Source organism: Sphingobium sp. MP9-4, from assembly GCF_005281675.1.
Taxonomy (GTDB): domain Bacteria; phylum Pseudomonadota; class Alphaproteobacteria; order Sphingomonadales; family Sphingomonadaceae; genus Sphingobium; species Sphingobium yanoikuyae.
The window spans coordinates 56401-113147 of the sequence record NZ_LUFI01000027.1 but is presented as its reverse complement, the minus strand read 5'-3'; the positions used below and the strand labels follow the sequence as shown (position 1 = coordinate 113147).

The window sequence follows — 56747 nt, the reverse complement described above, 5'->3', positions numbered from 1 at the left end:
CCATCATGACTGGGAGGAAATCACCGCCAACGGTTTCGGCACCCGTCACAGCGCCGCGGGCGAATGGCTCTATGGCTATGAAATGGCGGTCGATCCCAAGCTGCGCGGACTGCGCATCGGCCAGCGCCTCTATGACGAGCGCAAGGAACTGGCCGAGGAACTCGACCTGCACGGCATCGTCATTGCGGGCCGCATGCCCGGCTATGCCCGCGCCAAGCGCCGGGCCGGCAGCCCGGCCGACTATCTGGAAAAGGTGGTCAGCGGCAAGCTGCGCGACCAGGTCATCAGCTTCCAGTTGAAGAACCAGTTCGAGCCGCTGGGCGTGCTGGAAAATTACCTGCCCGAAGACAAGCAGTCGGACGGACATGCCGCGCATCTGGTCTGGCGCAACCCCTATGTCGATCCGGACGAGGCGCCGGAAATGCGGGTGCCGCGCGGCGTCGAAAGCGTCCGCCTCGCCACCTGCCAGCTCCAGGCGCGCGCGGTGAAGGATTTCGACGAGTTCGTCCGTAACATCGAATATTTCGTCGACGTGGCGGCCGATTACCGGTCGGACTTCATCGTCTTCCCCGAGCTGTTCACCCTGCCCCTGCTCTCGTTCGAGACCAAGAAGCTGTCGCCGATCGAAGCGATCGACCGGCTGACCGGCTATACCCCGCGCCTGACCAAGGAACTGACGCGGATGGCGCTGGAATATAATATCAACATCATCGGCGGGTCGCACCCAACCCGCGCCGACGATGGCGACATCCAGAATATCGCCTATGTCGCGCTGCGCGACGGATCGGTCCACACCCAGGAAAAGATCCACCCGACCCCCAACGAAGCCTTCTGGTGGAACATCAAGGGCGGCGACGCGCTCGACGTGATCCAGACCGACTGCGGCCCGATCGGCGTGCTGATCTGCTATGACAGCGAATTTCCCGAACTGGCCCGCCGCCTGGTCGATCAGGGGGCGCGCATCATCTTCGTCCCCTTCTGCACCGACTCGCGCCTGGGCTATATGCGCGTGCGCTATTGCGCGCAGGCCCGCGCGATCGAGAATCAATGCTATGTCGTGATGTCGGGCAATGTCGGCAATCTGCCGAACGTCGACAATATGGACATCCAATATGCCCAGAGCGCGATCCTGACGCCGTGCGACCTGCCCTTCGCGCGGGACGGCATCGCAGCCGAGGCGAGCGAGAATGTCGAAACGCTGACCATGGCGGACGTGAACCTGGCCGACCTCAGCTGGGCGCGGGCCGAAGGCACGGTCCGCAACCTGCGCGACCGCCGCTTCGACCTTTATCATATCGACTGGGACAGCAATCCCGACCACAGCCACGCGCCAAGCGGCGGCCCGGTGCCGGCCGGTGGCCATAATTCGCCGGGCGGTGGCTGATCGAAGCGCGAGCAGCCAAGACCCCTGCCATCATGATGGCAGGGGCGGCCCGGCTCACTCCACCGTGACGCTCTTTGCCAGGTTGCGCGGCTGATCGACGTCGGTGCCCTTGAGTACGGCGACATGATAGGCGAGCAGTTGCACCGGCACGGCATAGACCATCGGCGCGATCAGCGGGTGGACTTTGGGCATGGTGATGGTGGCGAGGCAGCCTTCGCCTGCCGCCTGCACCCCGTCATAGTCGGAAATCAGGACCACCTTGCCGCCGCGCGCCTGCACTTCCTGCATGTTGCTGACGGTCTTTTCGAACAAGGGGCCGCTGGGCGCGATGCAGATCACCGGCACCAGTTCGTCGATCAGCGCGATCGGGCCGTGCTTCATCTCGCCGGCGGCATAGCCCTCGGCATGGATATAGCTGATTTCCTTGAGCTTCAGAGCGCCTTCCAGCGCCAGCGGATAGTCGGTGCCGCGGCCGAGATACAGGACATCGCGCGCTGGCACGATATGATGGGCCATCGCCTCGATCGCCTCGTCATAGGCGAGCGCGCCGTTGATCGCGGCGGGCGCTTCGGCGAGATGGCGGACGATTTCCTTTTCATCCTTGGCGCTGAGCTTGCCCTTGGCCCGCGCCAGATTGGCGGCCAAGGCTGCCAGCACGGCGAGTTGGCAGGTGAAGGCCTTGGTCGAGGCGACGCCGATTTCCGGGCCGGCATGGGTCGGCAGCAGCAGGTCGGCCTCGCGCGCCATCGAACTGGTCGGCACATTGACGACGACGGCGATCTTCTGCCCCTGGGCGCGGGCATAGCGCAGCGCGGCCAGCGTATCGGCGGTTTCGCCGGACTGGCTGATGAACAGGGCGAGGCCGCCCTCCTCCATCACCGGCTCGCGGTAGCGGAACTCGGAGGCGAAATCCAAATCGACCGGGACGCGGGCGAACTGTTCGAACCAGTAGCGCGCGACCATGCCGGCATAGAAGCTGGTGCCGCAGGCGACGATGGTGACGCGGCGGATGGTCGACAAGTCGAAATCCGGGATCGGCAGCGATACGCGATCATCCATCCGCTGCAGATAGGCCTTGAGCGTCTGGGCCACGACGACCGGCTGCTCATAAATTTCCTTCTGCATGAAGTGGCGATGATTGCCCTTGTCGATCATCGCGCCGGACACGCCGGAAATGGTGACCGGACGCTCGACCGGGTTGTTGTCCTTGTCGAAAATCTCGGCGCCATCCTTGGTGATGACGACCCAGTCGCCCTCGTCCAGATAGGCGATGCGCTGGGTCAGCGGGGCGAGCGCCAGCGCGTCGGAGCCGAGGAAGGTCTCGCCATCGCCATAGCCTACGACTAGCGGCGAACCGAGACGCGCACCGATCAGCATGTCGGGATGACTCTTGAACAGGATGGCGAGCGCGAAGGCGCCGTGCAGGCGCGGCAGCACCTGGGCCACGGCCTCCTTCGGCGCCACGCCCTGCTCCACCAGTTCGCTGACCAGATGGGCGACCACTTCGGTGTCGGTCTGGCTGTCGAAGGTGCGGCCGCGGGCAATCAGCTCATCGCGCAGAGGCTTGAAATTCTCGATGATGCCATTGTGGACCAGCGCCACTTCGCCGGTCGCATGGGGGTGCGCATTGCTGGTGGTCGGCGCGCCATGGGTGGCCCAGCGGGTATGGGCGATGCCGGTGGTGCCGGCCAGCGGCGACTGGCCAAGTTCCTTGACCAGATTGTTGAGCTTGCCCTCGGCCCGGCGGCGATCGATCCGGCCGTCATGCACGGTGGCGACACCGGCGCTGTCATAGCCGCGATATTCCAGCCGCTTGAGGCCATCGACCAGTCGTTCCGCGACCTGATCCTTACCAATAATTCCGATGATACCGCACATGGTGGAAAGCCCCGCCGAACCAGATTAGTCAGATAGCGTCCATATAGGACAGCTTTGTCGCCATGCCATTAATGCCGGTCGGGCGACAGCGCCATGGCCGAGCCATGAAAAGAATGTCATCGTGGCCGGATGGTGATCAGCCAGATGTCGGGCGGCGCCAGCATGCGGAAAGGCAGGCCGCTGGTCCCCACGCCTCCGGACACGATCATCGCCTTCCGCCCATCCTGATAGCGGCCGCAGGCATAGCGGGTACCATAGCGGGAGGGGACATAGACGATCCCGGCAAAGGGCAGTGCCACCTGACCGCAATGGGTATGGCCGACCAGGGTCAGCGACGGTGCATCGGGCAGCAGCGGAAAGACATCGGGCCCGTGCGACAGGATCACCGGCGCGCCACCGATGTCCTGCATCGCCTTCAGCGTATCGGGTATGTCGGGCTTGCGGGTATAGATATCCTTGAGCCCGCCGATCGCCAGCGGCCCGCGCCGCACCGCGCCATCCTGTACCAGGGTGATGCCCAGATCGGCAAAGGCGCGCTGCCAGTCGTCGGCGCTCAGTGCCACCCGGTTCTTCCTGCTGCGGCTGTCATGATTGCCCAGCACCGCGACCACGCCCATCGGCGCGCGCAGCCCGGCGAAGGGCGCGATCGCGTGGCGCGCATCATAGGTCGCGCCCCATTTATTGTCGCCGATATAGTCGCCGCCCAGCAGGATCAGGTCCGGCTTGAGGCCGTTGATCCGGGCCACGATCCGCGCCATCCGCGCCGGGCTGTTGTCCGGCCCAGACAGATGGGTGTCGGTCAGCAGCGCGACCCGGATCGGCTGCTGCGACGCGCCCGCCGGGAAAGGCAGCACGACATCGGCGCGCCGCACGACCGGCATGGCGCGCGCATTCATCAACAGCCAGAGCGGCCCTGCCACTGCGATCAGCAGCAGGAACAGCAGGGCGGACAGAAACGGCCGGCGCCGGATGAAATTCAAGCCTTCGCCTTCCGCTCGCGCATGCGGGTGCGGAACGCCGCCGCCCAGCCCGGCTTGCTTTCCTGTTGCGGGCGGACGAGGCACAGCGCGTCGGCCGGAACCGGCTTGGTCACGACGCTGCCCGCCGCAACGATCGCGCCATCGCCGATCGTCGCCGGCGCGACCAGCGCGCTGTTGGAGCCGATGAAGGCGCCCGCACCGATCTGCGTCTTGTACTTGAAGAAGCCGTCATAATTGCAGGTGATGGTGCCCGCGCCGATATTGGCGGCCGCGCCGACGCTGGCGTCGCCGATATAGGAGAGGTGATTGACCTTCGCCCCTTCGTCGAGGCGCGCCTTCTTGATCTCGACGAAATTGCCGACCTTTGCCTTGGGGCCGATGTCAGCGCCCGGACGCAGCCGGGCATAGGGGCCGATATCGGCACCGCTGGCCACGGTCGCGCCCTCCAGATGGGAGAAGGCGTGGATGACGACATTGTCAGCGACGGTGACACCCGGACCGAAGACGACATTGGGTTCGACCGTCACGTCGCGACCCAGCACCGTGTCGTGCGAGAAGAAGACGGTCTGCGGCGCGACCAGGGTCACGCCCTCGCGCATCGCCTCGGCCCGGCGGCGGTCCTGCCACACGGCTTCGACGCCGGCCAGTTCGGCGCGGCTGTTCACGCCGGCCACTTCCCACGCTTCGGTCTCGATCACGGCGCTGTTCGCACCGGGCAGCATGATGATGTCGGGCAGATAATATTCGCCGGCCGCATTGTTGTTGCCGATCTGGTCGAGCAGCACGAACAGGTCGCTCGCCCGCACCGCCATCAGGCCGCTGTTGCACAAGGTGACGGCGCGCTCGGCCTCGCTCGCATCCTTAAACTCGACCATCTTCTCGATGATGCCCTGGCCATCGGCGATGATCCGGCCATAGGCGGCGGCATCATCCGGGCGGAAGCCCAGCACCACCGCGCGCGGCTCGTCGCCCCGGCTCAACCGATCGAGCATCGCCTTCATCGTCGCGCCGCTGACCAGCGGCACGTCGCCATAGAGGATCAGCACGTCACCGGCGAACCCCGCCAGCGCATCATGCGCCTGCGCCACGGCATGACCGGTGCCAAGCTGCTGGTCCTGCACGGCGATGGCGACGCCGCTGCCCTCGACCGCCTTTTCCACCTGCTCGCGGCCGGCGCCGACCACGACCACTTGCCGCTCGGGCAGCAGGTCCGCGACGCTGGCAAGCAGGTGCAGCAGCATCGGCCGCCCGGCGATCGGGTGCAGCACCTTGTGCGTGCCGGACTTCATCCTTGTGCCCTGCCCGGCGGCAAGGATGACGACTGCTAGGGGGCGAGGTGCGGTCACGGCGAGCGCGTCCTTTTCGTTCAAGTGGTCTGGAATATCACGGCTCTCTGCCATGTTTGCCTTGCCATTGCCACCGCCGACGCGGCATGGCGATGCCATGGCACGCTTATCCTTCGACATTGTCGGCTTCGACCTCGACGGCACCCTGCTCGACACCAGCGGCGATCTGGCCGCGGCGGTCAATTATGCGATCGGCACGATCGGCCGAGCCCCCTTCCCGGTCGATTCCATCCGGCCCTTCGTGGGCAAGGGTGCCAAGGTGATGCTGCAGCGCGCGCTCGACGCGTCGGGCGGCTATGACGAAGCGATCCTCGACCAGACGCTGCCGATCCTGCTCGATTATTATGAGCAGAATCTGGCGCTCTACTCCCTGCCCTATCCCGGCATGATGGCGATGCTGGATGCGCTGGCGGAGCGCGGCGTGCGGCTCGCCATCTGCACCAACAAGGCGGAACGCTTCACGATTCCCTTGCTGCACCAATTGGGCCTGTTCGACCGCTTCGCCTCGGTCGTGGCCGGTGACACGGTCGGCATTGCCAAGCCCGATCCGGCGCCGATCCATGCGATGATCGAGCGGGCCGGCGGCGGCCGCACCATCTTCCTGGGCGACACGATCAACGACATTGCCGGCGCCCGCAATGCCGGCATTCCCAGCATCGCGGTCAGCTTCGGCTTCCTCGACGGCCCGGTCGAAAATCTGGAGGCCGACGGCGTGATCCACCATTTCGACGAATTGGTGCCGATGCTGGAAGCCTGGCCGGCATGACGCGGCCATGACCCTGCGGCTGGAGCGCGACGGCGCGATCGCCCGGCTGCTGATCGACCGAGCCGATCGCCGCAACGCCATGACCCAGGCGATGTGGGAAGCGCTGCCCCATCTGGTAGCCGATGCCATGGCCGACGCGGACATCCGCGTGCTGATCCTGGCCTCGGCGACGCCCGGCCTGTTCTGCGCGGGCGCCGACATCCATGAATTTGCCGCCTGTTCGGGCGATGCCGGCTGGCGTGCCGCCAATCAGGCCGCGATCCGCTCCACCCAATATGCGCTGGCCCATGCCGAAAAGCCGGTGATCGCGGCGATCGACGGCGATTGCGTTGGCGGCGGATGCGGCCTGGCGATCGCCTGCGACCTGCGCATCGCGGCCCCCACCGCGCGCATGGGCATCACGCCCGCCAAGCTGGGCATCGTCTATTCGCTGTTCGACACCCGCCTGCTGGTCGATCTGGTCGGGGCGGCACGGGCCAAGCGCATCCTCTTCACCGGCGCGCTGCACGATGCCGACGCGGCCCTTGCCATCGGTCTGATCGATGAGGTCGCGGCCGATCCGCTGGCCGCCGCTGAAAGGCTGGCCGGCGAGATCGCCGCCAATGCCCAGCATAGCGTGCGCGCGTCGAAGGCGATGGTCCGCCGCATCCTCGACGGACAGGCGGATGACGATATGGTGACGCTGGAGATGTTCCGCGACGCCTTCACCTATCCCGACTTTGCCGAAGGCGTCGCGGCGTTCCGCGAGAAGCGGAAACCGCGTTTCTGATCCAGGTTAGGCAGTTTCCCGCTCGGCCCGCCGCAACCGTTACGCTCTCTTAACCATCGACATTTACCGGAAAATGCAGGATGGCGCTCCTGCATGACGCGACGTCATGCCGTCATGCTGCACAAAGGATCGGTCGCGCCTCGTGGGTGAGAATTTCGCCTTCTTCCTGCCCATCATGATGGCCAGCTTCGGCGTCGCCTTCCTCATCGTCTGGGGCTGGGGCGCGCGCGAAGCGGGCTGGTGGAGCGGCGCCTTCTTCAGCGTCGCCATGGGCTTTGCCGTGCCGGTCGCGTTCGACTTCCTGCCGACCGACCTGTGGGGCATCGTCGCCGACACCGCCTTTGCCACCGGCTTCCTGCTGTTCAGCCAGGCACTGCTGACGCGCTGGCGCCCCAATTGGGTGCTGGGGCTGCGCATCGCCATCTGGGCGATATCGATCCTGATCTGCAGCTTTGCGGTGATGCGGGACATCGTCCCGCTGGAACTGGTGTCGTCCGACTTCGGCTGCTTCCTGCTGATTTCCATTCCGCTGATCGCCGGGCGCGGCCAGCTTCGCGGCTGGCCCGATCGCGCCCTCTATGCCGCCGTCACTCTGGTCGCGCTCGACAATCTGCTGCGCGGCAGCAGCGTGTCCTTCACCCTGCCCGGCGGCGTCGCGTTCCGCGACAGCCAATATGCCTTCCTGATGCAGGCGCTGGCCTGCATGTTCGGCCTGTTCCTGGCCCTCTCCGCACTCGCGACGGCCATGCAGGACGTGCTCACCCGCTATCGCCATGATGCCCATGTCGATCCGCTGTCGGGCCTGCTCAACCGCCGCGGGTTCGAGGAAGCGGTGGCGCGCCATGATGCCAGCGGCAGCCTGATCGCCTGCGACATCGATCATTTCAAGCGGGTCAACGACGCCCATGGCCATGGGCTGGGCGACCGGGTGATCGTCGCGCTGGCCGATGCCCTGCGGGCGCTGGCCCCGGCCGATGCCGTCATCGCCCGCTTCGGCGGCGAGGAGTTCATCCTCTTCCTGCCCGGCGCAGACCCCGCCATGGCGACCGGCATAGCCGACGCGATCCGGCTGCGCTTTGCCGAACAGGCGGCAAGCCGGCTTGGCCTGCCCGGCCCGCTCACCGCCAGCTTCGGCCTCACCAGCCTGCACCGCGCCGACCGCTCGATCCATGACGCGATCGCCCGCGCCGACAGCGCGCTCTATGAAGCGAAGGAAAAGGGCCGCAACCGCGTCGCCATTCGGCCCGCGCTGGCGCCCGCCGGCGATGCTCAGTCGAGCCGCGCCATCGCCTGAAGAAAGGCGTCGCGCGCCGCCTGGCGCTTGAGCCGCCGGCGTCGCAGCAGGATCGCGACCGCGCCGAAGGGCAGGCACACCGCCAGTCCCAGAGCCGTCTGCGGTAATATCTGCAGCGTCATTTCGGGATGGCGAACGATCGCGATGATGTCGGCCAGCGCGGTCAGCACCGAAAAGATGATCCATAGCGCAAAGAACAACCGCTCAGGATTGGCCGACGGCACCGACTGGCTGGAGGGGAACTGGTTCATGCGCGTCCGATAGAACAGCGCGCGTCCTTCCCCAAAAGAAAAAGGCCCCCGCTTGGCGGAGGCCCCTTCCCTTATCCTGCGATAGCGCAGTCGATCACATGTGGATCGGCTTGCCGGTCACGGCCATCGCCGCTTCCTTGATCGCTTCGCTGTGCGTCGGGTGCGCATGACAGGTATAGGCGATGTCTTCGCTCGACGCGCCGAATTCCATGGCCTGCGCCGCCTGCGCGATCATCGTGCCGGCGACGGTCGCGATGATCCACACGCCCAGCACCTTATCGGTTTCGGCGTCGGCGATGATCTTCACGAAGCCGTCGGGCTCGTGATTGGTCTTGGCACGGCTGTTCGCCATCATCGGGAACTTGCCGACCTTGACGGCGCCACGTTCCTTGGCGGCTTCCTCGGTCAGGCCCACGCCCGCGATTTCCGGCTTGGTGTAGACCACCGAGGGGATCACGTCATGGTTCACGATGCCGGTCAGGCCCGCGATATTCTCGGCGACGGCAATGCCCTCGTCCTCGGCCTTGTGCGCCAGCATCGGGCCGGGGATGACGTCGCCGATCGCCCAGACGCCCGGAACCTTGGTGCCGAACTCATGATCGGTCTCGATCTGACCGCGCGCGTTCAGCTCCAGGCCGATCTTGTCGAGGCCCAGGCCCTCGGTGTTGGGACGACGACCGATCGACACCAGGACAACGTCGGCCTCGATCTTTTCGGCTTCGCCACCGGCGGCCGGTTCGACGGTCAGGGTCACGCCCGACTTGCCGACTTCGGCGCCGGTCACCTTGGTGCCGAGCTTATATTCGAAGCCCTGCTTCTTGAAGATCTTGTTGGCTTCCTTGCGGACTTCGCCGTCCATGCCGGGCAGGATCTGGTCGAGATATTCGACCACGGTCACCTTGGCGCCCAGGCGCTTCCACACCGAACCCAGTTCCAGACCGATGACGCCACCGCCGACGACGACCAGATGGCCCGGAACCTTGTCCAGTTCCAGCGCGCCGGTCGAATCGACGATCTTGCCGCCTGCATTGTCCACGGCCACGCCGGGCAGCGGGGCGACCGACGAACCGGTGGCAATGACGATGTTCTTCGCCGTCACCTTCTCGCCATTCACTTCGACGGTGTTGGCGCCGGTGAAGCTGGCCAGGCCCTTGAGCCAGGTCACCTTGTTCTTCTTGAACAGATATTCGATGCCGCCGGTCAGGCCCTTGATGGCATCGACGCGCTGGCCCTGCATGGTGGGCAGGTCCAGGCTCATCTTGTCGATCTTGACGCCCAGCTTGGCGAGCGCGCCATTGGCGGCCTCGTCATAAAGTTCCGAGGCGTGCAGCAGCGCCTTCGACGGGATGCAGCCGACATTGAGGCAGGTGCCGCCAAGCGTCTCGCGGCTTTCAGCGCAGGCGGTCTTCAGGCCCAGCTGCGCAGCGCGGATCGCGGCGACATAGCCACCCGGGCCAGCACCGATAACCAGGACGTCATAATCGAAATCGGACATGGGGTTTTCCCTTCTCCAGTCATGCCAGCCTAACTGGCATCGCTCTGCCCCAAATCAAGGGCAAGAGGCGCCCCGGCCGAAGCCGGGGCAACAATAAATGGTGATTATTACAGGTCGATCAGCAGACGGGTCGGATCCTCGATCGCGTTCTTGACCGCGACAAGGAAGGTCACCGCTTCACGACCGTCGATCAGACGATGGTCATAGCTGAGCGCCAGATACATCATCGGGCGGATCACGATCTGACCGTTACGGACGACCGGGCGGTCCTCGATGCGGTGCAGGCCCAGAACCGCCGACTGGGGCGGGTTGATGATCGGGCTGGACAGCAGCGAACCGAACACGCCGCCGTTGGAGATGGTGAAGGTGCCGCCCTTCATATCTTCCATCGTCAGCTTGCCTTCCTTGGCCTTCTTGCCGAAGCCGCCGATGGTCTTTTCAATGGCAGCGACGCTCAGGCTTTCCGCATTGCGGATGACCGGAACGACCAGGCCGGTCGGGGCCGAGACGGCGACCGAGATGTCGGCGAAGTCGTTATAGACGATCTCGTCGCCTTCGATCTGCGCGTTGACGCCCGGAATGTCCTTCAGCGCCATGCAGACGGCCTTGGTGAAGAAGCCCATGAAGCCCAGACGGACGCCATGCTTCTTCTCGAACAGATCCTTGTACTTGGCGCGCGCCTCGATGACGTTGGTCATGTCGACGTCGTTGTACGTGGTCAGCAGGGCAGCGTTGTTCTGCGCTTCCTTCAGACGCTTGGCGACGGTCTGGCGCAGGCGGGTCATCTTGACGCGTTCCTGCTTGCGGCTGGGGCCAGCGGCCGGCGCATCGGCGGCAGGCGCCGAAGCAGGGGTCGCAGCAGCAGCCTTGGCAGTGCCGGCAGCGACGGCGGCCATGACGTCGTCCTTGGTCAGACGGCCGTCCTTGCCGGTGCCCTTGATCTTGCTCGGGTCAAGACCATGCTCCAGCACCAGGCGGCGGACCGCCGGCGACAGGGTCAGGCTGCCGCCCTCTTCGTCGTCCGATGCAGCCGGGGCCGAAGCGGCCGGCGCGGGCGCAGCGGCTTCCGCCTTGGCGGCGGGAGCAGCGGCAGCAGGAGCGGCAGCAGCGGCTCCGCCTTCGTTCACATAGGCCAGCAGCGCGCCGACCTCGACCGTGTCGCCTTCCTTGGCGACCAGATCACCCATGACACCGGCGACCGGCGAGGGCACGTCGACCGCGACCTTGTCGGTTTCCAGGCTGACGATCGGCTCGTCGGCCTTGACCGCTTCACCCGGCTTCTTGAGCCACTGACCGACGGTTGCTTCGGTAACGGATTCGCCCAGCGTGGGGACTTTGACTTCGGTTGCCATGTGCTTTCTCAGCCTTTCTTCTGGCGACGGATTTCTTCACGAACGCTGTGACCCAGCGCATCGGCGACGAGGGCGCCCTGTTCGGACACATGGCGCGAGGCCAGGCCCGTGGCAGGCGATGCCGATGCCTTGCGGCCGGCATAGCGAGCGCGCTTGGGCGCCTTGCCGGCCTTGGCCAGCGCTTCCTCGATGTAGGGTTCGACGAAGGACCAGGCGCCGTTGTTGCGCGGTTCTTCCTGACACCAGACGACGTCTTCCAGATTGGTCATGCGCTCGATGCGCGTGGCCAGTGCGTCGGTGGCGAACGGATAAATCTGTTCGATACGGACGATCTGGGTGTTGGCGTCGCCGGCGGCGTCGCGGGCTTCCATCAGGTCGTAGAAGACCTTGCCCGAGCAGAGCACCAGGCGCTTGGTATCCTTGTCGGCCGACCCATTGGGGTCCGACAGGATGCGCTTAAAGTGCGTTTCGCCCAGGAAGTCCTCGGCCTTGCTGACGGCGGCCTTGTGACGCAACAGCGACTTGGGCGCCATGATGATGAGCGGCTTGCGGAAGGGCCGCAGCATCTGGCGACGCAGCGCGTGGAAGTAATTGGCCGGGGTCGTGATATTCGCGACCTGGATATTGCCTTCGGCGCAGAGCTGCAGATAGCGTTCCAGACGCGCCGAGCTATGCTCGGGGCCCTGGCCTTCATAGCCGTGCGGCAGCAGGCAGACGAGGCCGTTGGACCGCAGCCACTTGGTTTCCGACGACGCGATATACTGGTCGAAGATGATCTGCGCACCATTGGCGAAATCGCCGAACTGCGCTTCCCAGATCACCAGGCTCTTCGGGTCCGCCAGGGCGAAACCATACTCAAAGCCCAGCACGCCATATTCGGACAAAGGCGAGTCCAGCACTTCGAAACGGCCATGTGGCACGGTCGAGAGCGGGATATACTTGGCCTCGGTGTCCTGGTCGGTCCAGACCGCGTGACGCTGGCTGAAGGTGCCGCGACCCGAGTCCTGACCCGACAGGCGAACGCCATAGCCTTCCGACAGCAGCGAACCGAAGGCCAGCGCCTCGCCGGTTGCCCAGTCGAAATTGGCACCCGACTTGAACATCTCGGCCTTGGCATCCAGCACGCGCTTCAGCGTCTTGTGGACATTATGGCCTTCGGGAACGGTGGTCAGCGTGCGGCCCAGGCTGTCGAACAGCTTCTGGTTGATCGCCGATTCCACGCTCTGGCGCGCGGTTTCGGCATCAGCCGGCTTGTGCAGGCCCGACCAGCGACCGGCGAACCAGTCGGCCTTGTTGGCCTTGTAGCTCTTGGCAGCTTCGAACTCGTCTTCCAGATGGGCGACGAACTCGTCGGTCGAACCGGAGACGAACGCGTCGTCCACCACGCCTTCCGCCTTCAGGCGCGCGGCATAAATGTCGCTGACCGGCGGATGCTGACGGATTTCCTTGTACATCAGCGGCTGGGTGAAGCCCGGCTCGTCGCCTTCGTTATGACCGAAGCGGCGATAGCACCACATGTCGACGACGACGTCGCGATGGAATTTCTGGCGATATTCCATGGCCAGCTTGGTCGCGAAGGTCACGGCTTCGGGATCGTCGCCATTGACGTGCAGGATCGGCGCCTGGACACCCTTCGCCACGTCCGACGGATAGGGCGAGCCGCGCGAGAATTGCGGGCTGGTGGTGAAGCCGATCTGGTTGTTGATGATGAAGTGGACGCAGCCGCCGGTGTTGTAGCCGCTGACGCCCGAGAAGCCGAGGCATTCCCAGACGATGCCCTGGCCGGCAAAGGCCGCGTCGCCGTGGATCAGCACGGGCAGAACCTGCTCATGCTTGGTGAGGTCATCGCGGAAGGTCTGCTGCGCGCGGACCTTGCCCAGCACCACCGGATCGACGGTTTCAAGGTGCGACGGGTTGGGGACCAGCGACATGTGGACCTTGACGCCGTCGAACTCACGGTCGGTCGAGGTGCCGAGGTGATATTTCACGTCGCCCGAACCACCCACGTCTTCGGGGTTGGCAGTGCCGCCCGAGAATTCGTGGAAAATGACGCGGAAGCCCTTGGCCATGACGTTGGCAAGGACGTTCAGGCGGCCGCGATGGGCCATGCCGAACACGATCTCGCGCACGCCCGATGCGCCACCATATTTGATGACCGCTTCGAGCGCGGGGATCATGGACTCGCCACCGTCGAGGCCGAAGCGCTTGGTGCCGACATATTTGCGGCCCAGGAACTTCTCATACTGCTCGCCCTGGATGACCTTGGCCAGGATCGCCTTCTTGCCCTCGGGCGTGAAGTGGATTTCCTTGTCCTTGCCTTCCAGGCGTTCCTGCAGGAAGCGGCGCTCTTCGACGTCCGCGATATGCATATATTCAAGGCCGACATTACCGCAGTAATTCTGGCGCAGGATCGTCACGATCTCCGCGACGGTCGCGTACTGCAGGCCCAGCGTGCCGCCCAGGAAGACCTTCTTCGACGCGTCGGTCAGGCCATGATATTCCGGGGTCAGGTCCGCCGGCAGGTCACGCTTGGCCAGGCCCAGCGGATCGAGATTGGCGGCCAGATGACCGCGCACGCGATATGTGCGGATCAGCATCTGCGCGCGGATTGCGTCCTCGGCAGCCGATGCGATATCGGCCTCGGAAACAGCAGCACCCTGCGCCTTTGCAGCAGCCTTCACGGCCACCTGCATCTGCGTCGGGTCCATCGCCCCGGTCAGGTCGTCGGTGTCCGCCAACGGCCAGTTGGGGCGTGCCCAGCTCGGCCCCTGTTCGATCTCGAAATCCTGGTTCTCGTAACCCATCGTCTTGTGTCCCATGCATGCCGCGTGCAGTCGCGGAGCGGGAAAGTGCGGCCGGGGTGCAGCCCGGCCGCGTTTCCATATCATATTTTAAAGGCGGATCAGCCCTTCAGCACTTCCAGCAGGGTCTCGCCCAGCAGGCTCGGGCTGGCAGCGACCTTGATGCCGGCCGCTTCCATCGCCGCGATCTTGCTTTCCGCGTCGCCCTTGCCGCCCGACACGATCGCGCCGGCGTGGCCCATGCGACGGCCCGGAGGCGCCGTGCGACCAGCGATGAAGCCGGCCATCGGCTTCTTGCGGCCCTTCTTGGCTTCGTCGATCAGGAACTGGGCAGCCTGCTCTTCCGCGTCGCCGCCGATTTCACCGATCATGATGATCGATTCGGTGGCGTCGTCGGCCAGGAACAGTTCCAGCACGTCGATGAAGTTGGTGCCGTTGACCGGGTCACCGCCGATGCCGACGGCCGTGGTCTGGCCCAGGCCCGCATTGGTGGTCTGGAACACGGCTTCATAGGTCAGCGTGCCCGAACGCGACACGACGCCGACCGAACCCTTCGAGAAGATGTTGCCGGGCATGATGCCGATCTTGCACTCGCCGGGCGTCAGCAGGCCGGGGCAATTCGGGCCGATCAGGCGCGATTTCGAACCCGACAGGGCGCGCTTCACCTTGACCATGTCCAGAACCGGGATGCCTTCGGTGATCGCGACGATCAGCGGGATTTCGGCATCGATCGCTTCCAGGATCGAGTCGGCCGCGAACGGCGGCGGAACATAGATGACCGATGCGTCGGCGCCGGTCTTCGACTTGGCTTCGGCAACGGTGTCGAACATCGGCAGACCGATGTGGGTCGTGCCGCCCTTGCCGGGGGTCACGCCGCCAACCATCTGCGTGCCATAGGCAAGAGCGGTTTCGGTGTGGAAGGTGCCGGTGGCACCGGTCATACCCTGGGTGATGACCTTGGTGTTCTTGTTCACCAGAATGGACATATGTGTCCCTTTATTCTCTGTGGACGTGGCACTTGGGTCTAAAGCGACCCGTCCCAGGCTGCGCACTTACCTGGAACGGGACGGTGCAAGCTGGTTGGCTCAGGCGAGCGAGGGATCGATACCCTTGCAGGCTTCCAGCAGTTCCTTGACGGCGTCGACCGACACCTGGAGGTTGGCCTTGGCTTCGTCGTTCAGCTCGATCTCGATGACCTGCTCGACGCCATCCTTGCCGATGATGACCGGCACGCCGACATAGAGATTGTCGACGCCATACTGGCCGGTCAGGTTCGCGGCACAGGGCAGCAGGCGCTTCTTGTCGCCCAGATAGGCTTCAGCCATGGCGATCGCGCTGGTGGCGGGCGCATAGAAGGCCGAACCGGTCTTGAGCAGCGCGACGATCTCGCCGCCGCCCGAACGGGTGCGCTTGACGATGGCGTCGATGCGCTCCTGGGTCGAACGGCCCTGCTTGATCAGGTCGGGAACCGGGATGCCGGCGACGGTCGAATATTCGATCACCGGAACCATGGTGTCGCCATGGCCGCCGAGCACGAAGCTGGTGACGTCCTTGGCCGAGACGTTGAATTCTTCCGCCAGGAAGTGGTTGAAGCGCGAGCTGTCCAGAACGCCGGCCATGCCGACGACCTTGTTTGCGGGCAGGCCCGAAAATTCGCGCAGCGCCCAGACCATGGCATCCAAGGGGTTGGTGATGCAGATGACGAAGGCGTCGGGGGCGTTGGCGGCGATGCCCTCGCCCACGGCCTTCATGACCTTGAGGTTGATGCCCAGCAGGTCGTCGCGGCTCATGCCCGGCTTGCGGGCGACACCGGCGGTGACGATGATGACGTCCGCGCCCGCGATATCGGCATAGTCGTTGGAACCGGTGATCTTCGCATCGAAGCCTTCGACCGAGGCGCACTGCGACAGGTCGAGAGCCTTGCCCTGGGGAACGCCTTCGACGACGTCGAACAGGACGATGTCACCGAGTCCCTTGAGAGCCGCGAGATGCGCGAGCGTGCCGCCGATATTGCCAGCGCCAATGAGCGCGATCTTCTTACGGGCCATATGCAATCATCCTCCAAGATGTGAACTCTGGAATTGTCAGTGCGCCTACGCCCATATTGTGGGGGTTTCAACCAAACAAAGCCCCCTGCAGCAAATTATCTTTGCAATTCATTCGCAGTTGCATTAGAGGCTTTTTCACACCCTGTCGCTCCTGGTCTCCTACCCTGGACCTAGAGCCTTCCCTGCAGCGGTAGCCTGCCGGATGCTTCCCAAGTGGAAGCATCCGGTCTGTTTTTCCGTAAGAAAGTTGCGCCCTGATGAACGTCGACGCAAGCGGCGATAGGGCGAAATGCGCGCACGACGGGGTGCGCCGCGCTTATTTGGGGCCGTGACCCAGCGCGAGATAATCGTCGGACTGCATTTCCATCAACCGCGACACGGTCCGCTCGAATTCGAACGCCCCATCCCCTTCGGGATAGAGTCGCATCGGCTCGGCATCGGCCGAAGCGAGCAATTTGACCTTATATTCGTAGAGCGAGTCGATCAGCGTGACGAAGCGCGCCGCCTCGTTGCGCTTCTCCGGCCCCAGCACCGGAATGCCGACGATGATGACCGTATGATATTTGCGCGCGATCGCCAGATAGTCGGGCGCGCCGCGCGCCTCGACGCACAGCCGCTTGAACGAGAAGACGGCAACGCCCTTCAGGCTCTTGGGCACATGCATGGTGCGCCCGCCCTGAACGACGATCTCCTCCGAGGGCACCTTGGCCCGGTCCTCGACCGAAAAGTCGGTCAGGCGGAAAAAGGCCTCCGACAGCGCCCTGGTCGCCTCCGGCCCATTGGGCACATGCCACAGCTTCGAGTCGCCCAGGCGGTCGCGGCGATAATCGACCGGACCGTTCAGCGTCATCACGTCCAGCTTGGCCTTGATGAGGTCGATGAAGGGCAGGAAGAGCTGGCGATTGAGGCCATTCTTGTAGAGTTCGTCGGGCTCACGGTTGGAGGTGGTGACGATCGTCACCCGCTTTTCCAGCAGCCCCGTGAACAGGCGCGACATGATCGCCGCATCAGCCATATTGTTGACGACCATCTCGTCGAAGCAGAGCAGCCGCGCCTCTTCGGCCAGCGACTCGACCACCGGCGGGATCGGATCGCCCGACTCGGACTTGCGCGCCTCGGCCAGGCGGGCATGCACGTCGAGCATGAATTCATGGAAATGGGCGCGCTTCTTGCGCTGCACATGGACCGTGTCGAAGAACAGGTCCATCAGCATCGACTTGCCGCGCCCGACCCCGCCCCACATGTAGAGGCCCCGCGGCGGCTCGGGCTGCTTGCGCAGCAGCTTCCACAGCGTCGAGCCACGCGCCGGCGTCGCTTCCAGATCATGCTGAAGCTGGTCGAGTCGCACGGCGGCGGCACGCTGGTCCGGGTCGGGCCGCAATTCGCCAGCCTCGACCAGCGCATCATAACGGGCGATGACGCTGGTCACTGCGCCTTGGGCGCCTTGCGCAGCGTGGCGGTGGACGCCGCGACCGGCTCGCCCTCCTGGGTGATCAGCATGCGCAGGAACATCAGGCGCCCGGTCTCGCGCAGCAATTCCACCTCGGCCAGCAGGTCGGGACCGACCTTGCCCGCGCCCAGATATTGCATCGACAGGTCGATGGTCACGCCGTTCACCTGATCGCGATAACCCATCGCCCACAGGCCGCCGAAATAGGCATGGTCGGCAAAGGCAGCGAGGAAGCCGCCATGCAGCGTATCGAGCCGGTTGCGGTGGCTGGTGCGGGTTTCCAGCGCGACATGCGCCTTCTTCTCGCCCAGCCCGCGCATGTAACCGCGGCCGATGGCCTGCAGGAAGGTGTCGGGATGCGGATCGTGCCAGGCGGTCCAGCCCGACCATTTCCCTTCGTTCAGCGGTCGCCCGCCTGCAACACCGTCGCTGGTCAACTTACAGCTGCCGTTCGACCATCATCTTCTTGGTCTCCGCGATCGCCTTGGCCGGGCTCAGGCCCTTGGGGCAGACGTTCGCGCAGTTCATGATGGTGTGGCAGCGATAGAGGCGGAAGGGATCTTCCAGCTCGTCGAGGCGCTCGCCGGTGAACTCGTCGCGGCTGTCGGCCAGCCAGCGATAGGCCTGCAGCAGGATCGCCGGGCCCAGGAACTTGTCGCTGTTCCACCAGTAGCTGGGGCAGCTGGTCGAGCAGCAGGCGCACAGGATGCACTCATAAAGACCATCCAGCTTCTCGCGATCGGCGGGCGACTGCAGCCGCTCCTTGCCGCTCGGCGCGGGGCTGACGGTTTGCAGCCAGGGCTTGATGCTGTTGTACTGGGCGTAGAAGTGGGTGAAGTCCGGCACCAGATCCTTGATGACGTCCATGTGCGGCAGCGGGGTGATCTGCACCTGCTTGCCGGCGCATTCGTCGATCGCGGTGGTGCAGGCCAGGCCGTTCTTGCCGTTCATGTTCATCGAACAGGAACCGCAAATGCCTTCGCGGCACGAACGGCGGAAGGTCAGGGTCGAGTCATACTCGTTCTTGATCTTCAGCAGCGCGTCGAGAACCATCGGGCCGCAATTGTCGAGATCGATCTCGAACGTATCGTAGCGCGGATTCTCGCCCGAGTCCGGATCGTAGCGATAGACCTTGAAGCTGCGGACATTGGTCGCGCCCTCGGGCGCCTTGTGGGTCACGCCCTTGCCGCTGATCTTGCTGTTCTTGGGCAAAGCAAATTCGGCCATCGCTCGTCGAGCCTCTTCGTCGATGTCTGTCTGATGGGGGTCCGCATAACGAAAAATCTGCAAAGGTCCAGCACTGAGACCATGTTTCTGCCCCGGCGGGCCTTGTTGCAAATCGATTGCAAATAATCATTGCCGAAGAGGGGCTTCGGCTTGCGTCCCGCGCCAGCCACGCTAGAGCGACCTCGTTTCGCTCCCCCCTCGCATTGCGACGCGGGGCGAAGTAAAGCAAACGCAGGTCATGCCCCTGCGGCGGCGAATATCTGTGGGGACCGCCTTCATTGCCGATCGACATCGCCTTTCTTGCCATCGCCGAAGCGCAGCAGGTGTTTCACTGGCTGCCGGCCGCCCTTGAACTGGGCAAGCGCGCGGATGTGCGCGTCCATGTGCTTTCGCCCTCGCGCCTGATTCTCGATCTGGTCGCCAGCTATGATCCCGAAGGACGGCTCGACCTCATCAAGCTGCGTCGCCCCTCGACCAAGCCCGACTCCCTGTTCCGCCTGCCCTCGCGGCTGGCGACGTTGCTGCTCAACTATCGCGCCATCGCCCGCTTCCCGACGCTGGTGACGACGGAAATCACCAGCGCCTGGCTGAAACGGATGCCCGGCTTTGCCACCCGCCTGATCCTGATCAAGCATGGCGCGGGCGACCGGGCTGGCGGCTACAAGCAGCGCCACGCCGATTTCGACCTGACCATCGTCGCGGGCGAGAAGGACCGGCGCCGGATGATCGGCTACGGCCTCTGCACCGAAGCCAATTGCCTGGTCGGCGGCTATGCCAAGTTCGAACTGCGCGCGCCGCGCCGCCCCTTGTTCGACGACGACAAGCCGGTGCTGCTCTACAATCCGCATTTCGACCCGGAGCTGTCCTCCTGGGTCAGGCACGGGCCGCAGGTCATGGCCGCGCTCGAAGCGCTGCAGGGCTGGAACGTCATCATCGCGCCGCATGTGAAGCTCGCCCGCCGCATCCCGCCAATCCACAGCGACAGCCCGCATATCCGCGTCGACATGGGTAGCCGCCACTCGATCGACATGAGCTACACGACCAGCGCCGACGCCTATCTGGGCGACGTGTCGAGCCAGGTTTACGAGTTTCTGCTCACCCCCCGCCCCTGCATCTTCCTGAACCTCGACCATCATGACTGGCGCGAGGATCAGGCCTTCGCCCATTGGCGCCTGGGCCAGGTGATCGACCGCGCGGATGCGCTTCAGGGCGCGCTCGATCGGGCAGCAGACTTGCAACCGGGCCTGGTTGCTGCTCAGGAAGCGGCAATGCAGGATAGTATCGATCTTTCCCCGGTCCCCGCCTCGCAGCGGCAGGCCGCCCTCATCCTCGATTTTGCGCAGAAGGCACAGGCATGATGCAGACGATCAGCACCACCCTCGGCCCGGTTCGCCTGCTCGGCGAGAATGCGACCCCGATCTGGGGCATGTCCAACGCCGAACGCAATCGCCGCATGGCGGAAAGCGCGGCCAAGAATGGCAGCACGCTGGCGCCGGGCCATGAACTGGTCTTCAACCTCGCCTATGCCTTCGACCCGCTGTTGCTGCGGCTGGTGCTGGAAACGCCCGGCACGATGTTCGCCTGGGCCGGCCAGCCGATCGTCGGTCAGGTGCCCGCGGGCAGCGACCCGATGAAGGCCAGCGGCCTCATCGACCTGTCGGACGGGCGCAAGCTATACAATCGCCAGCTGCGCAAGCTGGAACAGCCGATGGTGCGCGAACTGGTGCCCCAGACCCGCAAGGCGATCGAACGGCAAAGCTATTTCGGCGCCTATAAGGGCGTGACCGACCTGCTGACCAAATATCTCTGGCCCGAACTGGCACTGATCCTGACGCGCATCGCCGCGCAGCTGAAGATGACACCGAACATGGTGTCGGTGATCGGCGTGACGCTCTGCCTCGTCGCCACCTTCCTGTTCGCCAAGGGACTGTTCTGGACCGGCTTCCTGTGCGGCTTCATCTTCATGGTGCTGGACACGGTGGACGGCAAGCTCGCCCGCTGCACCATCACTTCTTCCAAATGGGGCAATGTGATCGACCATGGCGTCGACCTGGTCCACCCGCCCTTCTGGTGGTATTTCTGGGGCGTGGGCCTTACCTATTGGGGGCTGGGCCTGTCGGCCGGCACCTTCACCTTCATCATGACCGCCGTGATCGCGGGCTATATCCTCCAGCGCCTGATCGAGGGGATGTTCCTCAAGGACTTCAAGATGGACATCCATGTATGGCGTCCGTTCGACAGTCAGTTCCGCCTGATCACCGCGCGTCGCAACCCGAACATGGTGATCCTGTTCGTGGCGCTGCTGTTCGGCCGGCCCGATATCGGCCTGATCGCGCTCGCCTGGTGGACCATCATCTCGCTGGTCGTCCATGCCGTGCGCCTGGCCCAGGCCTATATCGTCCACCGCTCCGGCCGGCCGATCGTCAGCTGGATGGACGAGGCCGAGGCAGCGGCATGAACGCGACCATCGCCAAGTTCGGCTGGCCCGCGACGCTGGTTGCCGAATTCGACCATTGGGTCGTGCTGCTGCGCCCCGCCCAGCCGACGCTGGGATCGCTGGTGCTGGCAGCCAAGAGCGACGCGACCGCGTTCGGCGACCTGCCGGGCGCGGCGCATGCCGAACTCAAGACCGTCACCGCCGCGATCGAGGCCGCGCTGACCCGCGCGGTGAACTATGCCAAGATCAACTATCTGATGCTGATGATGGTCGACCCGCATGTCCATTTCCATGTCATCCCCCGCTATGACGGGGAACGCAGCGCCGCCGGCCTGACCATCACCGATGCCGGCTGGCCGGGCCAGCCCGACCTTGGCAGCGCGGTCAAGATTGACAACGAAGCTGACACGGCGCTGCGCGATTGGCTGAAGGGGCATTTCGCCCTCTGATCGGACGGATCGGGGCCGGCCGAATCAGGGCCGAAAGGTCAGGCTCAGCACGAAGCGGTTGGATTCCTGCCCCAGATTATATTCGGCCTGCATCGCCCAATGGCTGGACAGTTCCAGATTGGCGCCGGCGATGCCGGCCCAGGGGCGGCGGCTCGACAGGTCGACCTTGTAGCGCAGGCCGACACCATCGCCGTCCTCGAACAACGGGCCGCTGCGCACCAGCCCCGACACGGTGACATCCATGTCGAAATAATTGGCGCCGACATAGGGTGTCAGGATCGTGTTGCCGCCCAGCGAGACGCGCGGGCCGGCCCGTGCCGCGATGTTGGTCATCCGCATGTCGGACCGGTCCTTCTTCGCCACGCTGATCGTCTTGGCGAGGGACAGGGCGGCAAACCAGCTGTTGCTGCCATAACCCAGGATGCTGCCGAAGGTGAAGGAGGTGTTGTCGACATCCGCCTTGAAGGGCAGCTGGCTATGACCGCAGGGCTTGGCCGGGCGACAGAAGGGGAAAGGCACGAAGGCATCGAGATCGATGTCGACGCCGACATCGACATGCCCCTTCACCTTGCCGATGCCGGCGAACAGGTTGAGGAAGGGGAACAGCCAGACATCCGCCTTGAACTCGCTGTTGCTGGTCCGGCTTTCCATCTCCGTCGTGGTGACGAAGGGCACCTGTAGCAGCGACGCGCCCTCGGGCGGATCCTCGCCCTTGGCGATGGCGACTGCCAGGTTCCGGCTGTTCATATGCTGAACATTGTGGATCAGCATGCCGCTGGCGCCCAGCGCGCGCTGGATATGATAGCCGCGCTCGATCGCCGCCCGCCCGCCGATCGGCAGCAGCGGATATTTTTCGCGTTCGGGCGGGGGCTCCGCCGCCCCTTCTGCGGGCGCAACGGGCATCGGCGTGTCGGTCGCCCCGCTGACGGGATCGGCGCTGGTCGCAACCTGGGTAATGATCGGGACGGGCGGCACTTCTTCTGCGCGGGCATGGCCCGCCACACCCAGCGCCATGACCGATAGCAGCGTCAATCCTCGCATCGCCATCATTCCCTGTCCCCCGGCCCCGCGCCCTGCTCCTTCGGGCCGGGCAGACAATATGCGGGAAAGGCGCTTGCCTGGCTTCTGGGTAATTTCCCCCTTTTGCCTGCACATTTCCCCCGATGGTGCCGCCCCCGCCTTCCTCTAGGCTGGTCCGATATGACAGGGAGACATGGCGTGCGACACGCGCTGGCCGGCCCAAGCCTGATGATGTGCCTGGGCATGGCCCTTCCCGCCGCCGCCCAAAATACGCCATCGCGCGAGATCATGGATCAGGCGCAGAGCGTGCAGGCCGGCGAACCGGAACCCGCGCCCGATGCCGCCCTGCCCCCGCCCAGCACCAAGCCGGACCTGGTAATCGCGCCGATCCCGCTGTCCAATCCGGCGATGGGCACCGGCCTCGCCGGTGCGGCGGTGCTCTATTATAATCCCAACGGATCGTCCCGCCCCTGGGTCAGCGGCTTTGGTGGCGGCTACACCAGCACCGATAGCTGGGGCCTGGGCGCATCGCACAACATGACATTGGCCGACGACCGGCTGCGCTTCCAAGGCTGGGCCGGCTATGGCGTCGCCAATCTGCGCTTCTATGGCATCGGCGCCAATGCCGGCGCGTCCAACCTGTCGATCAAGCTGCGCGACAAGGCCTTCGCCGCCATGGTCGACACCCAATATCAGATCTTCAGCAAAGGCTTCCTGCGCCACCTCTCCTTCGGCGCGCGCCTCTATTATCTCGACATGAACGCCCGCGTTTCGCTGCCGCTGCCCAATCATCCGAACCTGACACCGCCCGCGATCGAGCGGCACAGCCAGATTGCGATGCTCGGCCCCTCCTTCACCTTCGACAGCCGCAACAATCCGGTCGATCCGCGCAAGGGCGTCTATACCACCGGATCACTGACCTATGGCGCCGACTGGCTGGGCAGCGACTTCACCCATCACAAGCTGCAGATTGCGGGCAATGGCTATTTCCCGCTGGGGCGCGAGACCGTGCTGGTGGTGCGCAAGACGCTGTGCGAGGCGTCGGACGGCGCGCCCTATTATGACCTGTGCCTCTATGGCCAGAATGGCGACCTGCGTGGCTACGAGACCGGCCGCTATCGCGACCGGGCCAGCTGGGCGCTGCAGGGCGAGGTGCGCCAGCATCTGTTCGGCAAGATCGGCATGGTCGCCTTCGGCGGCATCGGCGGCATTGCGCGCAGCGGCAAGGATATCTGGAAACATACCAAGATGCTCCCCGCCGGAGGTTTCGGCCTGCGCTATCTCGCCTCGAAGGAGGCCAATGTGAATCTGCGGGCCGACATCGCCTGGGGCAAGGACGGCGCCGCCTTCTATTTCGGGATCGGGGAAGCCTTTTAGGTCGGGTAGACAGATCAGACGGTCGGCAAACGACCAACATTTGCCATCCACGCGGCTCTCGCGCTTCTCCATCTGCGGACATTGCAGTTTGCGGAAACCGATCTTAGCATCATCAACTATGTTCAATTGGTTGCGCGACAAGTTGAAATGCATTCGGCCCGTTTCATCGTGGATGGTTACCATCTCAGGTGAAGCGATCGTTACCACCGATGGGCAAGGCACTGAACGCCAGCTACCCATTGTCGATCTTAAACGCGTCGTTGTCGCGACTGACGACAGTGGACCTTGGGGCGACGATGTAGTGTTTCTGCTCTATTCTGATGGATCAGAGCCTGTCGGTATTTTCCCGCTTGAGGCCGGTGGATGCCAAGACTTTGTCGATTGGCTGAGTACGTTAGACGGCTACAAAGACCGCGAAATGGCCAAAGCCATGTCATCCACCGAAGTGGCAAGATTTGCCGTTTTTTCGGCTGAAAGCTGACAGTCTCCTATTCACCCATTGCGGCCATTTGGCAGCCGCCGAATTGGCTACGCAACCCGGCGCTCACGCGCCGTAGCGCCCTTCTTCCACCCATTTCTCGGTGAGCGCATTGGCGGCATCGACATCCTGCGGGAAATCGACTTCTTGCCATGCTAGCCCCTCGATCGACACGGTGCCGACCCGGTTGCCCTTGGCGATGATGTCGATCGCGCGCAGATACCAGCGGGCGACGCCTTCGGGCGTGCGCATCATCTGGTCGACCTGGTTGCGGAAGATCGCCGGCCCTTCGCCCACGAACGCCAGCATGCCGATCGATTCGGCATTGGTGTCGGGCGGCAGCAGCCGCTTGCCGATATGGTGCAGGCGCCCGGTCTCGTCCCGGTTCACCTTCATGTCGTCATCGTCATAGTCGCCGTCGGGCTTCACATCGACGGTGACGGTGATCGCGTCCTTGGCGCCCGAGACCAGCTTCGCGACGATCTCGTCCGACACGATGGTGTCGCCGTTCAGGATGATGAAGTCCTGGTCCATCTCCTCACGCGCGATCCAGCAGCTGCCCAGATTGTCGGCGACCTGGAAGAAGGGATTGAACAGCGTGCGGATGCGCGCGCCGGTCTCGCGATAGAGTTGCAGCGCATGATCCTCGACCCGCTCGGTGCGGAAGCCGGTGACGACGACGATGTCGGTCACGCCATTGGCGACCAGCGCGGCGATCTGCCAGCTGATCAGGGTGCGGCCGTTGAAGTCGATCATGCACTTGGGCACGTCACGGGTCAGCGGCAGCAGGCGCGAACCCTGGCCGGCGGAGAGGATGATGGCTTTCTTGATGGTCATGCCCGCGCTTTAGAGCGATTTCGCAGCGCAGGGAAGAGAAGGACGCATTTGCGCAATGCGCCGCCCTTCCCTAGATAGACGCCCGCCAGCAACAAACGGCGTGTCACGCGAAAGGCTCCTGTTCCGGTGAAGTTGAAGCGCGCAAAGGGTAGCAGCGCACAGGATGGCTTTGCCCGTATCCTGGCCAATACCGGCTGGTTGCTGGGCGGCAAGGGCGTGGGCGCGGTGCTGAGCCTTGCCTATCTCGCCATCGTCACCCGCACGCTGGGCGTTGCCGATTTCGGCCGCTTCGCGCTGGTGCTGAGCGCCGCCAACGTCATCAAGACGTTGGTGTCCTTCGACAGCTGGCAGATCGTCGTGCGCTATGGCCAGCCGCATCTGGCGGACGGCAACGGCAATGCGCTCAACCGGGTGCTGCGCTTCTGCATCCTGATCGATCTCGCCTCGGCCGTGGCCGGCGGCCTGATCGCCGCGATCATCATCCTCGCCTTCGGCAACCAGCTGCAACTGGGGCCGGGCATGGGGCTTCAGGCCTGGCTGTTCTGCATGGTGATGATGATCACCATCCGCTCCTCCCCCACCGGCATATTGCGCCTGTTCGACCGTTTCGATTCGGCCGCCGTCGCCGAAACCATGATCCCGGTCGGACGGATGATCGGCGCGGGCCTGGCGCTTGCGCTGATGCCCGGCATCACCGGCTTCCTGATCGCCTGGGGCGCCGCCGAACTGCTGTGCGCGGCGGCCTATTGGTACCTCGCCCTGCGCGAAGGCAAGGGGCGGCTCGGCAGCTGGACCGCCGGCCGGGCGCTTGATGCGCGCCAGGAAAATCCCGGCATCGTCGGCTTCCTAACCGCCACCAACCTGCAGACCAGCCTGTCCGCCATGGGACAGCAGGTCGCGGTGCTGGTCGTCGGCCTGTTCGTCGGGCCGGTGGGCGCGGGCCTCTATCGCCTTGCCAACCAGCTCGCCCAGTCTCTGACCAAGATTTCCAGCCTGCTCTCGCGCAGCATCTTCGTCGAACTGTCGCGCACACAGTCCAGCCATGGCGTGGATGCGCTGCGGTCCCTGTTCCGCCGCACCAACCGGCTGGCGCTGATCGCCGGCGCCATCATCATCGCGCTGATCCTGACCATCGGCCATCCGCTGCTGGGCCTGATCGCGGGCAAGGAATTCCTCCCCGCCTATCCGCTGCTGATGCTGCTGGGCGTGTCGGCCTGCATCGACCTGGTCGGGGTCAGCTATCGCCCGCTGCTGATGGCGACCGACCGGGCCGGCCTGTCGCTGCGCATCACCTTTGCCTCCACCCTGCTGCTGCTGGGGATGCAGGCGGTGCTGCTGCCGATGAATGGCACGATCGGCGCTGCGATCGCCAATATCGTCGCCTCGATCGCCGGCTTCCTGATGATGGGTCTTGCCACCCGCCATGCGCTGGCATTGCGCGATACGCTGCCGCCGGAGCCCGACGCGAACTGAGCGACACCAGCGCGCCATCCCTGGATCGAGGGGGGAGAGGAACGACGCACTGGTGCCGCGCCCGGTTCAGCCTGATGAGACCGGGCTAGGGAAATTCAATAATATTTGAAGGCGGTGACCACCCCGTTCTGGGTGCTGCACTTGAACGTCTTCTTGACCGTCTTCTGCTTGCCGTCCTTGTCGATCACGACATTGACCAGCGCGCGCACGGCACCGCGGCTGTCGCTTTTCTTGTCGGTATCCTCGACCTCGCGCAGGGTGACGTCGATCACGCCCTTCTTTGCGCCCTGGGCCTTGGCTTCGTTCAGGCAGGCGGCGACCGATACGTCGCGGGAATCGCCGCTGACCGGAGTGACCGGGGTCGGCGCCGGCGGCGAGGGCGCCGCTTCGGGCGTTGTCTGTGCCATCAGGACGAGGGTGGCGGGCAACAATGCCGCCAGGGGCAGAATCTTGCGCATGCGGGTGCTCCCTTCATCGGGCCCATCTGCCGGGTCCGATTGTTTCTAGCATGCAGCCACAGCGCGCGGCATCGGGAATAACCCGATAGGGAAACGCCCTGCCCTTTAGCGCGCGAGGATGGATTCGATCAGCACGATGTCGTCGGGCTTGTCGGCGTCGATGCAGGCTTCCGCCTGGTCCATCGCCACCAGCCGCGCGGTCAGGCCGAAACGCCGCCCCACCCGCGCAATGCCGCCGCGCAGGGTCAGGATGCGCAGCAGTGCGCCGACCAGCGCCAGCGGGCCAAAGGCGGACAGGATCTTCCAGCCCTTCTTCCGGTCCTGCTCGACATCCTGCCACAACGCGATCACCGGGCGCGCTTTGGCGCTGCCGAACCAGAAGATGTTCGCGCCCGACCACCAGCCGTCGCGGAACTTGAGCCAGGTGCGGCGCGACTGCGGATAATGGGCCAGCAGGGTCGCCTTCTCGACCATGGCGACGGCGATGTCGGCGCCCGTCGCCTCCGCCACGAACTGGTCCAGCATCGCCGCGTCGAGCAGCACATGGTCCGCCGTCGTCATCAGCAGCGGGAAAGGCAGGTCCGCCTTCTCCATCAGTTCCAGCAGCGAGGAGGCGATGCCCTTGCCGCCGCGCTCGAACCGCACGCGCGGATCGCTGGCCAGCCAGGCGGTGGCCGGATCATCGGCGAAATATTCGGGATTCTGCGTCAGCACCACCAGCTGGCCGATCGCCGGATGGGCGAGCAAGGCGCGCGCCGGGCGGTTGATCATCGGCTCCCCCGCGACCGGCACCAGCGGCTTGACCGGCACGCCGGCAGCGGTTGCGAGCGGATCGGCGATCGGCCGCGCCCCTGCCAGCAGGATTGCGGTGATGGTGACGGGATGGGAGGATGTCATGCCCGCTCGTTAGCCGAGCGAGCCACCGCCGCAAAGCCGCTTATTTCCCCGCAGCGGCCGGTGCGCCCGCGGTCGGCGCGGCCGCCGCCACCTCATGCGTGCCGACCTTCAGCCCCTTGAGCTGGGCCAGGCGCGCGCGGAAAGCGACCAGATTGCTGCCGGTCAGTTGCGCCGTCGTGGTGAACTTCACCGACAGCGGATTGACCACCTGGCCATTGCGATACAACTCATAATGAAGATGCGGACCGGTCGACAGGCCGCTGGAACCGACATAGCCGATCACCTGGCCGCGCCGCACCCGCTGGCCGGGCACCGCCGCGATCCGGCTCATATGCGCATAGCCGGTGGCCAGGCCCCCGCCATGGGAAACACGGACATAATTGCCATGGCCGCCATGGCGGCCGGCAAAGGCAACCACGCCGTCGGTCACCGCATAGATGGGCGATCCGTAGCGCGCGCCGAAATCGATGCCGGCATGCATGCGGGTATAACCCAGGATCGGATGGCGGCGCATGCCGAAGCCCGACGTCATGCGGGCGCCGTCGACCGGTGCGCCCAGCACGCCGCGTTTTTCGCCCACGCCCGATGCCTCGAACCATTCGGTGCGGCCCTCGCTGGTCCATTTCAGCATGTCGACCGCCTTACCCCGCGCCCGGCGGAAACCGGCATAGAGCAGCTCGCCCACCTCGACATCGCCGGTTTCGGCGCGATGATATTCGGTGATGATGTCATAGCGGTCGCCCGCGCCGATCGATCCCAGATCGACCTGCTTGGCGATCACCCGCAGGAAGGCCTGCACCGCCTTGGGCGGCGCACCGGCGGCGCGGGCCGAGCGATAGATGCTGTCGCCGACCACGCCCTGGATGCGCAGCGGGGTGTTGTCGACGCGAATGGGCACGCGCGTCACCTGCAGCACGCCGCCGACCCGGTTGAGTTCGACCGCAAGGTCGAGCCGCGCGCGGAAATTGAGCTTGTCGAGCGGCCGGGGCGATGTGCGGCTGGCACGGCGGCCCAGGATGATGTCGAGCCGGGTGCCCGGCTTCACGCCTGCGCCGATATCGCCGCCGACCATGCTGGTCACGGTCGCGACATCGCCGCTGCTGACCCCGGCACGCGACAAGGCGCGGGCCAGCGTGTCGCTGCTGCCGATCTGGGCATTGAGTTCGATCTGCGGCCGTTCGGGCGTTTCCTTGAGGGGCTGCACCGTATCGGTCGCGCCCATCCGCCGGCCACTGTCCGCGCCCAGCGCCAGCGGCGTGATCATCTGGCTGCGCACCTCGTCATATTGGGCGGGCGCCAGTAGCGGTTCGGGCGCGCCGGGCACCGGCTGGAAACCGGGCGAGAGATAGAGGGCGGTGGCGCACAGGCCAAAACAGGTGGCAAGGCCGCGAAACCAGGTAAGGCTGCCGACATTCTGCCCCAGGTCCGGGACGAGGTTGACGTCCTCCGCCCAGTCGCGCAGGCGCGTGCGCCAGTCGCGCGGCGCCGCCGGTCGCTGCAGGCTGTCCGCCAGCCATAGCGACATGGACGCGCCACCCTGCTGAAAACCCGACTGATTATCCTGGAACAAAAGCCGCAACCCCCGGGGTGCTTTTTATCGCATCGCCAACGCAATGGTCCCCGCGCCATGCGTCGGACCGCACCCTTGTGAACGCGCAGGGTTAAAGTCAATTTAAGACGCTGCCATGACCCGCGCCGCTGCGACGAAACGTGCCCATGGCCGGGCAGAGTCCCGTTAACCAAGGGAACATCGGGCCGATCGCGCAAAGTCCTTGCCCTGCCCGCCATCCTGCACGACATAGGCCCCATCATGGCCCAGTTCGCCCGTTCGCCCGTCACCGCTGTGCTGGGCCCCACCAATACCGGCAAGACTCATCTCGCCGTCGAGCGCATGTGCGGCCATTCGAGCGGCATGATGGGCTTTCCGCTGCGCCTGCTGGCGCGCGAAGTCTATGACCGCGTCGTCGCGATCAAGGGCGCGCAGCAGGTCGCCCTCATCACCGGTGAGGAAAAGATCGTGCCGCCGGGCGCGCGCTATTTCCTCTGCACCGCCGAATCCATGCCCATCAGTGGCGGCAGGGAAGCCGCCGCGATGACCGGCGGCCTCAGCGATTTCGCCTTTGTCGCGCTGGACGAGGCACAACTGGGCGCCGATCCCGAGCGCGGCCATATCTTCACCGACCGCATCCTGCGCGCCCGCGGCCGCGAAGAAACGATGATCCTGGGCTCCGCCAGCATCGCGAAGACGGTCAAGAGCCTAGTCCCGGAGGTCGAGATCATCGGCCGGCCGCGCTTCTCCACCCTCTCCTATGCTGGCGCCAAGAAGCTGTCGCGCCTGCCGCGCCGCTCCGCCATCGTCGCCTTCTCGGCCGAGGAAGTCTATGCCGTGGCGGAAATGCTGCGCCGCTTCCGGGGCGGTGCGGCGGTGGTGATGGGCGCGCTCTCGCCCCGCACCCGCAATGCCCAGGTACAGATGTTCCTCAATGGCGACGTCGATTATCTGGTCGCCACCGATGCGATCGGCATGGGCCTCAACCTCGACGTCGCCCATGTCGCCTTCGCCTCGCTGCGCAAGTTTGACGGCCGCCGCTCGCGCCGGCTGACGGTCGCCGAAATGGCCCAGATCGCCGGCCGCGCCGGGCGCCATCACAAGGACGGCACCTTCGGCAGTCTGGGGTCGGAGGATGGCGACGCCGCCTTCACCCCCGAAGAGATCGAGGCGATCGAGGCACATCGCTTTCCGTCCGTCGACCAGCTTTTCTGGCGCGACGGCGCACCGCGCACCGACAGCATCGATCATCTCATCATCGATCTGGAGGCCCGGCCCGATCGCCCGGAACTGCGCACCGCGCCGCAGGCGGTCGACCTGGCCGTGCTGCGCCGGATGGCCGAAGACCCGGAAGTTCAGGCCCGTGTCCGCTCCAAGCGCGATGTCGAACGGCTCTGGGCCGCCTGTGGCCTGCCCGATTTCCAGAAGCTGGGCGCGGAGCATCATGCCCGCACCGTGGCGCGCATCTGGCGCTTCATCGCCGGCAATGGCTCCGGCTTTGGCGGCCATATTCCGCGCGACTGGTTCGCCCAGCAGATCGCCCGCCTCGATTCGGTCCAGGGCGATATCGACACCTTGTCGGGCCGGATCGCCGCCGCGCGCACCTGGTCCTATATCGCCCATCGTCCCGACTGGCTGGCCAATCCGGTGGAGATGGCGGAACGCACGCGCATGCTGGAAGAAAAGCTGTCCGATGCGCTGCATGCGGCCCTGACGCAGCGTTTCGTGGACCGACGCACCTCTGTTCTGCTAAGGGATCTCGGACAGAATGCGAGCAATCTGCCGGTCACGGTCGACCCGGATGGGACGGTCTGCGTCGATGGCGAGACGATCGGGCGACTTGACGGATTTCGTTTCTCAGTCGATCCCGCTACGCGACTCCAGGACAGAAAGCTGTTGCTGGCGGCGGCGGAAAGGCGCCTTGGAAAGGTATTACGAGTGAAGGCTGACGAATTGATGAGCGCTGCGGATACGGATTTCGCGCTCATGGACGATGCGGGACAGACGCCGGGCATCGCCTGGCAGGGCACCCCGGTCGCAACGCTGATGGCGGGCGCAGGCCTGCTCGCGCCCGAAATCCGGCTCGATCGCGCGCTCGCCGCGCTGGGCCCGGATGTGCAGAAGCAGGTGACGACCCGTCTGGCGACCTGGTTCGAGGCGCAGAAGCAGAAGCATCTGCTGCCACTGGTCAAGATGAGCGAAAGCGCTGCCGATCCGGCCGTGCCAGCCGTCGTCCGCGCGGTCTTTGCCCAGCTGGCCGATGCCGGCGGCGTCGCGCCGCGACTCGACCTTGATTCGGCGCTCGGCCATCTCGACAAGGATCAGCGCCATCTGCTGCGCCGCGCCGGCATCGATATCGGCGTGCTCGATCTCTATCATCCCGGCCTGTTGAAGCCGGGTGCGGCGCGCTGGCGTGCGGCGCTGCAGGCGGCGCGCATCGGCAAGCCCTGCCTGCCGCTGCCCCAGCCGGGCCTGACCCTGATCCCGACCGGCGACAAGCCCCAGGAAATGGGCGCCCGCATTGCGGGCTTCCGCAGCTTTGGCCCGCAGATGCTGCGCATCGACATGGCCGAGCGCATGGCCCGCACCGCGCACGAGACGATCGCGAAGAATGAGCCGTTCAGCGCGCTCAGCCCGCAGATCGTGTCGCTGGGCCTGAGCGAAGAAGCGTTCCTGCAGCTGATGCGCGCCGCCGGCTTCCGCCCGATCGATCCGGTGCCAACCCCGGCGCCCGTCGCCGAGGCACCGGCCGAAGCCGCGCCCGCCGTGGAGGGCACGGACGTGGTCGAAGCGACCGAGGCTGCGCCTGAAGCCGCAGCGGAAGCCGTTGCCGAGGCCCCCGTCGAAGCGGCGGCCGAGGCGGCAACCGAAACCCCGGCCGAAGCGCCCGTCGCCGCCACCGGCGCCAACTGGGTGTTCAAGGGCCGGCAGAAAGGCCGCCCGCAGGGCGATCGTGGTCCGCGCGGCCCCCGCCGCGACCAGCAGCAGCGCCCCGAAGGCAAATTTGCCGGCAAGAGCGACAATCGCGGTGAAGGTCGTGGCGACAACCGTGGCGGCAAGGGCGGCGATCGCGGCCCGCGCAAGGGTGGCGACCGCGACGATAATCGCGCGCCGCGCGCTACCCCCGCCAGCCACAAGGCCGCCACCAGCAACCATGCCTTCGCCGGCCTGGCCGAACTGCTGGGGCGCAATGGCTGACCCCAAGGGGGCCATGACAGTGCATGGGACGGGCGTCGGCCCGTCCCTGCGCATCGACAAATATCTGTGGTTCGCGCGCCTGTCGAAAAGCCGCTCGACCGCGCAGAAGCTGGCCGAAGACGGTCATATCCGCCTCAATGGCCGGCGAATCGACCGGTCCCATGCGCCGGTGCGCGCCGGCGACCTCATCACCTTTCCCCACGCCGCCGGCGTCCGCGTCGTCCGCGTGATCCAGCTGCCCACCCGGCGCGGCCCCGCGCCCGAGGCGCAGGCCTGCTATGAGGAATTGACGGTCGGCAGCTAAACCTGCCGCCGATCGCCTGTTTTAGAACCGGTAGGCAAGCGCCACGAAGCCGTTCGGTCGCGTCGCATGCTCGACCAGCGGGCTGTCCTTGACCCGGCCGAGCAGACTGGTCGCCCCGACCGATCCGGTCACGCTCCAGCGGCTGTCGAGCCGATAGACGATGTTGAGCAGCGCCGAGACATCCTTGAACCCTGCCTTGCCGCGATATTGGTCCAGTCCGGACGCTGCCGCCTCCCGCGCATTCACCCCGAAATAGCCGTCCATATGCTTGCCGTCGGCAAAGCTGGTGGCGATCGAGGGGGTGATGATGAGCTTGGGATTGAGGATGACAGGATAGGAGAGGCTGGCGTCAGCGATGAAGCCGCCGGTGCTGCCGCTAATGCCCTGCGTCGCGCCCAGCGTCGCCACCACGCCGCCGCCGGTCAGATTGGCGAACACGCGCCCGCCCACGCCCCAGGACAGCCGATCGATACCCGTCGGCACGTCGCGCCGCCGATAGCCGGGCATCGGCGTGACGCCCGCGCCGATGGTCAGCGCCCGGTCATCGACCAGATTGAGCCCCACGCCATTGCGGAAATTGGCGAAGAAGCGCCCCTCGACAATGTCGATCGCCGGCAGCGGCAGCACGCGATAATCGTCGGCGCCCTGATAGACCGGCGTCACCGCCGCACCCAGGCCGATGACGATCCGGTCCTTGCTCGGCTGCCCCACCGACTGGCGCGAACTGCTGAGATCCTGCGCCTTGACTGCCACCTGCGCGGCTGCGCCCATGGCGAGCAGCGCGATGCTCGATCGGACCATCGTCGATTTCATTATGCAAATCCCTGTCGAAACGGCCGTCCGAAGATCGACCAGCCCCATGCCGGCGCACGGGCATCCATGGCCGGCACAATAATTTCCAGGCAATATACTGTAAATACAGCACAATGTTTCCGGAAAATGTCCAGCATCGGCCCGACGCAGGAAGATCACAACTCATCCTGCATATTTGTTCGGCCCATCGACCAGATGGTCAGAACTGGTCGGCGATATCCATCAGGCCGAGCAGCTTCTTCGGCGCGATCTGGCGCCAGCTGGCGTGGAGCCGCTCGCCGATATGGTCCCAGTCGGTATCGCCCAGGTCGAGGCGGATGCCGACCCAGTCATTGCCGAAATAGGCGGGGCGGTAATAGCGGTCCGGATCGGCTTCGATCAGGGTTGCCTGCTCTTCCGGCGCGGTGGTCTTCACCAGCACGGCAATGATGCCGTCGCCATGATGGTCGCGGGTGAAATAGGCGAATTTCTTGCCCTTCACGATGCCGAAGCAGGGCATGCCGTGCGACACGATCTCGTCCGCCTGCGGCAGCACCAGCGCGGCTTCACGCACCTTGTTCAGCAGCCAGTCGGGCTGGCGCTCACGGGTGACGAAATCAGCGAGCGTGCGCGAATAGAGCTGATGCTCGGCGATCAGGATGCGCCCGGCCAGGCTGTCGGCCGTGTCGCCGGGCAGGATCGCCACCGGGGTCTGGCCCAGCACCGGGCCATCGTCCAGTTCGGCGGTGACGATATGGACCGAACAGCCGGCATGGCTGTCGCCCGCGTCGATCGCGCGCTGATGGGTGTCGAGGCCCTTATATTTGGGCAGCAGGCTGGGATGGATGTTGAGCATCCGGTCTTCCCAGCCGGACACGAATTCGGGCGACAGAAGCCGCATGTAGCCGGCCAGCGCGACATATTGGACGCCCGCGGCACGCAGCTGCGCGTCGATCACCGCGTCGAACTCCGCGCGTTTCATACCCTTGTGGCTCTGGCCGAAGGTGCCGATGCCCTCGGCCGCGGCGAGCGCCAGGCCGGGGGCTTCCGGATCATTGGCGGCGACCAGCACGATCTCGAACGGACAGTCCTGCGCCTTCGCCGCATAGAGCAGCGCCGCCATGTTCGAGCCACGGCCGGAAATCAGGACGCCGATCTTTGCCTTGGTCATAGGGTCTCCCCTCCCGCCTGCGGGAGGGGCCGGGGGAGGGCCTGTCTTAAAGGCGATCCCCTGGAAAACCCTCCCCTAACCCCTCCCGCAGGCGGGAGGGGGATTGGTGGTGCTTGTCAGCCCAGATGCGTGGCCGACCAGTCGGCCTTGGCGCTCCAGGTTTCGGCGCTGCCCTTGACGGTGCAGCCCTTGTCGCCTTCGCTGACAGTGCCGACGCGGAACACGGTTTCGCCCGCATCCTCCAGCGCCTGGGTGACGCCCACAACATGCGCCTCGTCCACCGCCAGGATCATGCCGATGCCGCAGTTGAAGGTGCGCGCCATCTCTTCGGGCTCGATATTGCCCTGCGCCTGGAGGAAGGCCATCAGGCGCGGCTGCTCCCAGGCGTCGGCGTCGACGATGGCATGGGTGCCTTCGGGCAGGACGCGCGGGATATTTTCCAGCAGGCCGCCGCCGGTGATGTGGGCGAGCGCATTGATCATGCCGGCGCGGACCAGCGGCAGCAGGCTCTTCACGTAGATCTTCGTGGGGGCCATCAGCGCGTCGATCAGCAGCACTTCATTGTCGAACAGCGCCGGGCGATCGAGCTTCCAGCCCTTGTCGGCGGCGAGGCGACGGACCAGCGAGAAACCGTTGGAGTGGACGCCCGACGAGGCGAGGCCGATCAGGACGTCGCCGGCCTTCACCTTGTTGCCGGTCAGCGCCTTGGAGCGTTCCACCGCACCGACGCAGAAGCCGGCCAGGTCATAGTCGCCGTCGCTGTACATGCCGGGCATTTCGGCGGTCTCGCCACCGATCAGCGCGCAGCCGGCCTGGCGGCAGCCCTCGGCGATGCCGGCGATGACGCGTTCGGCGACGCCCGACTCCAGCTTGCCGGTGGCATAATAGTCGAGGAAGAAGAGCGGCTCGGCGCCCTGCACGATCAGGTCGTTGGCGCACATGGCAACGAGATCGATACCCACGCCGTCATGGCGGTCATGGTCGATCGCCAGCTTCAGCTTGGTGCCCACGCCGTCATTGGCCGCGACCAGCAACGGGTCGTCATAGCCCGCCGCCTTCAGGTCGAAAAAGCCGCCGAAACCGCCCAGTTCGGCGTCCGCGCCGGGGCGTCGGGTGGCCTTGGCCAGGGGGGCGATGGCACGGACAAGGGCATTGCCCGCGGCGATGTCGACGCCAGCCTTGGCGTAGCTGTAGGATTCGTTGTCGCTCATGGGCCAGCGCCCTAGAACAATAGCGCCGAAAACGGAAGGCTGGATGGGTTGGCGCTTGGCATGCGGGGCAAATCTCGCCAAAAGGACGCCCGTGATCCTTGCCAAGACTCTTCGTCGCCTGTCGTTTCCGCCAGCGCTTGCTCTCCATGCCCTGTCCCGGCCGGCGCAGATCGCCGGCGCGGTGGGAATCGGCCTGGTCGGCGCTGCGCTGTTCGCCCAGATGGAAGGCGAACGCGGCGTCCCGCCGATCGCCAGCGGCGGCGATTATGAGGTGCGCGGCGTGAAGGTCGACGTCCAGGCCGGCAGCGCCGATGCGGCCCGCTATGCCGGCTGGCGGCTGGCCCAGCGCCAGGCGTGGAAGATGCTGTGGACCCGCACCCATGGCGGAACGGGCGTGCCCAGCCTGTCCGATTCGCAACTGGAAGCCATGATCTCGGGCATCGAGGTCGAATATGAACAGGCCGGCCCCGGTCGCTATGTCGCGACGCTCGACATCTTGTTCGACCGCGCGCGTACCGGCCAGTTGCTGGGCGTTTCCGGCAATGTGATGCGCTCGCCGCCGCTGCTGGTGATCCCGGTCCTGTGGGATGGCGGCTCCGCCGTATCCTATGAACGGGTCAATGAATGGCAGAAGGCCTGGGCGCGTTATCGCACCGGCGACAGCGCGATCGACTATGTCCGGGTCGCGGGCTCGGTCGCCGACCCGGTATTGCTCAACGCCGGCCAGACCGGACGGCGCGGCCGCCTGTGGTGGCGCGTACTGCTCGACCAATATGGCGCGGCCGACGTGGTGATCCCGATGGTGCGGCTCGACCGGCAATGGCCCGGCGGCCCGGTGACGGCCAATTTCACCGCCCGCTATGGCCCCGACAACAGCCTGATCGGCAGCTTCGCGTTGCGCGCCTCGAACGACAGCGGCATCCCGCAGATGCTGGACGAGGGCGCGCGCCGGATCGACGAACTCTATATCCGCGCGCTCAATGACGGCCGCCTGCGGCCCGATCCGTCGCTGATCATCGAGGAACCGGTCGATCCCAGCGCGCTGGCGATCGAGAATGCGACCGAGGCGCCGATCGAGGCGGTCGACATGCCACTGCCCACCGCCGGCGCCAGCGTCGCCAGCTTCGCCATCCAGTTCGACACGCCTGACGTCGGATCGGTCACCGCCGGCGAATCGGCCTTGCGCAGCATTCCGGGCGTCCGCTCGGCCGCGACCAGCAGCCTGGCGCTGGGCGGCACGTCGGTGATGCAGGTCAGCTTCGAGGGCACGGCCGACGCGCTGCGCACCGGATTGCAGGCGCGCGGCTACAGCGTGGCGGTATCGGGCAACACCATGCGCATCTCGCGCCGGCAGGCCCCCGCAGGACAGCCATGAGCCAGATCAGCCTGCCCTTCGAATGGCAGGGCCAGGGCGAGGAGTTTCTGGTGAGCGAGGCCAATCAACTGGCCGTTGCCCATCTGGAACGCTGGCGCGACTGGCCTGTGTCGGTGACCGTGCTGACCGGCCCGCCACTGTCGGGTCGTTCGGCGCTGGGCCGCCAGTTCGTCGCGATGAGCGGCGGCAGCGTGATCGACGATGCCGAGGGGCAGGACGAGCATATGCTGTTCCATGCCTGGAACGAGGCGCAGACCGAGCATCGCCCGCTGCTGATGATCGGCCGCACGTCCCCGCTGCGCTGGACGGTGGCATTGCCCGACCTGCGATCGCGGCTGGCCGGATCGCCCCATGTCGCGATCGAGGAGCCGGACGAGGCGCTGGCGCTGGCGCTGATCGAACGGCGGCTGGGCGCGTCGGGCGCCAGCTTCGCGCCGGACCTCGCCCCCTGGCTGCTCCGGCGGATCGAGCGCAGCTATGGCGCGATTGCGGCGGTGACGGCGCTGCTGGATGAGGCGTCGCTGTCATCTGGACGTAAGATTTCGGTCGCACTGGCGAAAGAGGCTCTGCAATCTGCAGGAATCTTGCCTATAGTCCCGCCCGATCCCACCAACGACCAGCGCGAGTAATCCGTGGCCGAAGCCGATCCCATCGCCAGCCTTTCGCCCGCGGGCGAGCGCTATTTCAACCGCGAGCTTTCCTGGCTGGCCTTCAACCAGCGGGTGCTGGAAGAGGCGATGAACCGGGCCCACCCGCTGCTCGAACGGCTCCGCTTCCTGTCGATTTCGGGCGCCAATCTCGACGAATTCTTCTCCGTCCGGGTGGCAGGGCTCAAGGGGCAGCAGTTGCAGGATGTCGATCTGCGATCGGCCGATGGCCTGACGCCGGCGCAGCAGCTCGGCGCGATCACCGAAACCACGGCCAGCCTGATGCGCGCCCAGCAGAAGGTCTGGGGCGCGCTGCATGGCGAGCTGGTGCAGGTCGGGATCGAGGTGATCGGTCCGTCCGCAGAAATGGATGTCGGCTGCGCCCAATGGCTGCGCGAACATTTCCTGACCCAGATCTTCCCGATCCTGACGCCTCAGGCGCTGGACCCTGCGCATCCCTTCCCCTTCATCCCCAATCAGGGCCTGTCGATCGTCTTCGATCTGGAGCGCCTGTCGGACAAGCAGCCGATCCGCGAACTGGTGATGATCCCCTCCTCGCTAGCCCGCTTCGTGCGCATTCCGGGCGAACCGATGCGCTACATGGCGCTGGAGGCGGTGATCCGCCGCTTCTCGGCCGATCTCTTCCCCGGCTATCGCGTCCGCAACAGCGGCGTGTTCCGCATCATCCGCGACAGCGACATCGAGATCGAGGAAGAGGCGGAGGATCTGGTCCGCTATTTCCGCAGCGCCATCAAGCGCCGCCGCCGCGGCCGCGTGATCCGCATGGAGATAGAGGAACGCATCCCCGAACCGGTCGAGGAAATGCTCCAGGACATGCTCCAGGGCCATGAGGCGATCGTGGTCGAGGTAGAGGGCTTCATCGGCATCGGTGACCTTAGCGGCATCGTCGACGCCGACCGCCCCGACCTCAAGTTCGAGCCCTATGCGCCCCGCTTCCCCGAGCGCATCCGCGAATATGGCGGCGACTGTTTCGCCGCGATCCGCGCCAAGGACATCGTCGTCCACCACCCCTATGAGGCGTTCGACGTCGTCATCTCCTTCCTGAAACAGGCCGCGTCCGACCCGGATGTGGTCGCGATCAAGCAGACCCTCTATCGCGCGGGCAAGCAGTCGGCGATCATCCGCGCCCTGATCGACGCCGCAGAGGCCGGCAAGTCGGTGACCGCGGTGGTCGAACTAAAGGCGCGCTTCGACGAGGAACAGAATCTGATGTGGGCCGACGCGCTGGAACGCGCCGGCGTCCAGGTCGTCTATGGCTTCATCGACTGGAAGACCCATGCCAAGGTGTCGATGGTGGTGCGGCGCGAGGGCGACCAGTTCCGCAGCTACTGCCATTTCGGCACCGGCAACTATCACCCGATCACCGCGCGCATCTATACCGATCTCAGCTTCTTCACGGCCGATCCGGCCTATAGCCGCGATGCAGCCGCTTTGTTCAACTACATCACCGGCTATGTCGAACCGCAACGGCTGGAAAAGCTGGTCATGTCGCCCCGCGACCTGCGCGACACGCTGTGCGCCTGCATCGATGCGGAGATCGACCATGTCCGCGCCGGCCGCCCCGGCACCATCTGGGCCAAGATGAACAGCCTGGTCGACCCGGCGATCATCGAGAAACTCTATGCCGCCAGCAATGCCGGGGTGCAGATCGACCTGATCGTGCGCGGCATCTGCTGCCTGCGGCCGGGCGTTCCGGGCATGTCGGAAAATATCCGGGTCAAGTCGGTCGTCGGCCGTTTCCTGGAACATAGCCGCATCACCGTCTTCGGCAATGGCAAGGCGCTGCCCAATAATGGCGCCAAGGTCTATATCAGCTCGGCCGACTGGATGCCGCGCAACTTCGACCGCCGCGTCGAATTCCTCGCGCCGGTCGAAAACCCGACCGTCCATGACCAGATTCTGGACCAGGTGATGGTCGCCAATCTGATCGATACCGAACAGAGCTGGGTGCTGGACCGCGACGGCCATTATACCCGGCTGGAGCCGGGCGACCGGCCGTTCAACCTGCACCGCTATTTCATGACCAACCCGTCGCTGTCCGGGCGCGGCGCAGCGCAGGAGCATGGCGCGGTGCCGACCCTGCGCCTGCGTGGCCGGGCCTGATCGCGCGATGAACTCGATGCTCAGCCGCGTGCGCGCCATGGCCGAGACCATGGCAACCTCGCCCGAACCCGCTACCGCGCGCTCGGCGATCATCGACATCGGCTCCAACAGCGTCCGCCTGGTCGTCTATGACGGGCCGCGCCGCATCCCCTTCATCCTGTTCAATGAAAAGGTGATGGCGGGCCTGGGCGCTTCGCTCGCCAAGACCGGTGCGATCGAACCGGAAGCGATGGAGCGCGGCCTGCGTGCCATCGGCCGCTTTGCCCATCTGTGCCGCGACATGCGCGTCACCGACATACGCTGCGTCGCGACGGCCGCCGTGCGCGACGCCACCAATGGCGCCGAGTTCATCACCCGTGCCAAGGCTATGGGCCTGACCGTCGAACTGCTGTCGGGCGCGCAGGAGGCGATCGGCGCCGCCATGGGCGTCTTGTCGGGCATTCCCGATGCCGACGGCATCGTCGGCGACCTGGGCGGCGGCAGCCTGGAACTGGCCCGCGTGCGCAAGGGCGCGGTCGAACAGACCATCTCGCTGCCACTGGGCGTGCTGCGCCTGCCGCAGATCCGTGCCAAGGGGCCGCGTGCGCTTGATCGCTGCGTTGCCAAGATGCTGGAAAAGGCCGGCTGGCAGGCGGAACCGGACCTGCCCTTCTATCTCGTCGGCGGATCCTGGCGCTCGCTCGCCCGCTTCGACATGCAGCTCACCCATTTCCCGCTGCCGGTGGTGCATCAATATGAGATGAGCGCGGCCCGTGCCGAACAGCTCACCCGCATCATCTCCCATGTCGACAAGGGCCGGCTGAAGCAGATCCCGGCGATGACCGGATCGCGCGTGCCGACCCTGCCGGATGCCGCCGCGCTGCTGTCGGTGGTCGTGCGCCAGCTCAAGTCCAGCCGGATGATCGTGTCGGCCTATGGCCTGCGCGAAGGGCTGCTCTACGAAAATCTGCCCGACGATATCCGTGCCCATGATCCGCTGCTAGTCGCGGCTGAGGCGGAGGGCGAGGCACAGGCCCGCTTCCGCGGCCATGGCGACCGTATCGACCGCTGGATCGCCCCGCTATTCCCCGACGATGACAAGGGTGCGCGCCGCATCCGCCGCGCCGCCTGTCTGCTGGCCGATGTCAGCTGGCGTGCCAATCCCGATTTCCGCGCCGAACGCGGCGTCGAAATCGCCCTGCACAGCAATTGGGTCGGCATCACCGCTGCCGAGCGGGCGATGCTGGGCCAGGCGCTGCACACCCATTTCGGCGGCGATGTCGGCACGCTGCCCAACCTCGACCGCATGGCCAGCGCGGATGCGCTGCGCCGCGCCGCGCTCTGGGGCCTCGCCATTCGCCTTGCCCAGCGCCTGTCGGGCGGCGTCGAAGGCCCGCTCGCCATTTCCCATCTGGAACGGCATGGCGACCGCATCGACCTCCACCTGCGCGACGAGGATGCCGATCTCTACGGCGAAGCGGTCGAACGCCGCCTGCGCAACCTCGCCCAGGCCATGGGCCTCAAATATCAGCTGCTCGACGGACAGGGGTAGGCCGACACCGACCGCGCCCGGTCAGGAAAGGGCGGTCGCTTCCCGCACGACCAGCACCGGCACGCCGTCGCGCACCGGATAGGCGAGGCCCGCCGCGTCCGACACCAGCGCCTGGCGGGCCGCGTCCCAGCGCAGCGGCGTGCGCGTCGCCGGGCAGACCAGCTTGGCCAGCAGCCAGGGATCGATCGGGGCCGTCTCTTCGCTCATAATCTCGCTCATTGCATCGTCGCGCCGCCGTCGCGCTCGGCGCGACCGACGATCTGCATCAGCTGGATGATCCGGTCGGCCCGCTCGCTCAGCGTGTCGGCCTCCAGCAAGGTCTGCTTGGCCGCCGGGTCGAACGGCGCGATCTGGGCGATGCCGTTGACCAGCGCCATGTCGTCCAGCCGCGACACCGCCGTCCAGTCGACCGCATAGCCCAGCGCATCGGCAAAGCGGCGCGATTCCTGCTCCAGCGCCGCCCGCTCGACCAGATGCAGCACCTCGTCCTCCGGCGCCTGCTCCACCTCCGCCTCGATCTGGCGGAACAGCGTCGACACCTCCAGCTCGCGCACCAGCCGGAACCGGGCCAGCCCGGTCAGGATGATGTTGAACCGGCCATCGTCCAGCGCCTCGATATGGCTGATCCGCCCCAGGCAGCCGACGTCGAACAGCGGCGGCTTCTGCCCCTCGCTGCGCGGCTGGATCATGCCGATGCGCCGGTCGCGCGCGGACGCATCCTGCACCAGCGCGCGATAGCGCGGCTCGAAGATATGCAGCGGCAGCTCCATGCCCGGCAGCAACAGCGCGCCGGACAGCGGAAAGATCGAGATGCGCGCGCGGTTCACCGGGTCACCGATCCTTTACGAAAACAGGATCTGCGACAGCTTGCGGCGCTGCGCCGACACCCACGGATCTTCCAGCCCGACCGCCTCGAACAGGGTCAGCAGCTGGGTGCGCGCGGCGCCGTCATTCCAGGCCCGGTCGCGGCGCACGATCTCCAGCAGCTGCTCGGCCGCGCCATCGCGGTCGCCATTGCCCATCAGCCCGGTCGCCAGCTCGAAGCGCGCCTCATGATCGTCACCATCGGCCGCCAGCCGCGCCTCGACCCCCGACAGGTCGGCCACGGGCTTGGCATTGCGCGCCAGCGCCAGCGCCGCCTTCGCGCGCTCGATCGCCTGGTCCTTCTGCATCTCGGCGGGCAGTTCGGCGAGCAGCGCATCGGCCTCGTCCAGCTGCCCCAGCGCCACCAGCGCGCGCAGCAGGCCGCTCAGCACTTCGGCATTGTCCGGCGCGATGTCGGCAATCTGCTGGAACACCGACAAGGCCCGCTCCGCCTCGCCGCCGGCCAGCATCTCCTCGCCCATCGCGATCAGCGGCGCAATCTCTTCCGCCTGCGCCTTCTCGTCCGATTCGATCGGCAACTGGCTCAGCAGCTGGTCGAGATATTGCTTCAACTGCCCCTCGGTCCGCGCCTGGCTCAGGTCCGCGACCGGCTGGCCCTGGAACACGGCATAGACGGTCGGGATCGACTGGACGCGGAACTGGCTGGCGATGAAGCCATTTTCATCGACATTCACCTTCACCAGCTTGACGCCCTTGCTGGCATAGTCGGCGCACACCTTCTCGATCACCGGCGCCAGCTGCTTGCACGGGCCGCACCATTCGGCCCAGAAGTCGACGATCACCAGGCTCGTGCGCGAAGGCTCCACCACATCCTGGCGAAACGCCTCCACGGCCGCCTTGTCGGCCTCGCTCAGTCCCAGGGTCGCCACGCTTCATTCTCCTGCAATGCGGTTAGTCGCCGCCGTCATACAGCGCCTTATGTGGGGCGTCACCCCTGCTGGACAAGTCGGGGCGCGCGCGCCGCCTTACAGGAAATATTTGAGCCGGATCGCCTGCCGCACCGGCGCGCCGCTCACCACGAACTCGGCCGACCGGAAGCTGGGCGCGCCAAAGCGCAGCACCGGATTGCGCGAAAAGCCCACCCCTTCGCGCGGAATGCCGGCAAAGGTGTCCAGCTTGCCATTGCCATTTTCGTCATGGATGATCGCGATTGCATAGTCGCCCGGCGCCAGATTACCGAGCGGTATGGCATTGCCCGTCGTCGCCACGATCAGGTGGCGCTTGTCGGGATCCTTGCTGCAATCGGGAAAAAAGTCGGCCGATCGCGCCACGCAGATCAGGATGCGCCCCTTGGCCGATCGCAGCCCCTCGGCCGTCATGCTGATCGGCTGGGCCAGGTCCATCGGCGCCGCCCCCGCCAGTCCGATCAACGCCACCGCTGCAAACACCACCCGACCGATCACGCCTGTTCCTTCCTGAAATCACGCCCGAAATCCCCCAGCCCCCGGTCGGTGCCGCACAGCCGGTCCCAGACGCGAAAATAGAGGCCATAATTGCACCGATATTGTTCATGATGCCGCTGATGATGGCTGGCGGTGATCAGCCAGCGGCCAATCGGCCCGCGCACCATCCAGCGCGGAAACATCTCCCACCCCATATGGTTGGACACGCCCATGATCGTCATGATCGACAGCACCACGCCCAGCGCGCCGACATGGATCGGGATCAGGAAGACCAAAGCCGGGATCACCACCGCCCCGGTCAGCGCCTCCCACGGGTGAAAGCTCATCGCCGCCCAGGCGGTCGGTGGCCGGCTGGCATGATGGACGGCATGGGCGATGCGGAACAGCCGGGGCGCGTGCATCCACCGGTGCGTCCAGTAGAACCATGTGTCATGCGCGGCGAGATAGAGCAGCACCGACACCGGCAGATACCAGAGCGGATAGCGGCCGACATCCTCATAGATGCGCGTCCAGCCCCGCGCCTGCCAGCCCCAGGCGACGACCCCGGCGGGGATGCCATAGATGGCGGCGGACGCCAGCGACCAGCCAATCTCCCGCCCGATCTGCCGCCCCTGCCCGCGATAGAGGCCCGGCTGCCGCAGCCTTGTCGCCAGCGCAAAACCGCCACTGGCAATCAGATAGCGCACCCCGACGATCAGCGTCATCGCCAGCGCGGACAAGAGGATGGCTGCGACCATGGCGGGGCTATAGCGGTGAATGCGGGGGAGCGGAAGCGGAGGGGTTGGCGACTTGCCGAACGCCGGCAAGTCGCCGCCGGCAGTTCATTGTGTCGCGATGGCGATCTTCACCTGGTGGGCCAGATCGTCAAACTCGACATCGCTGATGTCGACCAGCACCCGCTTGATCGTGCCGTTGAACTTGGCCGGGCTCTTGTAGAGCTTCGAAACCGGCGTGATCAAATCGCACCCGATATCGAAACTTTCACCCACGGTGAAGCGTGCGCCGACCTGCTGCTCGAAGCGTCCTTCGCCGACCACCGTCTCGCCGAGCCGCAAGGTCGCCTTGCCGCCGGTGGCGAACTCACCTTCCTTGTCGCATTCGATCTGCACCGAAAGCACATGGTGCCCCGCCGGGATCTTGTCATTCGATGCCACGCGATAGCGCTCGGTATTGAACCAATTATGCTCCCAATAGAGGGTGCCGTCCTTCATGAAGAGACTGTAGCCGCCAGCCTCGCCGCCGCAGCAGGCAAGCACACCGTCACCGCCCGCTTGCGGTATCTCCACTTCGGCCGCGATGGTGTGATTGATATTCTTGGTCGGCGGTGAGGCGGGTTCGGGAATGCGCGTCGTGCCCGGCAGGTAGATGAACTGTTTCTTGCCGCGCAGATAACTGGGCTTCAGATTGACGTCGGCCCGTTCGACAAAGCGATCGTCGAGCGGCAGGACATTATATTTCGCCGCCTCGGCCCAGAACATGTCCTGCAATTCGCGCAGTTTGGCCGGTTCCTTTTCGGCCAGATCATTGGCCTGGCTGAAATCCTCGTCGATATTGTAAAGTTCCCATGTATCGCTGTCGAAATCGGGCGAGGAACCGGAGGTCTGCCAGGGCAACTTGCCATGGCGCGCGCCTGCGACCCAGCCATTATGATAGAGGGCGCGGTTGCCGAACATCTCGAAATAATGCGTCTGCCGGGTCGAGGGCGCGGCCGCATCGCCCCAGCTATAGGCCATGCTGACGCCTTCGATCGGCTTTTGCGGCACGCCGTTGATGGAGATCGGCTCGGTCACGCCGGCCGCTTCCAATATGGTCGGCACGATGTCGATCGCATGATGGAACTGGCTGCGTAGGCCGCCCTGATCGGCAATGCGACTGGGCCAGCTCATCACCATGCCGTTGCGCGTACCACCAAAGTGCGATGCGACCTGCTTGCACCATTGGAAGGGCGAGGAGCCGGCCCAGCACCAGGACACCGGATAGTGATTTTCATGCTCGGTGTTGCCGATCTCGTCGATCACTTTCAGCATTTCCTGAACATCGTCAGGATAGCCATGTTGCGATTTCATGTTGTTGACCGTGCCCGTCAGCGTACCTTCGGCGCTCGGGCCATTGTCGCCGACGACATAGATGATCAGCGTATCGTCGCGCAGCCCCATCATCTCCAGCGCTTCAACAACCCGGCCTAGCTGCGCATCGACATGCTCCAGGAAGCCGGCAAAGACCTCCTGCATGCGCGCGTAGAGCTTTTTCTCGTCGGCGCTGCAATCGTCCCAGGCCGGCATCGAATCCGGCCGGGGTGTCAATTGCGTGCCCTCCGGCACCACCCCCAGCTTGATCTGTCGCGCTAGCGTTTCCTCGCGCACCTTGTCCCAGCCCTGATCGAACTGGCCCTTATACTTGTCGGCATAGTCCTTGGGGCTGTGATGCGGGGCATGGGCGGCGCCGGGCGCCCAATAGGCAAAGAAGGGCTTGTCCGGCGCACTGGCCTTCTGGCTGCTGATCCAGGCGATCGCCTTGTCGGCCATGGCCGAACTCAGATGATAATTGTCATCGCCCTCGGGCTTTTCGATCGGCAGCGTGTTTTCGATCAACGGCGGATCCCAATTATTGGTTTCGCCGCCCATGAAACCATAGAAATATTCAAAGCCATGGCCGGTCGGCCAGCGATCGAAGGGGCCGGCCGGGCTGGTTTCGAAATCGGGCGTGTTATGCCATTTGCCGAAGGCGGCGGTGTTGTAATGGTTGAGCCGCAGTGTCTGCGCCACGCAGGCGGCGTTTTCCGGCCAGCGGCCGTCATAGCCGGGAAAACCGGTCGCCAATTCCATGATGATGCCGGTGTGCATCGAATGATGGTTCCGGCCCGACAGGATCGCCGCGCGGGTTGGCGAACAGAGCGCGGTGGTGTGGAAGCGATTATAGCGGATACCCTGCTTCGCCAGCTTTTCCAGGGTCGGCGTGTTGACCGGACCGCCAAAGGTCGAAGCATGGCCGAATCCGACATCGTCCAGCAGCACCAGCAGCACATTGGGCGCCCCGTCCGGCGCCTGCGGCACATCGGGCACGACAGCCTCGGAATCCGCATAGGTTCGACCGACCCGACCGGAAAAATGGGTATCCGTCTGCGGGTAAGGAAGGATCGTTTCGGTCATCCGTAGCTCCGATCATTTAGGTACGCCGAAACGGGACGCCCGTTCGACTGGCCCCGCCATGGCCTTGCAGGATTTCGGCGGATTCGTCGAAAGAAGCTAATTTGCCAGGCGATCGAAACCATCGGGGAGAACCCTGATAATAGACTGCGCGAACGGCGATGATCTGAACTGGCCGTCTTTTCAGGGCGCAAATCCACCCCGCTTTCCTACTCGGCTAATTTCTGATCTATCCTCCGCGATGGAGCAGCCGCGATCCCGCCCTTGCACACGCACCGATGCGCCGCCACCCCCGCAACCCAACAGGCGCGCCACCATGACCCGGATGGCGCTTCGCAATGACCCGGATGTGATCCAACAGGCGCGTCGGCGGTGCGCGGCAGGCGCGAAAAGGCCGGAAAACGCCGATATCGTCGCGCCACGACACTGTGAACTTCGCGATGTGACCCTGGAGAGACCCAGGAGTGACCCTGAAACCGCCCTATGCCGGGCGCACCATTCAGGTGCGGGGGCGGGCCTGGCGGTAGCTGCCCAGTACGCGCACCCATTTGGTGTGGAATTCCAGCTCGGCGAGCGCGCGGTCGACCGCCGGGTCGCCCGGCATCCCTTCGATATCGCAATAGAATTCGGTCGCGGCAAAGCTGGCGCCGCGCTGGTAGCTTTCCAGCTTGGTCATGTTGACGCCATTGGTCGCAAAGCCGCCCATCGCCTTGTAGAGCGCGGCCGGGATATTCTTCACTTCGAACAGGAAGGTGGTCATGACCGGGCCGACGCCCGCCGCCGGTGCCTTGGGCTCGCGCGCCAGCACCAGGAAGCGGGTCATATTGTCGTCGCTATCCTCGATATTCTCGGCGATCAGGCGCAGGCCATAGATTTCGGCGGCCAGATAGGGGGCGATCGCCCCCTCGCCCGGCGCCCGCGTCTCCGCCACCAGCGCGGCGGCGCCGGCGGTGTCGGCATAGGCGACCGGCTGGATGCCGCGCTCGCGCAGATAATGGCGGCACTGGCCCAGCGCCTGCGGATGGCTGATCGCGCTCTTCACCGGCACCGTGTCGGGCGCCATCAGGCAGTGGCGAATGCGCAGGAAATATTCGTCGACGATGTGCAGCCCGGATTCGGGCAGCAGGAAATGCATGTCGGCGACGCGGCCGTGCAGGCTGTTTTCGATCGGAATGATCGCTCGGGCGGCAAGGCCACCCCGCACCGCGTCGATCGCATCCTCGAACGCAAAGCTGGGCAGCGGCACGCAATCGGGGGCGTAGCCAAGCGCGGCCAGGTGCGAATTGGCACCGGGCGCGCCCTGATAGGCGACGGCGCGCGCCGGATCGGCAGCGGCCTTTTGCGACATGTCGGCGACCAGCGCGCGAGCGGGGGCGGGATAATTTTCCATGCGTGCCTGCGCGCTTAGGCAGTTGGGGGATCGCGCGCAAGCATCGGCGGGGCGGCACCGCTCGAAAAGCGCCACGGCGGGTTGCACCCCGGCCTATCCCCCATTATGGCAAGTGCTTAAGTGGGGGAGCGCACGACAGCCTCCATAACAAAGATGCGAGGGAAATCTGCGGATGGGCGATCGATTCAACACCGTTGCAGGGTGGGCGTTGTTTGCAGGCATCATCGCGCTGGGTGGCGCGATCGTCAGTTCCAAATATTTCCACGATGAACGGCCCGAAAAGATGGGCTATGCGATCGAGGGCGTCGAGGTGGAAGGCGAAGGTGGCGGCGACAGCGGCCCCGGCCTCAACACCCTGCTCGCCAGCGCGGATGTCGCGGCCGGCGAAAAGGTGTTCGCGAAATGCGCCGCCTGTCACACCGTCAATCAGGGCGGCACCAACGGCATCGGTCCCAATCTCTACGCCACCGTCGGCGAAGGCATCGGCCAGGGCAAGGGCGGATTCGCCTTCTCCGAAGCGCTCAAGAGCAAGGGCGGCGAATGGAGCTTCGACAATCTCGATCATTGGCTGAAGAGCCCGCGTGAATTTGCCCCCGGCACCAAGATGACCTTTGCCGGCCTCTCCAACCCGGCCGATCGCGCCAACCTGATCGCCTGGCTGAACACCCAGGGGTCCAACCTCCCCCTGCCCGCCGCCGATGCCGCGCCCGCTGCGGCCGACAATGCCGCCCCGGCCGAAGGCGGCGACAATGCCGCCAACGCGACCGAAGCCCCGGCCGAGAACGCAGCGCAGTAAATTTCAGGAAGGGCGCGGCCGGTGGCGGCGCCCTTTTCGGCTATCGGCTGCGAACCGCCGTCACGCCGCGCCAGGCATCCAGTTCCACGACCAGATCGGCCCGCGCCGGCATCTCGTCCAATATATGCCGGGTCAGCCGCTCATAATGCTGGATGAAGCGGGCGACCTCTTCATCGCTCATCACCGCACTGCCGCCACCGGCCGCGCGCAATTCCGCCTCCTGCTGCGTCCGCCAGCCCTGCACCACGTCAAACCCCGGCGCCGCCAGCAGCGCCAGCGCATCGATCCGCCCGAACAGCGCCTGATAGTCCCCCGCCAGCGCCGCATTGACGAAGCGCCGCCAGCGCCCGTCGCCATCCTCGTCCCGCTCCAGCGCGTTGACCGGGGCATCCAGTGCGCCTGCCTCCTGCGCCCGCGCGCCCACGCACCAGCCCTCCAGGATCAGCAGCCGCAGCCCCGCCCCTGCCTCCGGCCACGCGCTTTCAGGCAAGCGATCATCCACCGCCTTGTCGAACCGCGGCAAGCACGCCGCCTGCCCCGCCGCCAGCGCGTCCAGCACCCGCAGTCCCAGCGCGACATCATGCGTCCCCGGAACGCCCCGCGTCCGCAGCAGCGGATGCACGTCCTGCGCCAGCGCTTCCCGCTCAGCCTTCGTCAGATACAGATCATCGATCGACAGGATCGCGCTCGCCACGCCCCGCGCGCCCATGCGCGCATGCAGCGCCTGCGCCAATGTGCTCTTGCCGCTGCCCTGCGCCCCGCACAGGCCCAGCACGGCCAGGCCATCCTTCTCTTCCAGCAGGCGCAGCGCCAGGCGATCGACCGCATCGAGCGCCGTCGCCGCCACGGTCAGAGCTGCGCGACCAGCAGCTTGTCGATCTTGCGTCCGTCCATGTCGACAATCTCGAAGCGCCAGCCCTGATCCTCGGCATAGTCGCCGACTTCCGGCAGGCGCTTGAGCAGCCACAGCACATGGCCCGCGACCGTCGCATAATCGCGGTCCTCGGACAGGTTGATGTCGATCTTCTCGGCCAGCTGGTCGATCGGCATCTGCCCCGACACCAGCAGACTGCCATCCTCGCGCTCGACCATGTCCGGCTCGTCATAGACGTCGCGGTCCGACGCGAAATGGCCGGCGATCGCGGACAGCAGGTCGGCCGGGGTCACGATCCCCTCGAAATGCCCATATTCGTCATGCACCATCACCATCGGCACGTCGGACTTGCGCAGCACTTCCAGCGCATCCATCGCGTCGACCTGGTCAGGCACGACCTCCGCCTTGCGCAGCAGCGCCTCGATATTCAGCGCCTCGCCCCGGAATAGCGCGGTCATGATGTCGCGCGCCTGGACGATGCCGATAATGTCCTCCACCGATCCGCGCCCCACCGGCAGGCGGGTATGCGGCGTTTCCAGCAGGCGCAGGCGGATCGTGTCCTCATCGGCGTTGATGTCGATCCAGTCGACATCCATGCGCTGGGTCATCACCTCGCGCACCGGCCGGTCGGCCAGCCGCACCACGCCGGAGATGATCGCCCGCTCGCTTTCCTCGATGATGCCCGACCGGCTCGCCTCGGCGACGATCAGATGCAGTTCCTCGACCGTGACATGATGTTCGGATTCGCGGTCCAGCCCCAGCAGCTTGAAGATCAGGCCGCTCGACTTGTCGAGCACCCACACCACCGGCGCGGTCAGCTTGGCCAGATACAGCATCGGCGTCGCCACCAGCACGGCGATCGGCTCGGGCTGACGCAGCGCGAACTGCTTGGGCACCAGCTCGCCAATGATCAGCGAGGCATAGGTGGTGAGGCCGATGACCAGCGCAAAGCCAAGATTTTCCGCCATATTGGGCGACAGGCCCAGCGCCGCCAGCCGCTCGCCGGTCGGCCCGCCAAGGCTGGCGCCCGAATAGGCGCCCGAAATGATGCCGATCAGGGTGATGCCGATCTGGACGGTCGACAGGAACTTGCCTGGGTCCGCCGCCAGCTGCAACGCCGACTTGGCGCCGCGCTTGCCCGCCTTCTCCATCGCCTGCAGCCGTGGCTTGCGCGCGGACACGATGGCCAGCTCCGACATCGCGAAGACGCCGTTCAGAGCGACCAGCGCCAGGATGATGATGAGGTCTACCCAGGGGAAGGGCGTCGGAGCGGGAGGGGGGATCGTGGCCATGGTGGTCTCCTCCCCTATAACCTTTATTCTTTCGTTTTCACAACCATCCCATCATCGCCCGTTCAGTTCACTTGTGGAACAATCCATCGCCTGGGTTATTAGGGAGGCATCCATCCACGCGGATGCCAAGGACAAGGGAATAGAAGAATGAGGATTTCGCACCGGATCATGATGGCCGCCGGCTTGGCCGCGATGCTGACCACCACCGCCTGCACCACCGACCCGGAAACCGGGCAGAAGCGCATGTCGAAGGCGGCGATCGGCGGCATTGGCGGCGCGCTGGGCGGTTATCTGCTGGGCGATCTTGTCGGCGGCCGGCATGACCGCACCGAAAAGATCCTGGGCGCCGGCATCGGCGCGATCGCGGGCGCCGGCATCGGCTCCTATATGGACGAACAGGAACGCAAGCTGCGCCAGCAGACCGCCGGCAGCGGCGTCGACGTGATCCGCCAGGGCGACGACCTGCTGCTGCGCATGCCCTCGGGCATCACCTTCGCGTTCAACGACGCCAGCGTCCAGCCGCAGTTCCGCCCCACGCTGGACGAGGTATCCTCGATCCTGTCGCAATATCCCAAGACCTATATCGACGTATATGGCCATACCGACAGCGACGGGTCGGACGCCTATAACCAGACGCTGTCGGAACGCCGCGCCCAGTCGGTCGCCGGTTATCTGACCAGCCATGGCGTCCAGTCGGCGCGCATCGCCACGCGCGGCTTTGGCGAAACCCAGCCGATCGCGTCGAATGCGACCGAGGAAGGCAAGGCCGCCAACCGCCGCGTCGAAATCAAGATCTCGCCCGTCACCGAATCCGACGTGCGCAACTGACAATGGCTCGGGCCGCTCGAACGGGCGGCCCGACCGACCATCTGCGCTGCCGACAGCACAAAACCGCCCCTACGCCCCCGTCAACATTATCCTCATTGACCTTCGCGCGCGCCGGGCATAGCAGGGCCGCCGCTGTCGCAACCCAAAGAGTGCCCTACAATGACCTATGTCGTGACCGACAACTGCATCCGCTGCAAATATATGGATTGCGTCGAGGTCTGCCCCGTGGACTGTTTCTACGAGGGCGAGAACATGCTGGTCATCAATCCCAACGAGTGCATCGACTGCGGCGTGTGCGAACCGGAATGCCCGGCCGAGGCTATCCTGCCCGACACCGAGAACGGCCTCGAAAAGTGGCTGGAACTCAACACCAAATATTCGGCCGAATGGCCCAACATCACGGTCAAGGGCGAAGCCCCGGCTGACGCCGACGCGATGAGCGGCGTAGAGAACAAGCTGGAGCAGTTCTTCTCGCCTGAACCCGGCGAGGGCAGCTGATCGATATTATCCTGCGCCATCAAGGCGCAGCGTCCCATTTTGTGCCGCACCCCCAGACTTTGTGTCCGGGGGTGGCAATTTTGTTACGAATCTGCTAAATAGCGCCCAGCGGACGAACATGGTCGCGTTCGTCCTGGAGTATTCGCATCATGTCTTGACGGTGACGCCGCGGACTTTCCCCGACTCGTGCCCCTGCTGCACCTGCCCCGCGACGGCCCGTTCCCCGGTTGAATAGAAAGGTTTCAAATGGCTGCCAAGGCGCTGTCCTTTGACGTTGGTGATTATGTCGTTTACCCCAAGCACGGCGTGGGCCGTGTGATCGAACTCCAAAAGGAGCAGATCGCGGGCATGGAACTGGAGCTGTATGTGCTCCGTTTCGAAAAGGAGCGCATGACGCTGCGCGTTCCCACCAACAAGGCCGAAGGCGTCGGCATGCGCAAGCTGTCCTCCAACAAGACGCTGGAGGAGTCGATGGAAACCCTGAAGGGCAAGCCCAAGGTCAAGCGCACCATGTGGTCGCGCCGCGCCCAGGAATATGAAGCGAAGATCAATTCGGGCGACCTGGTGTCGATCGCCGAAGTGACCCGCGACCTGTTCCGTGCCGACGACCAGCCCGAGCAGAGCTATTCCGAGCGCCAGATCTTCGAGGCTGCTTCCAGCCGCCTCGCCCGCGAACTCGCCGCGATGGAAGAGACCGACGAGCCCACTGCGCTGCAGAAGATCCTGCGCATCCTCAATGAGGCCGCGCCGAAATATGCCAAGGTCGAAGGCTGATCGCTTCGCCTGAACAGGCTGAAACATGACGAAGGGCGCCCTCCCAGGGGGCGCCCTTCTTCGTTACGGCGGGGCCATTGCGGGAATCCCGCCCTCGTCCGTTGACTCCCCCGAACCGTTCTTCAGGACGCATAGGGGAATAGCCATGAACGACCAGAATGACGCGCAGCAGGATCTGATCCAGCGCGGCTATTCGCGCCGCGACGCCGCCCGCATATTGGGCGTGCTGGGCGCGGGCGTGGCGGTCGCCACCGCCGGCACCCCGGTCTGGGCGCAGCGCAATGACGGCCCGGAAGAAGGCAATTTCCCCAAGGTGCGGATCGGCTCCAACGAATGCTGGACCGGCCCCTTCCCCGTCGCCCAGGCTGCCGCGGCGAAGATCGTGTCCCACGCCAATTTCTATCACCCCGGCACCGAAGTCACCGACTTCAAGAAGACGCTCGCCACGATCGAGGGCGTGCCGGTCGATCATGTCCTGCCCTGGCCGGGGTCCAGCGATCCGCTCTCGCGCATCGTCGTCGCCTTCTGCTCGCCGCAAAAGGGGCTGGTGACCGCCGATGTCAGCTATGAACAGCCCTGGGGCACGGCGGAATGGGCCGGCGCCAAGGTGACGAAGGTGCCACTGACGCCCGATTATCGTCATGACGTGAAGGCGATGCTGGCGGCCAATCCGGACGCCGGCCTCTATTATATCTGCTCGCCCAACAACCCCACCGGCACGCTGACGCCGGTGGCCGACATCGAATGGCTGGTCGCCAACAAGCCGGCCGGATCGATCGTCCTGGTGGACGAAGCCTATCTCCATTTCTCGCACGGCCAGTCGGCCGCGCCGCTGGTTGCGCAGGGCAAGGACGTGATCGTGCTGCGCACCTTCTCCAAGCTGTTCGGCATGGCCGGCATGCGGCTGGGCGCCACCATCGCGCGGCCGGACCTGCATGCCAGGATGATGCGCTACGACGGCAAGCGCATGTCGACCAACCTGCCCCTGCCCTCGGTCGTGTGCGGCACGGTGGCGCTGACGCAGAAGGCGCTGATCGAGCAGCGCCGGGCCGAGATGATCGCCGCGCGCGACTTCACCTTCGCCCATCTCACCAAGCGCGGGGTCAAATTCATTCCGTCGGACGCCAACATGTTCATGGTCGACTGGGGCAAGCCGGCGGCCGGCGTGCAGGCCCAGTTTCTGGCGGCGGGTGTCGGCATCGGCCGCAACTGGGCGCCTTGGCCCACCATGTCGCGCGTCACTGTCGGTTCCATGGCCGACATGCAGGCCTTCTGCGCCGCCCTCGACAGGATCATGGTCTGAAAAAGGGCCGGCTTCGCTGTGGAAGCTGGCCCTTTGGATCAATTGCCCTTCACGCTGTCGGCGGCATCCTTGGCGGCGTCGCCGACATCGCTCGCGGCCTGACCGACCTGGCTCGCCGCGCTCGACACCGCATCATCCTTGCGGGTCTGGCTGCTGATCAGGAAGAAGGCGGCAACAGCCACCACCACGACCAGCAGCAGGATCGCGATGGTCGTGCCACCGCCGCCGCTGCGCTTTTCGATGATGGTGGTCGTGGGCGCCGGGCGTTCCTGATAATCTGCCATATAGTCTCTCCTCTTTGTCACCCCGTGGGGGCAACAATGCCGGAGAGCGGGCAAAGGTTTCAGCCGCCCCGCTGGCCCGCCTTACTCGCCGGTCGGGACGAAGGCGCCCTTGGCGCGGTCCTTGACCACCTTGTCGGCGCGGAAAACCGATCCGCTCATGGTGATGTAGACGCCCGGCTCGGCGACCTGCGCGGTGGCGAAAGCCATGCCAAGGTTGAAGCTCGCATCGCTCTCGCCAAAGCGCGCCGGCGCCAGCGCACCGACCAGCACGACGGTCTTGCCGGGAATGTCCTGCAACAGCTTGGCCGTCTCGGTCATGGTGTCGGTGCCATGGGTGATGACGATATGCTTCTCACGCGCGGCGGCGACGCGGGCGGCGATCAGCGCGCGATCCGTGTCGTCCAGCTCCAGGCTGTCCTTGCGGGTGATTTCCTCGATGCGGAAGGGCCGCTTGACCCGCGCCACCTGCAACAGCTTGGCCATCACCGTCTCGCCGACCTGATAGTCGGACAGGGCGTCGAAATAGACCTTGTCGATCGTGCCACCGGTGGTGAGCAGCAGGATGGGGGTTTCGGGGGACAGCATGAACGGACTCCGTATATCGATCGCGCCCCCTTAACGGATAATGGCGCCGACCGGAACCGTCCCTATTCGCCCCGCGCCATCGCCGCACCCCGATCGCGCGCGGCGACCAGCGTGTCGGTCAGAAGGTCGAGCAGGCGATTGTCGGCGTCCAGCACATTGAGGCCCTGGCGCGTCATGCCGCCGGGGCTGGCGACCTGATCCGCCAGGGTGGCCGGGCTGACGCTGGCGCGCGCCGCCATGTTCGCCGATCCCTGCACCGTGGCCAGCGCCATGCGTGCGGCCTGATCGGCGGGAATGCCCAGCGCCTCGCCGGCGCGCGA

Annotated in this window: 53 protein-coding genes (2 of these 53 only partly in view); 21 read left to right on the top strand and 32 right to left on the bottom strand. The window is 65.5% G+C overall.

What is annotated here, in order from left to right:
* Positions 1-1384: the 3' portion of a bifunctional GNAT family N-acetyltransferase/carbon-nitrogen hydrolase family protein gene (locus A0U87_RS08260; protein ID WP_048937837.1), read on the top strand. 230 nt of this gene lie to the left of the window's left edge; the window shows 1384 of its 1614 coding nt (coding positions 231-1614); the start codon falls outside the window, past its left edge; the stop codon is at positions 1382-1384.
* Positions 1385-1438: 54 nt separating this feature from the next.
* Here the strand turns inward: A0U87_RS08260 and glmS are convergent, their stop codons facing one another.
* From glmS to glmU, 3 genes are all read right to left on the bottom strand, one after another.
* Positions 1439-3262 carry a glutamine--fructose-6-phosphate transaminase (isomerizing) gene (gene glmS, locus A0U87_RS08255; protein ID WP_048937836.1) on the bottom strand — a complete coding sequence of 608 codons (1824 nt, stop codon included), beginning with the start codon at positions 3260-3262 and terminating at the stop codon, positions 1439-1441.
* A gap of 116 nt (positions 3263-3378) precedes the next feature.
* The gene (locus A0U87_RS08250) at positions 3379-4242 is read right to left on the bottom strand and encodes a metallophosphoesterase (RefSeq protein ID WP_048937835.1); all 864 of its coding nucleotides are present in this window, start codon (positions 4240-4242) and stop codon (positions 3379-3381) included.
* On the bottom strand, positions 4239-5531 hold the full coding sequence (gene glmU / locus A0U87_RS08245; RefSeq protein ID WP_048937834.1) for a bifunctional UDP-N-acetylglucosamine diphosphorylase/glucosamine-1-phosphate N-acetyltransferase GlmU: 1293 nt from the start codon (positions 5529-5531) through the stop codon (positions 4239-4241). Before glmU ends, A0U87_RS08250 begins: the two co-directional genes overlap by 4 nt.
* Positions 5532-5685: 154 nt before the next feature.
* Here glmU and A0U87_RS08240 point away from each other — a divergent pair, with 154 nt between their 5' ends.
* From A0U87_RS08240 to A0U87_RS08230, 3 genes are all read left to right on the top strand, one after another.
* A complete protein-coding gene (locus tag A0U87_RS08240) occupies positions 5686-6354 on the top strand; it encodes an HAD family hydrolase (RefSeq protein ID WP_170978376.1) in 669 nt (222 codons plus the stop codon).
* A 7-nt stretch (positions 6355-6361) separates the two neighbouring features.
* Complete coding sequence (locus A0U87_RS08235) at positions 6362-7123, top strand: enoyl-CoA hydratase-related protein (protein WP_048937832.1); 762 nt, start codon at positions 6362-6364, stop codon at positions 7121-7123.
* Between the two features lie 142 nt (positions 7124-7265).
* The gene (locus A0U87_RS08230) at positions 7266-8417 is read left to right on the top strand and encodes a GGDEF domain-containing protein (protein WP_048937831.1); all 1152 of its coding nucleotides are present in this window, start codon (positions 7266-7268) and stop codon (positions 8415-8417) included.
* On the opposite strand, the gene A0U87_RS08225 is transcribed toward A0U87_RS08230, so the two are convergent.
* From A0U87_RS08225 to A0U87_RS08185, 9 genes are all read right to left on the bottom strand, one after another.
* The gene (locus A0U87_RS08225) at positions 8393-8668 is read right to left on the bottom strand and encodes a hypothetical protein (RefSeq protein ID WP_004211159.1); all 276 of its coding nucleotides are present in this window, start codon (positions 8666-8668) and stop codon (positions 8393-8395) included. The two genes, A0U87_RS08230 and A0U87_RS08225, sit on opposite strands and share 25 nt — an antisense overlap.
* Before the next feature lie 94 nt (positions 8669-8762).
* Complete coding sequence (gene lpdA, locus A0U87_RS08220) at positions 8763-10163, bottom strand: dihydrolipoyl dehydrogenase (RefSeq protein ID WP_010337479.1); 1401 nt, start codon at positions 10161-10163, stop codon at positions 8763-8765.
* Between the two features lie 107 nt (positions 10164-10270).
* Positions 10271-11515, bottom strand: coding sequence for a 2-oxoglutarate dehydrogenase complex dihydrolipoyllysine-residue succinyltransferase (gene odhB, locus A0U87_RS08215; RefSeq protein ID WP_017501596.1), 1245 nt, complete (start codon positions 11513-11515; stop codon positions 10271-10273).
* 8 nt (positions 11516-11523) lie between these two features.
* Entirely contained in the window at positions 11524-14319 is a 2796-nt protein-coding gene (locus A0U87_RS08210; protein WP_004211156.1) for a 2-oxoglutarate dehydrogenase E1 component, read from the bottom strand.
* Between the two features lie 98 nt (positions 14320-14417).
* Entirely contained in the window at positions 14418-15302 is an 885-nt protein-coding gene (gene sucD / locus A0U87_RS08205; RefSeq protein ID WP_004211155.1) for a succinate--CoA ligase subunit alpha, read from the bottom strand.
* A gap of 99 nt (positions 15303-15401) precedes the next feature.
* Positions 15402-16364: a malate dehydrogenase gene (gene mdh / locus A0U87_RS08200; RefSeq protein WP_010337480.1), complete on the bottom strand. Its 963-nt coding sequence runs from the start codon at positions 16362-16364 to the stop codon at positions 15402-15404.
* Between the two features lie 316 nt (positions 16365-16680).
* On the bottom strand, positions 16681-17793 hold the full coding sequence (gene zapE, locus A0U87_RS08195) for a cell division protein ZapE (protein ID WP_048937830.1): 1113 nt from the start codon (positions 17791-17793) through the stop codon (positions 16681-16683).
* Positions 17790-18251, bottom strand: a complete 462-nt coding sequence (locus tag A0U87_RS08190; protein ID WP_048937829.1) for a PaaI family thioesterase — start codon at positions 18249-18251, stop codon at positions 17790-17792. Before A0U87_RS08190 ends, zapE begins: the two co-directional genes overlap by 4 nt.
* A gap of 1 nt (position 18252) precedes the next feature.
* A complete protein-coding gene (locus A0U87_RS08185; protein WP_004211148.1) occupies positions 18253-19041 on the bottom strand; it encodes a succinate dehydrogenase iron-sulfur subunit in 789 nt (262 codons plus the stop codon).
* Between the two features lie 278 nt (positions 19042-19319).
* Here A0U87_RS08185 and A0U87_RS08180 point away from each other — a divergent pair, with 278 nt between their 5' ends.
* From A0U87_RS08180 to A0U87_RS08170, 3 genes are read left to right on the top strand one after another with little or no spacing between them, the layout of a single operon-like run.
* Complete coding sequence (locus A0U87_RS08180; protein ID WP_048937828.1) at positions 19320-20399, top strand: glycosyl transferase; 1080 nt, start codon at positions 19320-19322, stop codon at positions 20397-20399.
* Positions 20396-21499, top strand: coding sequence for a CDP-alcohol phosphatidyltransferase family protein (locus tag A0U87_RS08175; RefSeq protein ID WP_048937827.1), 1104 nt, complete (start codon positions 20396-20398; stop codon positions 21497-21499). The genes A0U87_RS08180 and A0U87_RS08175 overlap by 4 nt, the downstream gene beginning before the upstream one ends.
* A complete protein-coding gene (locus A0U87_RS08170) occupies positions 21496-21927 on the top strand; it encodes an HIT family protein (RefSeq protein ID WP_048937826.1) in 432 nt (143 codons plus the stop codon). The genes A0U87_RS08175 and A0U87_RS08170 overlap by 4 nt, the downstream gene beginning before the upstream one ends.
* Before the next feature lie 24 nt (positions 21928-21951).
* Here A0U87_RS08170 and A0U87_RS08165 read toward each other — a convergent pair whose 3' ends face one another.
* On the bottom strand, positions 21952-22977 hold the full coding sequence (locus A0U87_RS08165) for an outer membrane beta-barrel protein (RefSeq protein ID WP_048937825.1): 1026 nt from the start codon (positions 22975-22977) through the stop codon (positions 21952-21954).
* A 168-nt stretch (positions 22978-23145) separates the two neighbouring features.
* Between A0U87_RS08165 and A0U87_RS08160 the strand changes: the two genes are divergently transcribed.
* Together A0U87_RS08160 and A0U87_RS08155 are read left to right on the top strand one after the other, a co-directional pair.
* Positions 23146-24324, top strand: coding sequence for a BamA/TamA family outer membrane protein (locus A0U87_RS08160; protein ID WP_234415737.1), 1179 nt, complete (start codon positions 23146-23148; stop codon positions 24322-24324).
* A 118-nt stretch (positions 24325-24442) separates the two neighbouring features.
* Positions 24443-24805, top strand: coding sequence for a hypothetical protein (locus A0U87_RS08155; RefSeq protein ID WP_048937823.1), 363 nt, complete (start codon positions 24443-24445; stop codon positions 24803-24805).
* A gap of 63 nt (positions 24806-24868) precedes the next feature.
* Here A0U87_RS08155 and A0U87_RS08150 read toward each other — a convergent pair whose 3' ends face one another.
* Positions 24869-25639, bottom strand: coding sequence for a phosphocholine cytidylyltransferase family protein (locus A0U87_RS08150; protein ID WP_048937822.1), 771 nt, complete (start codon positions 25637-25639; stop codon positions 24869-24871).
* 126 nt (positions 25640-25765) lie between these two features.
* Between A0U87_RS08150 and A0U87_RS08145 the strand changes: the two genes are divergently transcribed.
* A complete protein-coding gene (locus A0U87_RS08145; protein WP_048937821.1) occupies positions 25766-27112 on the top strand; it encodes a lipopolysaccharide biosynthesis protein in 1347 nt (448 codons plus the stop codon).
* A 95-nt stretch (positions 27113-27207) separates the two neighbouring features.
* Here A0U87_RS08145 and A0U87_RS08140 read toward each other — a convergent pair whose 3' ends face one another.
* The 3 genes from A0U87_RS08140 to A0U87_RS08130 form a co-directional block, all read right to left on the bottom strand.
* On the bottom strand, positions 27208-27570 hold the full coding sequence (locus A0U87_RS08140; RefSeq protein WP_048937820.1) for a hypothetical protein: 363 nt from the start codon (positions 27568-27570) through the stop codon (positions 27208-27210).
* Positions 27571-27675: 105 nt separating this feature from the next.
* Positions 27676-28467 (bottom strand): nucleotidyltransferase family protein, encoded by a 792-nt coding sequence (locus tag A0U87_RS08135; protein ID WP_048937819.1) that lies wholly within the window; start codon positions 28465-28467, stop codon positions 27676-27678.
* A 40-nt stretch (positions 28468-28507) separates the two neighbouring features.
* Positions 28508-29992, bottom strand: a complete 1485-nt coding sequence (locus A0U87_RS08130; protein WP_234415736.1) for a M23 family metallopeptidase — start codon at positions 29990-29992, stop codon at positions 28508-28510.
* A gap of 285 nt (positions 29993-30277) precedes the next feature.
* On the opposite strand from A0U87_RS08130, the gene A0U87_RS08125 reads away from it, so the two are divergent.
* Together A0U87_RS08125 and A0U87_RS08120 are read left to right on the top strand one after the other, a co-directional pair.
* Positions 30278-33214, top strand: coding sequence for a helicase-related protein (locus tag A0U87_RS08125; protein ID WP_048937817.1), 2937 nt, complete (start codon positions 30278-30280; stop codon positions 33212-33214).
* A gap of 13 nt (positions 33215-33227) precedes the next feature.
* Positions 33228-33518: an RNA-binding S4 domain-containing protein gene (locus tag A0U87_RS08120; protein WP_164488891.1), complete on the top strand. Its 291-nt coding sequence runs from the start codon at positions 33228-33230 to the stop codon at positions 33516-33518.
* Positions 33519-33539: 21 nt separating this feature from the next.
* Here A0U87_RS08120 and A0U87_RS08115 read toward each other — a convergent pair whose 3' ends face one another.
* From A0U87_RS08115 to purM, 3 genes are all read right to left on the bottom strand, one after another.
* Positions 33540-34331, bottom strand: a complete 792-nt coding sequence (locus A0U87_RS08115) for a MipA/OmpV family protein (protein WP_048937815.1) — start codon at positions 34329-34331, stop codon at positions 33540-33542.
* 199 nt (positions 34332-34530) lie between these two features.
* The gene (gene purN / locus A0U87_RS08110; protein WP_048937814.1) at positions 34531-35481 is read right to left on the bottom strand and encodes a phosphoribosylglycinamide formyltransferase; all 951 of its coding nucleotides are present in this window, start codon (positions 35479-35481) and stop codon (positions 34531-34533) included.
* 116 nt (positions 35482-35597) lie between these two features.
* A complete protein-coding gene (gene purM, locus A0U87_RS08105; protein WP_017500249.1) occupies positions 35598-36692 on the bottom strand; it encodes a phosphoribosylformylglycinamidine cyclo-ligase in 1095 nt (364 codons plus the stop codon).
* A gap of 91 nt (positions 36693-36783) precedes the next feature.
* Here purM and A0U87_RS08100 point away from each other — a divergent pair, with 91 nt between their 5' ends.
* Genes A0U87_RS08100 through A0U87_RS08085 form a run of 4 tightly spaced genes read left to right on the top strand, consistent with a single transcriptional unit; the run spans position 36784 to position 42369 of the window.
* Positions 36784-38067, top strand: a complete 1284-nt coding sequence (locus A0U87_RS08100; protein WP_137405432.1) for a heavy-metal-associated domain-containing protein — start codon at positions 36784-36786, stop codon at positions 38065-38067.
* On the top strand, positions 38064-38696 hold the full coding sequence (locus tag A0U87_RS08095) for a hypothetical protein (protein WP_004211120.1): 633 nt from the start codon (positions 38064-38066) through the stop codon (positions 38694-38696). The genes A0U87_RS08100 and A0U87_RS08095 overlap by 4 nt, the downstream gene beginning before the upstream one ends.
* 3 nt (positions 38697-38699) lie before the next feature.
* A complete protein-coding gene (locus tag A0U87_RS08090; RefSeq protein ID WP_010337022.1) occupies positions 38700-40838 on the top strand; it encodes an RNA degradosome polyphosphate kinase in 2139 nt (712 codons plus the stop codon).
* 7 nt (positions 40839-40845) lie between these two features.
* Positions 40846-42369 carry a Ppx/GppA family phosphatase gene (locus A0U87_RS08085; RefSeq protein WP_048937890.1) on the top strand — a complete coding sequence of 508 codons (1524 nt, stop codon included), beginning with the start codon at positions 40846-40848 and terminating at the stop codon, positions 42367-42369.
* Between the two features lie 21 nt (positions 42370-42390).
* Here A0U87_RS08085 and A0U87_RS08080 read toward each other — a convergent pair whose 3' ends face one another.
* From A0U87_RS08080 to A0U87_RS08050, 7 genes are all read right to left on the bottom strand, one after another.
* Positions 42391-42576: a Trm112 family protein gene (locus A0U87_RS08080; RefSeq protein ID WP_234415735.1), complete on the bottom strand. Its 186-nt coding sequence runs from the start codon at positions 42574-42576 to the stop codon at positions 42391-42393.
* 8 nt (positions 42577-42584) lie between these two features.
* Positions 42585-43196 carry an LON peptidase substrate-binding domain-containing protein gene (locus A0U87_RS08075; protein ID WP_037510200.1) on the bottom strand — a complete coding sequence of 204 codons (612 nt, stop codon included), beginning with the start codon at positions 43194-43196 and terminating at the stop codon, positions 42585-42587.
* A 15-nt stretch (positions 43197-43211) separates the two neighbouring features.
* On the bottom strand, positions 43212-44123 hold the full coding sequence (locus A0U87_RS08070) for a tetratricopeptide repeat protein (RefSeq protein WP_048937811.1): 912 nt from the start codon (positions 44121-44123) through the stop codon (positions 43212-43214).
* Between the two features lie 96 nt (positions 44124-44219).
* Positions 44220-44657 (bottom strand): DUF2141 domain-containing protein, encoded by a 438-nt coding sequence (locus A0U87_RS08065; protein ID WP_048937810.1) that lies wholly within the window; start codon positions 44655-44657, stop codon positions 44220-44222.
* Positions 44654-45394, bottom strand: a complete 741-nt coding sequence (locus A0U87_RS08060; RefSeq protein ID WP_048937809.1) for a sterol desaturase family protein — start codon at positions 45392-45394, stop codon at positions 44654-44656. Before A0U87_RS08060 ends, A0U87_RS08065 begins: the two co-directional genes overlap by 4 nt.
* Positions 45395-45478: 84 nt before the next feature.
* Positions 45479-47806: an arylsulfatase gene (locus A0U87_RS08055; protein WP_137405431.1), complete on the bottom strand. Its 2328-nt coding sequence runs from the start codon at positions 47804-47806 to the stop codon at positions 45479-45481.
* Between the two features lie 496 nt (positions 47807-48302).
* Positions 48303-49193, bottom strand: a complete 891-nt coding sequence (locus A0U87_RS08050; protein WP_048937807.1) for a prephenate dehydratase — start codon at positions 49191-49193, stop codon at positions 48303-48305.
* Positions 49194-49365: 172 nt separating this feature from the next.
* On the opposite strand from A0U87_RS08050, the gene A0U87_RS08045 reads away from it, so the two are divergent.
* Positions 49366-49989, top strand: coding sequence for a c-type cytochrome (locus tag A0U87_RS08045; RefSeq protein WP_048937806.1), 624 nt, complete (start codon positions 49366-49368; stop codon positions 49987-49989).
* A gap of 40 nt (positions 49990-50029) precedes the next feature.
* Here A0U87_RS08045 and A0U87_RS08040 read toward each other — a convergent pair whose 3' ends face one another.
* Both A0U87_RS08040 and A0U87_RS08035 read right to left on the bottom strand, forming a co-directional pair.
* Positions 50030-50836 carry a kinase gene (locus A0U87_RS08040; protein WP_048937805.1) on the bottom strand — a complete coding sequence of 269 codons (807 nt, stop codon included), beginning with the start codon at positions 50834-50836 and terminating at the stop codon, positions 50030-50032.
* Between the two features lie 2 nt (positions 50837-50838).
* Positions 50839-52155, bottom strand: a complete 1317-nt coding sequence (locus A0U87_RS08035; protein WP_037510219.1) for a hemolysin family protein — start codon at positions 52153-52155, stop codon at positions 50839-50841.
* Positions 52156-52302: 147 nt separating this feature from the next.
* Between A0U87_RS08035 and A0U87_RS08030 the strand changes: the two genes are divergently transcribed.
* From A0U87_RS08030 to A0U87_RS08015, 4 genes are all read left to right on the top strand, one after another.
* On the top strand, positions 52303-52983 hold the full coding sequence (locus A0U87_RS08030; protein ID WP_026108966.1) for an OmpA family protein: 681 nt from the start codon (positions 52303-52305) through the stop codon (positions 52981-52983).
* 159 nt (positions 52984-53142) lie between these two features.
* Positions 53143-53481, top strand: a complete 339-nt coding sequence (fdxA, locus tag A0U87_RS08025) for a ferredoxin FdxA (protein WP_004211101.1) — start codon at positions 53143-53145, stop codon at positions 53479-53481.
* A gap of 246 nt (positions 53482-53727) precedes the next feature.
* Positions 53728-54255 (top strand): CarD family transcriptional regulator, encoded by a 528-nt coding sequence (locus tag A0U87_RS08020; RefSeq protein ID WP_004211100.1) that lies wholly within the window; start codon positions 53728-53730, stop codon positions 54253-54255.
* Positions 54256-54400: 145 nt separating this feature from the next.
* Positions 54401-55558 (top strand): pyridoxal phosphate-dependent aminotransferase, encoded by a 1158-nt coding sequence (locus A0U87_RS08015; protein WP_048937803.1) that lies wholly within the window; start codon positions 54401-54403, stop codon positions 55556-55558.
* 38 nt (positions 55559-55596) lie between these two features.
* Here the strand turns inward: A0U87_RS08015 and A0U87_RS08010 are convergent, their stop codons facing one another.
* The 3 genes from A0U87_RS08010 to A0U87_RS08000 form a co-directional block, all read right to left on the bottom strand.
* The gene (locus A0U87_RS08010) at positions 55597-55842 is read right to left on the bottom strand and encodes a hypothetical protein (protein ID WP_004211096.1); all 246 of its coding nucleotides are present in this window, start codon (positions 55840-55842) and stop codon (positions 55597-55599) included.
* Between the two features lie 81 nt (positions 55843-55923).
* Entirely contained in the window at positions 55924-56427 is a 504-nt protein-coding gene (locus tag A0U87_RS08005) for an asparaginase domain-containing protein (protein WP_004211094.1), read from the bottom strand.
* A gap of 62 nt (positions 56428-56489) precedes the next feature.
* A protein-coding gene (locus A0U87_RS08000; RefSeq protein WP_048937802.1) for a pyrroline-5-carboxylate reductase dimerization domain-containing protein crosses the window boundary here: on the bottom strand, positions 56490-56747 show its 3' portion. The gene runs 558 nt beyond the window's last position; the window shows 258 of its 816 coding nt (coding positions 559-816); its start codon lies off the right edge, out of view; its stop codon occupies positions 56490-56492.

Excerpts from the sequence above, each read along its gene's own strand:
- A0U87_RS08165 (WP_048937825.1), bottom strand. The coding sequence starts at position 22,977 with ATGATGGCGATGCGAGGATTGACGCTGCTATCGGTCATGGCGCTGGGT.
- odhB (WP_017501596.1), bottom strand. The coding sequence starts at position 11,515 with ATGGCAACCGAAGTCAAAGTCCCCACGCTGGGCGAATCCGTTACCGAA.
- A0U87_RS08235 (WP_048937832.1), top strand. The coding sequence starts at position 6,362 with ATGACCCTGCGGCTGGAGCGCGACGGCGCGATCGCCCGGCTGCTGATC.
- A0U87_RS08140 (WP_048937820.1), bottom strand. The coding sequence starts at position 27,570 with ATGCGCAAGATTCTGCCCCTGGCGGCATTGTTGCCCGCCACCCTCGTC.
- A0U87_RS08155 (WP_048937823.1), top strand. The coding sequence starts at position 24,443 with ATGTTCAATTGGTTGCGCGACAAGTTGAAATGCATTCGGCCCGTTTCA.
- A0U87_RS08240 (WP_170978376.1), top strand. The coding sequence starts at position 5,686 with ATGGCACGCTTATCCTTCGACATTGTCGGCTTCGACCTCGACGGCACC.
- A0U87_RS08085 (WP_048937890.1), top strand. The coding sequence starts at position 40,846 with ATGAACTCGATGCTCAGCCGCGTGCGCGCCATGGCCGAGACCATGGCA.
- A0U87_RS08185 (WP_004211148.1), bottom strand. The coding sequence starts at position 19,041 with ATGGCCGAATTTGCTTTGCCCAAGAACAGCAAGATCAGCGGCAAGGGC.
- A0U87_RS08045 (WP_048937806.1), top strand. The coding sequence starts at position 49,366 with ATGGGCGATCGATTCAACACCGTTGCAGGGTGGGCGTTGTTTGCAGGC.
- A0U87_RS08020 (WP_004211100.1), top strand. The coding sequence starts at position 53,728 with ATGGCTGCCAAGGCGCTGTCCTTTGACGTTGGTGATTATGTCGTTTAC.
- A0U87_RS08130 (WP_234415736.1), bottom strand. The coding sequence starts at position 29,992 with ATGTCGCTATGGCTGGCGGACAGCCTGCAGCGACCGGCGGCGCCGCGC.
- glmU (WP_048937834.1), bottom strand. The coding sequence starts at position 5,531 with ATGAAGTCCGGCACGCACAAGGTGCTGCACCCGATCGCCGGGCGGCCG.
- A0U87_RS08030 (WP_026108966.1), top strand. The coding sequence starts at position 52,303 with ATGAGGATTTCGCACCGGATCATGATGGCCGCCGGCTTGGCCGCGATG.
- A0U87_RS08050 (WP_048937807.1), bottom strand. The coding sequence starts at position 49,193 with ATGGAAAATTATCCCGCCCCCGCTCGCGCGCTGGTCGCCGACATGTCG.
- A0U87_RS08060 (WP_048937809.1), bottom strand. The coding sequence starts at position 45,394 with ATGGTCGCAGCCATCCTCTTGTCCGCGCTGGCGATGACGCTGATCGTC.
- purM (WP_017500249.1), bottom strand. The coding sequence starts at position 36,692 with ATGAGCGACAACGAATCCTACAGCTACGCCAAGGCTGGCGTCGACATC.
- lpdA (WP_010337479.1), bottom strand. The coding sequence starts at position 10,163 with ATGTCCGATTTCGATTATGACGTCCTGGTTATCGGTGCTGGCCCGGGT.
- glmS (WP_048937836.1), bottom strand. The coding sequence starts at position 3,262 with ATGTGCGGTATCATCGGAATTATTGGTAAGGATCAGGTCGCGGAACGA.
- sucD (WP_004211155.1), bottom strand. The coding sequence starts at position 15,302 with ATGTCCATTCTGGTGAACAAGAACACCAAGGTCATCACCCAGGGTATG.
- A0U87_RS08225 (WP_004211159.1), bottom strand. The coding sequence starts at position 8,668 with ATGAACCAGTTCCCCTCCAGCCAGTCGGTGCCGTCGGCCAATCCTGAG.
- A0U87_RS08150 (WP_048937822.1), bottom strand. The coding sequence starts at position 25,639 with ATGACCATCAAGAAAGCCATCATCCTCTCCGCCGGCCAGGGTTCGCGC.
- A0U87_RS08115 (WP_048937815.1), bottom strand. The coding sequence starts at position 34,331 with ATGAAATCGACGATGGTCCGATCGAGCATCGCGCTGCTCGCCATGGGC.
- A0U87_RS08010 (WP_004211096.1), bottom strand. The coding sequence starts at position 55,842 with ATGGCAGATTATCAGGAACGCCCGGCGCCCACGACCACCATCATCGAA.
- A0U87_RS08210 (WP_004211156.1), bottom strand. The coding sequence starts at position 14,319 with ATGGGTTACGAGAACCAGGATTTCGAGATCGAACAGGGGCCGAGCTGG.
- A0U87_RS08055 (WP_137405431.1), bottom strand. The coding sequence starts at position 47,806 with ATGACCGAAACGATCCTTCCTTACCCGCAGACGGATACCCATTTTTCC.
- A0U87_RS08035 (WP_037510219.1), bottom strand. The coding sequence starts at position 52,155 with ATGGCCACGATCCCCCCTCCCGCTCCGACGCCCTTCCCCTGGGTAGAC.
- fdxA (WP_004211101.1), top strand. The coding sequence starts at position 53,143 with ATGACCTATGTCGTGACCGACAACTGCATCCGCTGCAAATATATGGAT.
- mdh (WP_010337480.1), bottom strand. The coding sequence starts at position 16,364 with ATGGCCCGTAAGAAGATCGCGCTCATTGGCGCTGGCAATATCGGCGGC.
- A0U87_RS08135 (WP_048937819.1), bottom strand. The coding sequence starts at position 28,467 with ATGACATCCTCCCATCCCGTCACCATCACCGCAATCCTGCTGGCAGGG.
- A0U87_RS08080 (WP_234415735.1), bottom strand. The coding sequence starts at position 42,576 with ATGAGCGAAGAGACGGCCCCGATCGATCCCTGGCTGCTGGCCAAGCTG.
- A0U87_RS08015 (WP_048937803.1), top strand. The coding sequence starts at position 54,401 with ATGAACGACCAGAATGACGCGCAGCAGGATCTGATCCAGCGCGGCTAT.
- A0U87_RS08120 (WP_164488891.1), top strand. The coding sequence starts at position 33,228 with ATGACAGTGCATGGGACGGGCGTCGGCCCGTCCCTGCGCATCGACAAA.
- A0U87_RS08125 (WP_048937817.1), top strand. The coding sequence starts at position 30,278 with ATGGCCCAGTTCGCCCGTTCGCCCGTCACCGCTGTGCTGGGCCCCACC.
- A0U87_RS08170 (WP_048937826.1), top strand. The coding sequence starts at position 21,496 with ATGAACGCGACCATCGCCAAGTTCGGCTGGCCCGCGACGCTGGTTGCC.
- purN (WP_048937814.1), bottom strand. The coding sequence starts at position 35,481 with ATGACCAAGGCAAAGATCGGCGTCCTGATTTCCGGCCGTGGCTCGAAC.
- A0U87_RS08095 (WP_004211120.1), top strand. The coding sequence starts at position 38,064 with ATGAGCCAGATCAGCCTGCCCTTCGAATGGCAGGGCCAGGGCGAGGAG.
- A0U87_RS08175 (WP_048937827.1), top strand. The coding sequence starts at position 20,396 with ATGATGCAGACGATCAGCACCACCCTCGGCCCGGTTCGCCTGCTCGGC.
- A0U87_RS08005 (WP_004211094.1), bottom strand. The coding sequence starts at position 56,427 with ATGCTGTCCCCCGAAACCCCCATCCTGCTGCTCACCACCGGTGGCACG.